The organism is Nitrospira sp. (assembly GCA_037045225.1).
Lineage (GTDB): Bacteria > Nitrospirota > Nitrospiria > Nitrospirales > Nitrospiraceae > Nitrospira_A.
This window is the reverse complement of the sequence record JBAOHZ010000009.1, coordinates 3,210,001-3,267,671: the sequence shown is the minus strand read 5'-3', so window position 1 is coordinate 3,267,671 and position 57,671 is coordinate 3,210,001. Positions and strand designations below refer to the sequence as shown.

Annotated in this window: 56 protein-coding genes and 2 rRNA genes (2 of these 58 only partly in view); 26 read left to right on the top strand and 32 right to left on the bottom strand. The window is 57.6% G+C overall.

What is annotated here, in order from left to right:
• Positions 1 to 720, bottom strand: the 5' portion of a protein-coding gene (tldD, locus tag V9G17_16290; protein ID MEI2754154.1) for a metalloprotease TldD. Its footprint begins 717 nt before the window's first position; only the first 720 of its 1,437 coding nucleotides appear in the window; it begins with the start codon at positions 718 to 720; its stop codon lies off the left edge, out of view.
• Between the two features lie 191 nt (positions 721 to 911).
• On the opposite strand from tldD, the gene V9G17_16285 reads away from it, so the two are divergent.
• The 6 genes from V9G17_16285 to V9G17_16260 all read left to right on the top strand — a co-directional run bounded on the left by V9G17_16285 (position 912) and on the right by V9G17_16260 (position 9,438).
• Positions 912 to 1,697 (top strand): isoprenyl transferase, encoded by a 786-nt coding sequence (locus tag V9G17_16285; GenBank protein MEI2754153.1) that lies wholly within the window; start codon positions 912 to 914, stop codon positions 1,695 to 1,697.
• 43 nt (positions 1,698 to 1,740) lie between these two features.
• On the top strand, positions 1,741 to 2,589 hold the full coding sequence (locus tag V9G17_16280; protein MEI2754152.1) for a phosphatidate cytidylyltransferase: 849 nt from the start codon (positions 1,741 to 1,743) through the stop codon (positions 2,587 to 2,589).
• A 32-nt stretch (positions 2,590 to 2,621) separates the two neighbouring features.
• On the top strand, positions 2,622 to 3,782 hold the full coding sequence (locus V9G17_16275) for a 1-deoxy-D-xylulose-5-phosphate reductoisomerase (GenBank protein MEI2754151.1): 1,161 nt from the start codon (positions 2,622 to 2,624) through the stop codon (positions 3,780 to 3,782).
• Between the two features lie 25 nt (positions 3,783 to 3,807).
• The gene (gene rseP / locus V9G17_16270; GenBank protein MEI2754150.1) at positions 3,808 to 5,199 is read left to right on the top strand and encodes an RIP metalloprotease RseP; all 1,392 of its coding nucleotides are present in this window, start codon (positions 3,808 to 3,810) and stop codon (positions 5,197 to 5,199) included.
• A gap of 6 nt (positions 5,200 to 5,205) precedes the next feature.
• Complete coding sequence (locus tag V9G17_16265; GenBank protein MEI2754149.1) at positions 5,206 to 6,912, top strand: proline--tRNA ligase; 1,707 nt, start codon at positions 5,206 to 5,208, stop codon at positions 6,910 to 6,912.
• Positions 6,913 to 7,125: 213 nt separating this feature from the next.
• Positions 7,126 to 9,438: a GspE/PulE family protein gene (locus tag V9G17_16260; GenBank protein ID MEI2754148.1), complete on the top strand. Its 2,313-nt coding sequence runs from the start codon at positions 7,126 to 7,128 to the stop codon at positions 9,436 to 9,438.
• Between the two features lie 12 nt (positions 9,439 to 9,450).
• Here the strand turns inward: V9G17_16260 and V9G17_16255 are convergent, their stop codons facing one another.
• The 7 genes from V9G17_16255 to V9G17_16225 all read right to left on the bottom strand — a co-directional run bounded on the left by V9G17_16255 (position 9,451) and on the right by V9G17_16225 (position 15,588).
• Complete coding sequence (locus V9G17_16255; protein MEI2754147.1) at positions 9,451 to 10,407, bottom strand: tetratricopeptide repeat protein; 957 nt, start codon at positions 10,405 to 10,407, stop codon at positions 9,451 to 9,453.
• The gene (locus V9G17_16250; protein ID MEI2754146.1) at positions 10,404 to 11,393 is read right to left on the bottom strand and encodes an MlaD family protein; all 990 of its coding nucleotides are present in this window, start codon (positions 11,391 to 11,393) and stop codon (positions 10,404 to 10,406) included. Before V9G17_16250 ends, V9G17_16255 begins: the two co-directional genes overlap by 4 nt.
• A 43-nt stretch (positions 11,394 to 11,436) precedes the next feature.
• Positions 11,437 to 12,168 carry an ATP-binding cassette domain-containing protein gene (locus V9G17_16245; GenBank protein MEI2754145.1) on the bottom strand — a complete coding sequence of 244 codons (732 nt, stop codon included), beginning with the start codon at positions 12,166 to 12,168 and terminating at the stop codon, positions 11,437 to 11,439.
• Entirely contained in the window at positions 12,165 to 12,944 is a 780-nt protein-coding gene (locus V9G17_16240; protein MEI2754144.1) for an ABC transporter permease, read from the bottom strand. The genes V9G17_16245 and V9G17_16240 overlap by 4 nt, the downstream gene beginning before the upstream one ends.
• Positions 12,945 to 13,157: 213 nt before the next feature.
• Positions 13,158 to 13,490: a PilZ domain-containing protein gene (locus tag V9G17_16235; protein ID MEI2754143.1), complete on the bottom strand. Its 333-nt coding sequence runs from the start codon at positions 13,488 to 13,490 to the stop codon at positions 13,158 to 13,160.
• Between the two features lie 578 nt (positions 13,491 to 14,068).
• On the bottom strand, positions 14,069 to 15,007 hold the full coding sequence (lpxL, locus tag V9G17_16230) for an LpxL/LpxP family Kdo(2)-lipid IV(A) lauroyl/palmitoleoyl acyltransferase (protein MEI2754142.1): 939 nt from the start codon (positions 15,005 to 15,007) through the stop codon (positions 14,069 to 14,071).
• A gap of 200 nt (positions 15,008 to 15,207) precedes the next feature.
• On the bottom strand, positions 15,208 to 15,588 hold the full coding sequence (locus V9G17_16225) for a PilZ domain-containing protein (protein ID MEI2754141.1): 381 nt from the start codon (positions 15,586 to 15,588) through the stop codon (positions 15,208 to 15,210).
• Positions 15,589 to 16,286: 698 nt separating this feature from the next.
• On the opposite strand from V9G17_16225, the gene V9G17_16220 reads away from it, so the two are divergent.
• Both V9G17_16220 and V9G17_16215 read left to right on the top strand, forming a co-directional pair.
• Positions 16,287 to 17,156, top strand: a complete 870-nt coding sequence (locus V9G17_16220) for an acyl-CoA desaturase (protein MEI2754140.1) — start codon at positions 16,287 to 16,289, stop codon at positions 17,154 to 17,156.
• 272 nt (positions 17,157 to 17,428) lie between these two features.
• Positions 17,429 to 17,755 carry an RNA-binding protein gene (locus V9G17_16215; protein ID MEI2754139.1) on the top strand — a complete coding sequence of 109 codons (327 nt, stop codon included), beginning with the start codon at positions 17,429 to 17,431 and terminating at the stop codon, positions 17,753 to 17,755.
• A gap of 80 nt (positions 17,756 to 17,835) precedes the next feature.
• On the opposite strand, the gene arfB is transcribed toward V9G17_16215, so the two are convergent.
• Positions 17,836 to 18,336, bottom strand: a complete 501-nt coding sequence (gene arfB / locus V9G17_16210; GenBank protein MEI2754138.1) for an alternative ribosome rescue aminoacyl-tRNA hydrolase ArfB — start codon at positions 18,334 to 18,336, stop codon at positions 17,836 to 17,838.
• 113 nt (positions 18,337 to 18,449) lie between these two features.
• Between arfB and V9G17_16205 the strand changes: the two genes are divergently transcribed.
• From V9G17_16205 to V9G17_16165, 9 genes are all read left to right on the top strand, one after another.
• A complete protein-coding gene (locus tag V9G17_16205; GenBank protein ID MEI2754137.1) occupies positions 18,450 to 20,225 on the top strand; it encodes an ATP-binding protein in 1,776 nt (591 codons plus the stop codon).
• A 24-nt stretch (positions 20,226 to 20,249) separates the two neighbouring features.
• Positions 20,250 to 20,711, top strand: coding sequence for a response regulator (locus V9G17_16200; protein MEI2754136.1), 462 nt, complete (start codon positions 20,250 to 20,252; stop codon positions 20,709 to 20,711).
• A complete protein-coding gene (locus V9G17_16195; GenBank protein ID MEI2754135.1) occupies positions 20,708 to 22,942 on the top strand; it encodes a PAS domain S-box protein in 2,235 nt (744 codons plus the stop codon). The genes V9G17_16200 and V9G17_16195 overlap by 4 nt, the downstream gene beginning before the upstream one ends.
• A gap of 78 nt (positions 22,943 to 23,020) precedes the next feature.
• Positions 23,021 to 23,665, top strand: a complete 645-nt coding sequence (locus V9G17_16190; protein ID MEI2754134.1) for a response regulator transcription factor — start codon at positions 23,021 to 23,023, stop codon at positions 23,663 to 23,665.
• A gap of 271 nt (positions 23,666 to 23,936) precedes the next feature.
• Positions 23,937 to 24,224: a hypothetical protein gene (locus tag V9G17_16185; protein MEI2754133.1), complete on the top strand. Its 288-nt coding sequence runs from the start codon at positions 23,937 to 23,939 to the stop codon at positions 24,222 to 24,224.
• Positions 24,225 to 24,239: 15 nt separating this feature from the next.
• Positions 24,240 to 24,671, top strand: coding sequence for a hypothetical protein (locus V9G17_16180; protein ID MEI2754132.1), 432 nt, complete (start codon positions 24,240 to 24,242; stop codon positions 24,669 to 24,671).
• Between the two features lie 55 nt (positions 24,672 to 24,726).
• The gene (locus V9G17_16175; GenBank protein ID MEI2754131.1) at positions 24,727 to 25,038 is read left to right on the top strand and encodes a DUF2934 domain-containing protein; all 312 of its coding nucleotides are present in this window, start codon (positions 24,727 to 24,729) and stop codon (positions 25,036 to 25,038) included.
• Positions 25,039 to 25,093: 55 nt separating this feature from the next.
• Positions 25,094 to 25,498 (top strand): hypothetical protein, encoded by a 405-nt coding sequence (locus V9G17_16170; protein MEI2754130.1) that lies wholly within the window; start codon positions 25,094 to 25,096, stop codon positions 25,496 to 25,498.
• 21 nt (positions 25,499 to 25,519) lie between these two features.
• A complete protein-coding gene (locus V9G17_16165; GenBank protein ID MEI2754129.1) occupies positions 25,520 to 26,242 on the top strand; it encodes a response regulator transcription factor in 723 nt (240 codons plus the stop codon).
• A gap of 79 nt (positions 26,243 to 26,321) precedes the next feature.
• Here the strand turns inward: V9G17_16165 and V9G17_16160 are convergent, their stop codons facing one another.
• Complete coding sequence (locus V9G17_16160) at positions 26,322 to 26,906, bottom strand: ABC transporter substrate-binding protein (GenBank protein ID MEI2754128.1); 585 nt, start codon at positions 26,904 to 26,906, stop codon at positions 26,322 to 26,324.
• 236 nt (positions 26,907 to 27,142) lie between these two features.
• On the opposite strand from V9G17_16160, the gene V9G17_16155 reads away from it, so the two are divergent.
• Positions 27,143 to 28,393, top strand: coding sequence for a murein transglycosylase domain-containing protein (locus tag V9G17_16155; protein MEI2754127.1), 1,251 nt, complete (start codon positions 27,143 to 27,145; stop codon positions 28,391 to 28,393).
• Between the two features lie 74 nt (positions 28,394 to 28,467).
• Complete coding sequence (locus V9G17_16150; protein ID MEI2754126.1) at positions 28,468 to 30,066, top strand: hypothetical protein; 1,599 nt, start codon at positions 28,468 to 28,470, stop codon at positions 30,064 to 30,066.
• Here V9G17_16150 and V9G17_16145 read toward each other — a convergent pair.
• Both V9G17_16145 and V9G17_16140 read right to left on the bottom strand, forming a co-directional pair.
• Complete coding sequence (locus V9G17_16145; protein MEI2754125.1) at positions 30,041 to 31,141, bottom strand: glycosyltransferase family 2 protein; 1,101 nt, start codon at positions 31,139 to 31,141, stop codon at positions 30,041 to 30,043. The genes V9G17_16150 and V9G17_16145 overlap by 26 nt on opposite strands.
• 142 nt (positions 31,142 to 31,283) lie before the next feature.
• Positions 31,284 to 32,009, bottom strand: coding sequence for a sterol desaturase family protein (locus V9G17_16140; protein MEI2754124.1), 726 nt, complete (start codon positions 32,007 to 32,009; stop codon positions 31,284 to 31,286).
• 516 nt (positions 32,010 to 32,525) lie between these two features.
• Here V9G17_16140 and V9G17_16135 point away from each other — a divergent pair.
• The 4 genes from V9G17_16135 (at position 32,526) to V9G17_16120 (ending at position 37,048) form a co-directional block, all read left to right on the top strand.
• Entirely contained in the window at positions 32,526 to 33,017 is a 492-nt protein-coding gene (locus V9G17_16135; GenBank protein MEI2754123.1) for a hypothetical protein, read from the top strand.
• Positions 33,018 to 33,130: 113 nt separating this feature from the next.
• Complete coding sequence (locus V9G17_16130; protein MEI2754122.1) at positions 33,131 to 34,834, top strand: alginate export family protein; 1,704 nt, start codon at positions 33,131 to 33,133, stop codon at positions 34,832 to 34,834.
• A gap of 6 nt (positions 34,835 to 34,840) precedes the next feature.
• Positions 34,841 to 36,394, top strand: coding sequence for a sigma 54-interacting transcriptional regulator (locus V9G17_16125; GenBank protein MEI2754121.1), 1,554 nt, complete (start codon positions 34,841 to 34,843; stop codon positions 36,392 to 36,394).
• Positions 36,395 to 36,766: 372 nt separating this feature from the next.
• The gene (locus V9G17_16120) at positions 36,767 to 37,048 is read left to right on the top strand and encodes a hypothetical protein (GenBank protein MEI2754120.1); all 282 of its coding nucleotides are present in this window, start codon (positions 36,767 to 36,769) and stop codon (positions 37,046 to 37,048) included.
• 281 nt (positions 37,049 to 37,329) lie between these two features.
• Here the strand turns inward: V9G17_16120 and V9G17_16115 are convergent, their stop codons facing one another.
• Positions 37,330 to 37,677 (bottom strand): hypothetical protein, encoded by a 348-nt coding sequence (locus tag V9G17_16115; GenBank protein MEI2754119.1) that lies wholly within the window; start codon positions 37,675 to 37,677, stop codon positions 37,330 to 37,332.
• A 29-nt stretch (positions 37,678 to 37,706) separates the two neighbouring features.
• Positions 37,707 to 39,002 carry a DEAD/DEAH box helicase gene (locus V9G17_16110; GenBank protein MEI2754118.1) on the bottom strand — a complete coding sequence of 432 codons (1,296 nt, stop codon included), beginning with the start codon at positions 39,000 to 39,002 and terminating at the stop codon, positions 37,707 to 37,709.
• 314 nt (positions 39,003 to 39,316) lie between these two features.
• On the opposite strand from V9G17_16110, the gene V9G17_16105 reads away from it, so the two are divergent.
• A complete protein-coding gene (locus V9G17_16105) occupies positions 39,317 to 39,601 on the top strand; it encodes a hypothetical protein (protein ID MEI2754117.1) in 285 nt (94 codons plus the stop codon).
• A gap of 684 nt (positions 39,602 to 40,285) precedes the next feature.
• Here the strand turns inward: V9G17_16105 and V9G17_16100 are convergent.
• The 13 genes from V9G17_16100 to V9G17_16040 all read right to left on the bottom strand — a co-directional run bounded on the left by V9G17_16100 (position 40,286) and on the right by V9G17_16040 (position 48,396).
• Positions 40,286 to 40,630: a hypothetical protein gene (locus tag V9G17_16100; GenBank protein ID MEI2754116.1), complete on the bottom strand. Its 345-nt coding sequence runs from the start codon at positions 40,628 to 40,630 to the stop codon at positions 40,286 to 40,288.
• Between the two features lie 83 nt (positions 40,631 to 40,713).
• Positions 40,714 to 40,956, bottom strand: coding sequence for a hypothetical protein (locus V9G17_16095; GenBank protein MEI2754115.1), 243 nt, complete (start codon positions 40,954 to 40,956; stop codon positions 40,714 to 40,716).
• A 460-nt stretch (positions 40,957 to 41,416) separates the two neighbouring features.
• Positions 41,417 to 42,310, bottom strand: coding sequence for a thiamine pyrophosphate-dependent enzyme (locus tag V9G17_16090; protein ID MEI2754114.1), 894 nt, complete (start codon positions 42,308 to 42,310; stop codon positions 41,417 to 41,419).
• Between the two features lie 52 nt (positions 42,311 to 42,362).
• A complete protein-coding gene (locus V9G17_16085) occupies positions 42,363 to 43,259 on the bottom strand; it encodes a thiamine pyrophosphate-dependent enzyme (GenBank protein MEI2754113.1) in 897 nt (298 codons plus the stop codon).
• An 82-nt stretch (positions 43,260 to 43,341) separates the two neighbouring features.
• Positions 43,342 to 44,547, bottom strand: a complete 1,206-nt coding sequence (locus tag V9G17_16080; protein MEI2754112.1) for a transketolase C-terminal domain-containing protein — start codon at positions 44,545 to 44,547, stop codon at positions 43,342 to 43,344.
• Between the two features lie 57 nt (positions 44,548 to 44,604).
• Complete coding sequence (gene erpA, locus V9G17_16075) at positions 44,605 to 44,925, bottom strand: iron-sulfur cluster insertion protein ErpA (protein MEI2754111.1); 321 nt, start codon at positions 44,923 to 44,925, stop codon at positions 44,605 to 44,607.
• 427 nt (positions 44,926 to 45,352) lie between these two features.
• Positions 45,353 to 45,541, bottom strand: coding sequence for a hypothetical protein (locus tag V9G17_16070; protein ID MEI2754110.1), 189 nt, complete (start codon positions 45,539 to 45,541; stop codon positions 45,353 to 45,355).
• Between the two features lie 91 nt (positions 45,542 to 45,632).
• Positions 45,633 to 46,223 carry a phycobilisome rod-core linker polypeptide gene (locus tag V9G17_16065; protein MEI2754109.1) on the bottom strand — a complete coding sequence of 197 codons (591 nt, stop codon included), beginning with the start codon at positions 46,221 to 46,223 and terminating at the stop codon, positions 45,633 to 45,635.
• Between the two features lie 274 nt (positions 46,224 to 46,497).
• Positions 46,498 to 46,686 (bottom strand): hypothetical protein, encoded by a 189-nt coding sequence (locus V9G17_16060; GenBank protein ID MEI2754108.1) that lies wholly within the window; start codon positions 46,684 to 46,686, stop codon positions 46,498 to 46,500.
• A gap of 55 nt (positions 46,687 to 46,741) precedes the next feature.
• On the bottom strand, positions 46,742 to 47,419 hold the full coding sequence (locus tag V9G17_16055; protein ID MEI2754107.1) for an ABC transporter substrate-binding protein: 678 nt from the start codon (positions 47,417 to 47,419) through the stop codon (positions 46,742 to 46,744).
• A 93-nt stretch (positions 47,420 to 47,512) separates the two neighbouring features.
• Positions 47,513 to 47,746 carry a helix-hairpin-helix domain-containing protein gene (locus V9G17_16050; protein MEI2754106.1) on the bottom strand — a complete coding sequence of 78 codons (234 nt, stop codon included), beginning with the start codon at positions 47,744 to 47,746 and terminating at the stop codon, positions 47,513 to 47,515.
• A gap of 177 nt (positions 47,747 to 47,923) precedes the next feature.
• Positions 47,924 to 48,211 (bottom strand): hypothetical protein, encoded by a 288-nt coding sequence (locus tag V9G17_16045; GenBank protein ID MEI2754105.1) that lies wholly within the window; start codon positions 48,209 to 48,211, stop codon positions 47,924 to 47,926.
• 47 nt (positions 48,212 to 48,258) lie between these two features.
• Complete coding sequence (locus V9G17_16040; GenBank protein MEI2754104.1) at positions 48,259 to 48,396, bottom strand: hypothetical protein; 138 nt, start codon at positions 48,394 to 48,396, stop codon at positions 48,259 to 48,261.
• Positions 48,397 to 49,211: 815 nt separating this feature from the next.
• Here V9G17_16040 and V9G17_16035 point away from each other — a divergent pair.
• Positions 49,212 to 49,598, top strand: a complete 387-nt coding sequence (locus V9G17_16035; protein MEI2754103.1) for a hypothetical protein — start codon at positions 49,212 to 49,214, stop codon at positions 49,596 to 49,598.
• 364 nt (positions 49,599 to 49,962) lie between these two features.
• Here V9G17_16035 and V9G17_16030 read toward each other — a convergent pair whose 3' ends face one another.
• The 3 genes from V9G17_16030 to V9G17_16020 form a co-directional block, all read right to left on the bottom strand.
• The gene (locus V9G17_16030; GenBank protein MEI2754102.1) at positions 49,963 to 50,751 is read right to left on the bottom strand and encodes a carbonic anhydrase family protein; all 789 of its coding nucleotides are present in this window, start codon (positions 50,749 to 50,751) and stop codon (positions 49,963 to 49,965) included.
• Positions 50,752 to 50,887: 136 nt separating this feature from the next.
• Positions 50,888 to 51,568: a uracil-DNA glycosylase gene (ung, locus tag V9G17_16025; GenBank protein ID MEI2754101.1), complete on the bottom strand. Its 681-nt coding sequence runs from the start codon at positions 51,566 to 51,568 to the stop codon at positions 50,888 to 50,890.
• 211 nt (positions 51,569 to 51,779) lie between these two features.
• The gene (locus V9G17_16020) at positions 51,780 to 52,886 is read right to left on the bottom strand and encodes a hypothetical protein (protein ID MEI2754100.1); all 1,107 of its coding nucleotides are present in this window, start codon (positions 52,884 to 52,886) and stop codon (positions 51,780 to 51,782) included.
• A 226-nt stretch (positions 52,887 to 53,112) separates the two neighbouring features.
• Here V9G17_16020 and V9G17_16015 point away from each other — a divergent pair, with 226 nt between their 5' ends.
• Complete coding sequence (locus tag V9G17_16015; protein MEI2754099.1) at positions 53,113 to 54,747, top strand: tetratricopeptide repeat protein; 1,635 nt, start codon at positions 53,113 to 53,115, stop codon at positions 54,745 to 54,747.
• A 485-nt stretch (positions 54,748 to 55,232) separates the two neighbouring features.
• Here the strand turns inward: V9G17_16015 and rrf are convergent.
• Both rrf and V9G17_16005 read right to left on the bottom strand, forming a co-directional pair.
• Positions 55,233 to 55,349: ribosomal RNA gene (gene rrf, locus V9G17_16010) — 5S ribosomal RNA — on the bottom strand.
• A gap of 126 nt (positions 55,350 to 55,475) precedes the next feature.
• A 23S ribosomal RNA gene (locus V9G17_16005) occupies positions 55,476 to 57,671 on the bottom strand; it runs 811 nt beyond the window's last position.

The window sequence follows — 57,671 nt, the reverse complement described above, 5'->3', positions numbered from 1 at the left end:
CGGCGCATCGACGGCACTCAGATTTAGGATCGCTTCACGCGCGGCCTCCCGGGCAAACTGCAGATATCGCTGGTCGTTCTGAAAATACTCCAGCCCGATCCGCCCGCCGCCGCCGAACGTCCCCACCTGCCGATTGCCGTTCTCCTCGGCAATACACGTGACCTGAAGACGCGACAAGGGCTGAATATCGCCGACCATCACGCCATCGGACGTGGCGACCAGCATCACCTTATATTCCGTATTGTAGGCCGCCATGACGTTCTTGATCCGAGGATCGTACCGCCTGGCTTCGGCATCGATGGCATTGAGCAACGTCACCCGGTCCCGGGTGGCGACCTCAATATTGGCACGGTCATGAGGATAGAGATTGCGGGCAAGGGCGGGGCGGTGAGTGACCGGAACCGGTGCCGTTCCCTGAGCACTATTGGCGATGTATCGCGCCGTATCGGCGGCAATGTTCAAATCTTTGGGGGTCAGTTCGTCGGAATAGGCAAAGCCTGTTTTTTCGCCGGCGGTCGCCCGGACACCGACACCCTGTCCGACACTCTTCGTCGCCCGCTTGACGATCCCCTCTTCCATGGAGACCGACTCGGATTGGCAATACTCAAAATACAGGTCCGCATAATCGACGGTCGAGACCTTGACCCGCCCCAGCGCCTGCTCGATTTCTCGATCGGTGACCCCAAAACGCGCCAGTGCGCCGGACTCGTTATTGGACATGCATGTACTCCTCTCGTACGGTGGGTGAGTATAACGCACTCTTTTCCGGAGGCGCAATGCAAGCGCGCTCGAACCATCTGCAAATACAGCGAAATTGGGAAAAACTGTTTGACTTTCCTGGACCCCACCGCTAGACTCGCCTTACTTCCTAGAGGATCATCATCGTCTAAAAAAGGTGCTCACGCCGTTCCATGAACGATTCTCGATCACGCGATATCGAGCCTGCCCCCGACTCTGACCTGCTCTCGCAACTCGAACCGGACCTGCTGCCAAAACACCTGGCTGTAATCATGGACGGCAACGGCCGATGGGCTGAATTGCGGGGCCTCCCGCGTATTGCCGGCCATCAGGAAGGCATCAAATCCGTGCGGGAACTGATCTCGCTCTCCCTGGATCTCGGGATCAAAGTGCTCACGATCTATGCGTTTTCACAGGAGAATTGGAACCGGCCGGCCCAAGAAATCACGGCATTGATGAGCCTCCTGGAACATTACCTCTCGACGGAACGATCCAGTCTGATCGAAAAAGGCGTGCGCTTCCAGACCATCGGCCGGGTGACGTCCCTTCCGCCATCGGCGCTGCAATGGGTCCGTACAACGGAGCAGGAAACCGCGCACCTGAATAAATTGATCCTCAATGTCGCCCTCAGCTACGGTGGCCGCACGGAACTGGTCGATGCCGCCAAGGACCTCGCACGGGCCGTGCAGAACGGCCGGCTCTCGCCGGATCAGATCGACGAACGGGCGCTGCAACAGGCGCTGTATACACACGACCTCCCCGATCCGGATCTCCTGATCCGCACCAGCGGCGAGACACGCATCAGCAATTTCCTGTTGTGGCAATTAGCCTATACGGAACTGTACTTCACCTCGACACTCTGGCCCGACTTTCGCCGACGCGAAGCCTTGCTCGCGCTCATCGAATACCAGCGGCGCGAACGCCGCTTCGGCCGGGTGTTCAGTAGCGTCTCCTCCTAATCTCTTCGTGGTGAAACCAGGAGCTTTTCAGTGCGAGGAGACGATGCCGCCCCCCACGGACAGCACTCGACCACGGTCGTCATCCGAAACGGTTCATCGGGTCCTGGCGGCAGCCGTCTTTCTCCCGTTTTTCTATTACCTCGTCCACGACCTTGGACCGATCGCATTCCTCTGCCTCGCCGTCACCGCGGGCATGCTCGCAGTGGGAGAGTTTTATCGACTGCATCTAGGACAGGCTCCATGGCTAGGATGGTGTTGGTTAGGGGTTGCAGCGACCGGACTCCTGATCGGCAGCGCGCAATGGCCGACCATCATCACCGACCGTGCGGTACTGCTTGGGACCCTGGCGATTGCACTGTGCCTGCCTCTGCTCTCGGGAAAGTCGCTACGCGACTCGCTCACGGACGGCATGGTGCTGATTATGGGCGTGCTCTATATAGGACTCACGCTGAGCTATCTTGTGCTCGTGAGAGGATTGTCCGACGGCGCCCTGCTGATTTTCTTCGTCTTCCTGGTCACCTGGGCCGGTGATACGGGCGCCTATGTGGCGGGAAAATCCATGGGACGCCACGCGTTGGCGCCGGTCATCAGTCCAAAGAAAACCTACGAAGGGTTGGCGGGGGGCCTCGTCCTCGCCTGTGGAATGGCGCTGCTTGCGCGCGCCTGGTTCCTTCCCGCATTCTCGGTGATCGATTGCCTGGCGCTCGGAGCGATTCTCACCGTCACAGGTCTTATCGGTGACCTGGCAGAGTCAGCGATGAAACGAAGCGCCGGGTTCAAAGATTCAGGGGCCTTAATCCCGGGCCATGGAGGGATGCTGGATCGTCTCGACAGCCTCTTGTTCACCGGCCCGGCCTTCTACTACTATGTCACGATCGTCAACAACGGGTAACAGATGATTGTCCGCCCGTTCTGGAGCATGCCATGAAGCACATCGTCATTCTCGGTTCGACCGGCTCGATCGGCACGAACACGCTCGATATCGTCGACCGCTTTCCGGAAGAGTTTCGTGTGGTCGGCCTGACCGCCGGCACGAACGACGAGAAACTCGAGGCACAGATCCGCAAGTTTCGCCCGGCCTTTGCCGCGCTCGCCAACGAAGCGGCGGCGGCAAAACTGCGCGAACGGTGCGCCGGCCTACCGGTCAAAATTTTCGCGGGCGACGAGGGCGTGGCCCATGTCGCACAGTCGGAAGGGGCCGAACTCGTCATTTCCGCTATCGTCGGCGGCGCGGGCCTGCTCCCGACCTTGGCGGCGATTCGTGCCGGAAAACAGATCGCCCTGGCCAATAAAGAACCCATGGTCATGTGCGGCGCCCTGATGCAGTCAGAGGCCAAAAAGCATCACGTCCGCATTTTCCCGATCGACAGCGAACATAGCGCCATCTTCCAGTCGCTTGAAGGGCATCGGCGCGAGGACGTCAAACGCATCATTCTGACCGCTTCCGGAGGCCCGCTGTGGGGTTTCTCCCGTGAACAGCTTCAGGACGTCAGCCCCGAACGCGCCCTGCAGCACCCCAATTGGAAAATGGGATCCAAGATCACGATCGACTCGGCCACGCTGATGAACAAGGGGCTGGAAGTCATTGAGGCGCGCTGGCTCTTCGACATTCCCGAAACACAGATCGAGGTCCTAGTGCACCGGGAGAGCATCATCCATTCCCTGGTCGAATACAGAGACCGGTCGGTCATTGCGCAGTTGGGTCTTCCGGACATGCGCACACCTATTTCCTATGCCATGCGATATCCTGAACGGATGCCGTTAGACCTCCCCTCGCTCGACCTGACGGCAATCAGCACCTTGACGTTCTTTAAACCGGACCATGATCGATTTCCCTGCCTGCAGCTCGGATATGAAGCCCTGCGAATCGGCGGAACCATGCCGGCGACGATGAACGCCGCCAACGAAGTGGCCGTGGAAGCCTTCCTCCAGAGCGGAATTCGTTTTCTGGATATTCCGGACATTATTCGGAGTACAATGGAAGCTCATGCACCGCGTCCCATCGATACTCTCGATGATGCATTGGACGCTGATCGCCAGGCTCGTGACAAAGCCGAGTCCCTGGTACATGCCTTGACGCGGTAATACCCTGAACCCAAGGAGTGTTGTTGTGGGAACAGCCTTTGCCTGGTCTCCTGATGTGGTTTCGCTTCTCACCCACTGGGCGCTGCCCTTCCTCGTGGTGCTGGGCGTCCTCGTCGCCTTTCACGAAATGGGACATTTCCTTGCCGCGCGCTGGGTCGGGGTCAAAGTTCTGAAATTCTCCCTCGGATTTGGACCCAAAATTTTCGGGCGCCAGTTCGGGGAAACGGAATATCTGCTCTCGGTCGTACCTCTGGGCGGATACGTCAAGCTCTTCGGCGAGGACGAACATGAAACCCTCACTCCGGAGGACAAGAAACGGGCGTTTGTCCATCAATCACTCTGGGGCAAGACGCTCATCGTCGCCGCCGGGCCGATTTTCAACTTCATTCTCGCTTATCTGATCTATACCGCCTATATCGGATTGGGCTATACGCTGCCGGTCCCGAGCTTCAAAGACATCATTCCTGAAATCGAAGCCGTACTCCCTGGATCACCCGCGGACCAAGCCGGGTTGAAGCCCGGCGACCGGGTCATCCGGGTGAACGAAAAAGAAATCTCGACCAACGCCGAACTCCTGAAATACATCTCCCAAAGCAACGGCAAACAACTCACCCTGGACCTGACACGCGGGGAACAGATCAAAACAGTCCTCGTCACCCCGAACAAGACCACCGTGCAGGACAACGGCAAACCAACGACCGTCTTCCAGCTTGGCATCGAAGAACGGGCGCCGGTCATCACGGCCGTGATCCCTGGGTCTCGCGCACAGGCTGCAGGCCTCTCGGCTGGAGACCGCGTCGTCCGCATCGATGGACACGACATCTTCACCTGGTCACAGATGACCTCCCTCGTGCGGGAAAGCCCGAATCGCGCGCTTCAATTTGATGTTCAACGGGACGGCACCACACAAACGCTCTCCGTCACACCGATGGGCGAAAAAGCCACCGTAGAAGGAAAGCCGGCCGAAGTCGGGAAAATCGGTATTTCGGCCCAGAACCAAACCATTCTCCAAACGAACGAACCGCTCAAGGCGCCATGGCTCGGCCTCAAGGCAACCTGGGGCTGGACCGAACTGACGGTGGTGGGCATCTATAAAATCATCACGGGAGACATTTCCCGCAAGAACATCGGCGGACCACTCACGATCGCCAAGACCGCAGGGGATGCCGCGGAACAGGGCACCTCCAGCCTGGTGTTCCTGATGGCCATGCTCAGCATCAACCTAGGAGTGTTGAATCTCCTCCCCATCCCCATTTTGGACGGCGGGCACCTCCTATTCTTTTTTATTGAGGCAATTCGCAGAAAACCACTTGAAGATCGGCAGCGAGAACTGGCACAACAGGTGGGACTGGTGCTCTTGGTCGGCATCATGATTTTTGCGTTCTGGAACGATATCGAGCGATTGATTTCCCCATAAGCCCACATGCGCGTTTCTGAAACTCTTATCCCCACATTGCGCGAAGATCCAGGCGAGGCTGAAACGGTCAGCCATCGCCTCATGCTGCGCGCCGGCCTGATCCGGAAGGTTGCCGCCGGGATCTATACCTATCTCCCGCTGGGCCTACGTGTGCTTCGTAAAATCGAGCGGATTGTCCGCGAAGAGATGAATCGCGCGGGCGCGCAGGAACTGCTCATGCCGGTCGCCTCGCCGGCGGAATTGTGGCGTGAAACCGGCCGCTGGGATTTCTATGGCAAGGAGCTGCTCCGGTTCAAGGACAGACACCAGCGCGATTTCTGTCTCGGGCCGACACACGAAGAGGTAATCACCGATCTCTTCCGGCGGGAAGTTCGCTCGTATCGGCAGATGCCGCTGAACTTCTACCAGATCCAGACCAAATTCAGAGATGAAATCCGTCCGCGCTTCGGGTTGATGCGTGGCCGCGAATTCATTATGAAAGATGCCTACAGCTTCGACCGGGATGAAGCCGGAGCCAGACTGAATTATCAAAAGATGTACGATGCGTACAACCGCATCTTTACGCGCTGCGGGCTCACCTTCCGCCCCGTGGAAGCCGACACCGGGTTGATTGGGGGCACTTCGTCCCATGAGTTCATGGTGCTGGCAGAGACCGGCGAGGAAACTATTGTTTACAGTGAAAACGGCACCTACGCCGCCAATGTCGAACGTGCCGAGGTCCTCCCTCCGGAGACCGCTGACCATTCAGCGCATCGTCCGCTCACGCCGGTCCCGACCCCCGGACGACGCAGCGTCGAGGAAGTCACCGCCTTCCTGAAAATTGAACCACAGCAGCTGGTCAAGACCTTGCTCTACACCACCGGCACCGAAACAGTCGCCGTCCTGGTGCGCGGCGATCATGACGTCAATGAGATCAAGGTCAAACGCCTCCTGGGTGTCCCGGAGATTGAGCTGCTAAAACCAGAGCTGGTTCCCGGCCTCACCGGCGCGCCGGTCGGATTCGTTGGACCGGTCGGATTGAAGCAGGTCCGCATTCTAGGTGACTGGGCCGTGAAGGCTATGGTCAACTTCGTCGTCGGAGCCAACCAGGCTGACACCCATTTCGTGGACGCCAACTGGGAGCGCGACTTCAAGGTGGATCAGTTTGCCGATCTTCGCAACGCACGGGCCGGCGATTCTTCCCCCCGCAAAGACGGCACCCTGAAGACGGCCAAGGGCATCGAAGTCGGACATGTCTTTATGTTGGGCACCAAGTACAGCCAGGCGATGAAGGCCGCCTTCCTAGATGCGCAGGGACAGGAACAACTGGCGGTCATGGGCTGCTACGGAATCGGCGTGAGTCGAACCGCTGCGGCTTCGGTCGAACAGAATCACGACGCAAAAGGCATCAAGTGGCCGGTTCCTATCGCGCCCTTCCATGTCACCCTCTTGCCGCTTAGCCAGTCGGAAGCCGTGACGCAGTTGGCCGATACGCTGTATCACGCCATGCAAGAGTCCGGCATTGAAGTCCTGTGGGACGACCGGGATGAACGGGCCGGGGTCAAATTCAACGATGCCGACCTGATCGGCGCGCCGTATCACCTCGTCATCGGAGAGAAGGGGTTGGCCCAAGGCCAGGTCGAGCTCAAACTTCGTCATACCGGCGAGACGCGAAAAATCGCTCCTGACCAAGTGGTTTCCCTGCTCTCCTCACTACTGCACGCCGCATCCTAGCTCCATTCCGGGACTCGATCCCTCACACCTCGCAACGACACCTCCCTTCCGTGAACGCCTACAGCCCACTCCGTAGAGTGAGTTTGGGAAAATGCCTTTTGCTTGCCTTGATTGCGCGTTGCGATACACTGACTCACACGGAAGAAGCTCGGTAGTCGACTCCCGCTCGACACCACAAGCGCTCCCCGCACAAGCCGCTTTGGAGACCATCGAATGCTGCCTAAAGCCCCCCTGCCAGGTGTAGGCGACGCGACCCTCAAATCCGGCTTCGCAGAAAACATCAAACGTATCAGCGCACAGATTCTCGCCGCATCCGACATCGACCAAATCCTGTTGGATCTGCGTCATGAGATCCTAGGTTGCTTCGACGCGGAAGATCTCACCTTGTTCGTGGTGGACTCGGAGAAGAAGGAAATCTTCTCGAAAATCCCCCATCTCGAAACGGTCCAGGAAGTCCGCACGCCGATTACGGAACAGAGCCTTGCCGGGTTCTGCGCGAAATACCTTCGTCCGGTCAATGTCGGCGACGCCTACAGTCCGGTCGAGCTCAGCGCAATTCACCCGTCGCTCGCCCACGATGCCTCGTACGATAAGAACACCGGCTTTAAAACTAAGCAGGTGCTCACCTATCCCGTCGTGGCCGAAAATAAATATCTCATGGGCGTCATCCAGCTCCTCAACAAGAAGAGCGGGGGACGGTTCACCCGCAAAGACGAGGAAAGTGTCGCCGAGATCGCCAAAGCCTTGGGAACAGCATTCTATGCGCTCAGAAAAACATCGAAAAAGGCTCCCTCCAAATTCGACTATCTGCTGACCAACGGAAAGATCTCGCAGCACGACCTGGACAATGCGCTCGCCGAGGCCAAAAAAGGGACCACTGATATCGAGTCCCTACTCATCGAAAAATATAAGGTTCAAAAAGCCGAACTCGGCAAGTCGCTCGCCAATTTTCACAAGTGCCCCTATATCGAATACAACGAGCGGACGATCGTCGATATTGAGTTGCTCAAAAACCTCAATGTCGACTACCTCAAGAAAAATCACTGGATGCCGCTCAAGCGAGACCGCGCTGCGATTGAAATCCTGACCGACGACCCCGGCGATCTGGATCGCGTCCAGGACATTAAACGCACCTTCCCCGGCCTGAACATCCGCTTTGCGGTCAGCCTTCGTCGCGATATTTCCCTCTTCCTTGCGAGCACGACCGGGACTCCGGACACCAGCAACAAGATGAACGAGAATGTATCCGACATTCTCGGCGAACTGGTGAACGAATCCCAGCTTGAGGCGCAGGAAGACGCGTCCAGCGCGGGACTCGACGAAAACGATAATGCCATCGTCCGTCTGGCCAACCAAATCATCGCCGATGCCTTCCGGCAGGGCACCTCCGATATTCACATCGAACCCTATGGTGAAAAGCGCGACACCCTCGTGCGCTTCCGCGTCGACGGCGACTGTTTCGAGTACATGAAAATCCCGCCGAGTTATCGCCGCGCCATCGTCTCCCGTCTCAAAATCATGGCGAGCCTCGACATTGCCGAACGCCGCAAACCGCAGGATGGGAAGATCAAATTCAAGATCGGCGAGAATAAGGAAATCGAGTTACGTGTCGCCACCATTCCGACGGCCGGCTACAACGAAGACGTCGTCATGCGTATTCTGGCCGCGAGCGAACCGCTCCCGGTCGATAAAATGGGATTCTCCGAGCGGAACCTGCGCGAGATTAAGAGTATCGCGGAAAAACCGTACGGCATCATTCTCTGCGTCGGGCCGACCGGATCAGGAAAAACCACCACGCTGCACTCCGTGCTGGGCTACATCAACACGCCGGACATCAAGATCTGGACCGCGGAAGACCCGGTCGAAATCACGCAATACGGACTTCGTCAGGTGCAGGTCCATTCAAAAATCGGATTCACCTTCGCCGCCGCGATGCGCGCGTTTCTCCGGGCCGATCCAGATGTCATCATGGTCGGAGAAATGCGAGACAAAGAGACGGCGGATACGGGCATCGAGGCCTCGCTGACCGGTCACTTGGTGCTCAGCACCTTGCACACCAACAGCGCAGTGGAAACCATCACCCGCCTCCTGGACATGGGGTGCGACTCGTTCAGTTTTGCCGACGCCATGCTGGGCGTTCTCGCCCAACGTTTGGCACGGCGGATTTGCAAAGACTGTAAGGAAGCGTATCCAGCGTCGAAGGAAGAGTATGAGGAGCTGCGGTTGGGATATGGCCCTGACTACTGGGATACATTGGGCGTGAAATTCGACGCCAACTTCAGGCTCTATCGGGGAAAGGGTTGCGACACCTGCAACCGTACAGGGCTCAAAGGTCGAGTGGCCCTCCACGAGTTGTTGCTCGGGACCGATCAAATGAAAAAGCTGATCCAGAATAAAGCAAAAACGGATGAGATGCTCAAGGCCGGCATGGCGGAAGGGATGACCACCCTGGTCCAGGACGGGATCCAGAAGGTCCTGCAGGGCCACACGACCTACAAAGAGGTCAAAGCCGTCGCCATCAAGTAACGGCTTCACACCCTATCGACTGGAACGGGATGGAGTCAGGTCGTCCAACTCCTTCTTTAGCCGCGCAATGTCCTGAACTCTCCCCAATTTCTTCGCGCAGTCCACCGCAACGGCCAAGGCCGAGGCCGCCTGAGGCCGATGGCCTTGCGCCAGATAGCTACGGTAGGCGCGCTCGGAATAGGCCAGCGCCTGATCAGGGAAGCCTCGCCGATCCGCAATCCGGCTCAGCCGCAGGAGATCGGCGGCAATATCCATCCGACGTACTGCCGCCTTGTCCAACTCCAGCGCTCGCTCAAACTCCCGTTCTGCAAGATCGTATTCGTGGCGCTCTTCCGCCAGGATTCCAAGGTTCACATGGTTGCTGGCCTCGGCCTCAAGACTCCCCGATGCCTGATTCAACGCCAGCGCCTCGCGGAACAGCTGCTCTGCCTGCCCAACATCGCCTGTCGCTTGCCGGACCAAGCCGAGATTATTCCGTAGCACCGCTTCCGCTGAGACATCGGGCCGCTGCTGCAGAAGTTCCAGCGCCTGTTGATAGCGCCGACCCGCATCCTCCTTCTGCCCCTCTTGATACTCCGCAGCTCCCAAGGCCGTAAGGCCGCCGATCAGGAGGTCTGTCTCTCCCCATTGCTGCGCCAGGGTGACCGCCTGCCCGTGAAGCACCATCGCCTCGCGCGTGGCCCCACGATGGAGCGCAAGCCATCCGAGATTGTTCAGCGCACCGATGCGCCCCTTCACATCGTCAAGACTCTCGGCCACCTGACGGGCCGCTTCATAGGCTTCACCGGCCCGTACGTACTCTCCACGAGCCACCCAGCGATCCCCCTGTCCCCGCAAGGAGTCGACCTGTGTGGTCAGAGGACGGGCGGCAGACACGGGAGCAGGCGGCGGTGGATTCGCACATCCGGGCGAAAGACACAGCACCACGCCCCACACACCGACCCAGAAACCATCTCGCCTGTCTCTCATCGGTGCACTTGATCCCCGCGTAAGCTCGATGGCCCGGTCGGAGACGAGTCCGCCGGCGGCTTCGGCGCCGGCCCGGCATTCTGGGTAAACCGGTTAAACGGAAATGTCTGCTTGGCGCCACGGACCAGCGTCGACACATCTCCCAACGTAGTCTCGGCGGTCTGGACAACGGGACGCAGCTCTTGGCTGATCTCTCCCACCGAATCAGACAGCCGCTTCACGCTGATGAGTGTGGATTGGGCACTATCCAAGATGGCCGGCAAACGGCTGGTGGTCCGTTGCACATCCGCTGTGACACGATCCACCACGCCCAGCGTACGCTGGATCGAGCCGGTCATGGCAGGTAGCGCCGTCGCCGTTTGCTCCACGGAGGTTATCGTTCGCTGCACGGACGCCACCACCGCCGGCAAGTCCTGAGTGGCCAACGCGACCTGCTCCAACGCCTTGCCGCCGGCTTTCAGTCCACCCTGCAGGTCTTGAGTGATGGTTTCCACACGCAAGAGCGTCTGCTTCACGGCCATGAGCACCGGCTCCACTTCGTTGAGGAGGTCTCCGATGTCCCGCGGTTCAACAACCCGAATCGTCTCGCCGTCGGTCAACGTCGGGCTGCTGGCGGTACCCGCCCCGATATCAACTTGCGTCTGCCCCACCACGACACCACTCTTAGTGATACGGAGTTCCGAGTTGCTTCGCACCATGTCCTGATAGCGGGTCGACAATTGCAGTAATAGATCAACCGTCCCTCGGTCATTGAGATCCACCTGTTTTACCCGCCCGATCCGAATCCCGGATACGACAACCGGCGCGCCGGGCTCCAAGCCATACGACTTGCTGAGGCTGGCCGACAACTGATATTTCGACTCGAACAGCTGCTCCGTTTTCGACATCCAAAAGCCAGCCACCGCCAAAATCAGGACGGGAATCAGAACGAACGTTCCGACAATTTGGGCCAATCGCCCACTGGATAGTCGATGGGAATAATGCATCTCCCCTCCTCAGTCCCGCCGAACCGCCATGGCAACACGCGGGCTATGCCACATACATTCTGAGCGTATCAGGAACGGCGACGAGCACCGCCTCGCGTGCCCCATCGGCCACGACTCGGCCGTCACGCAGCACGAGCAGCCGATCCACACCCTCCATGAACGGCGACGAGGCACGCAACGCCGCCACAATCGTCAGAGCCTGGCGAGCCCTGCGTGCTTCGAGGTACCGCTTGAGCAGCACCACCAGCTCCGCGTCCAAGCCGGCGACAGGATCATCCAGCAGCAGCACCTCTGGGTCCAAAATCAAGGCACGCGCAATAGCCGCCCTGCGCACTTCACCGTGATTAAGTTCAGCCGGAAACCGATCCCGTATCGCACTCAACCCCAACTGCGCCAACTCCGCCATCACAACCTGGGCCCGATCACGATCGGACAGGGCTCCACGATGGTACCGGAGCGGCAGCAGGACGTTGTTGAACACCGTCATATTGCTCAACAATCCCGGTTGTTGAAGCACCGTCCCCACTCGAATCCGCAGGGGAGTCTCTTCACGCTCCGTCGCATGACTCCAGTCCTGGCCCAACAGCATCACCCGGCCGGATTCCGGCCGGACCAATCCTGCCGCAAGCTCGACAATCAGACTCTTTCCCGAACGACTCGGACCCACCACCGCCACAAATTGCCCCGCGGCAATACTCAGATCCGCCTCCAAGTGGTGAGGGCTCCCGGACATCGGCGTACGGACTTGCTCGAACACAAGGGTTGCCTCACTCATACATACAACGGCACCGTGACAGCGACATCGATCAACAGGCAGAGGACGAATGAATTGATCACCGCCCGAGTCGTTTGCTGCGGCACTTCGGTGAACGATGACCGCACCGCCAGGCCATGGTAACAACAGACGGCCGCCACGGCCGACCCGAACGATAAGCCTTTGATGGCGGTCATCAGCACATCGGTTGTCGACAACGCTTTGGTGATACTCTCCACGAAGGCATAAAACGGGATGGTCAGCTGTGCATCCGCGACCAGGTAGCCGCCCAATACCGCCACCACATCAAAATATAGGGTCAGACAGAGCATCGAGAGCACCATGCCGACCATCCGAGGCATGATGACAAATCGGCTGATCGAAATACCCATGAGCCGGAGCGCCACCACCTCGCGTGTCACGGACATATTGCCCAACTCGGTGGCGATGGCCGTCCCGGACCGCCCGACCACAATGAAGGCGGTGATCAACGGACCCAATTCACGAACCACGGTCACGACGATAATGCCGCCGACCAACCCGCCGGCCCCAAGCTTGGGCAGTTGCGTCCCTGCTTGAGTCACAATGATGATGCCGAGCAAGAGTGCAATCACGGTCGTCACCGGCAAGGCATCCACCCCGGTGAACAGAATCTGCCGAACGATCACCCATAACGTGTCCCGACGTCCTTGCTGCGTCGGCAGCACCAGATCCAATACCGCCTGCGTGAAGAGCGTAGCCAGCGACGCCACGTACGCATAACCCGCGATGGTCTTGCGCCCGACCCACTCGATCATGTGTTGTGCGCAACCCCTTCCTGCAGGCGAGGTGTCGGCCTGATGTGGCGGCCGAACACCTTGGTGTCGGTGGAAATTGTAGGGGAAGCATCGGAAGCAATGCAATGAGGTCAGCCCGCCGAGAGGGAGCCTAGTGCCTGGCAGCGCGGGAAACGCACCTCCGAGAGACGAGATGTGAGGCCGAGTGGAGGAAGGGCACGGGCGGAGAGACGGTTATGACACGGGCCTGGTCTTGATGATGTACTGCTGAATACGCTGGAGCTGCGGGGGACGCATGCTGAGGAACTCCAGGCCGAACTCCCCACCCCGCGCCCAACGAACGACCGCCTCCTCCACACGAATCGGCCACTCATGCCCATCCGACAAGAACACGGACACTTTCATGAGAAATCCCGGTTGCATCGGACTGTCCGACTTCGCCATACAACCGGTACAGGAGAGGTCCAGGACCTCGGCCTCTCCATCCACCTCATCCTCGCCGATGAATTCCAGGCGACAGTCGGTGGCCACTCGACGCGACTTGCGTAATGTTTTCGTATCCTCCACACGCACTCCTTTCTCCACCCATCCTTCATGCCGGCATCATTCGGGTCGATCCTCGGATCTACTCGGGTGCGCTGGACGCGAGACACTGACAAATTCGCGTGAACTCACCTGTGCCCATCGCGACAAACTCCACCCCAAAACACCTGTCGTTCTCCCAGCGGACCAATGCCAAATCAATCATCGTTGGGCAGATCTCTCCCGGCAACAGCATGATCAACGACATGGCATCGCCCACCTGTACACCAGCCTCGCTGTTGATTTTGCACCCAGATTGGGAGAGGTTGAGGACGACACCTTCACCTTCCACATCGCCACCAAAACTGAGGGTTGGAGCAAAGGGCGAAAAGGACAGCAGGCATGCCGGGTGCACGGCGCACCGTGGGTGCTTCCGCAATTCAATGCGAGGGGAAGAAACCTTGTGCGATTGATCCATGGCAAAGCGAATGATGCACGCGTACGCGAAAGCCAGCCAGGGTCAGTATATCGCACGAGGCAGGAAACGCCGAATATTTCCCATGATTTCGCCGCAGCTTCCACCCCATACGTAGGACTTCGCGTAGGAGGTGCGGAACGCTGGGTCACCGCTGATAGATGGGTGGTTCACCGGGGGGACGGCTCTTGAACCGGCGGTGCTGCCAAAAATATTGTTCCGGCACTCGAAGGACAGCGCCCTCGATCAACCGGTTGATTCGTGCGGCGTCCGAAACCATGTCACCGGATGGGAAGTGGTCGAGGGCTTTCCCCACCTCGATGTCATAGCCCGATCGATCGGCTCTGCGGTAGTAAAAGCAGGGCACCACCGCAGCCCCGCTCACCTTCGCCAACCTCGAGGTGGCAGTTAATGACGCGGCCTGCACGCCAAAGAATGGAGCAAACACGCTCCGTTTCGAACCTGCATCGATATCGGGCGCATACCACACCACTTGATTTTTGGCTAACGCCCGCAGGATCCCTCGCATATCCCGATGCTGGATCAACTCCGAATAGTACCGGCTCCGGCATCGATTCGCGACGGTTTCCGCCACTACGTCGTTTTGGGGTCGGTACACGATCGCCACCGGCTGCTCCAACGCCATAAACCGACCGGCTAGTTCCGCCGCATGCAAATGAGCGCCGCAGAGCAACACACCACGGCCCAAGCGGAGGGCCTCATGAATATGTTCCAACCCCTTGATCGTGCATTCACAATAGGCGCGGGGATCCTTCGCCCACCAGGCCATGGCGATCTCCAACACACCCATTCCCATCGACTCGAAACAGTGCAGGGCGACCTGGTTCCGCTCGGCTGATGACTGCTGGGGAAAACACACCGCCAAGTTTATCCGCACAATATCGCGCCGATTGGTCAGGAGCCCGTGCAATAGGCGCCCACACTGTCGCCCAAACGCGAGTTGCCATCGATAGGGAAGCATGGACAGCAAGCGGAACAAACCCAGACCGACCCAGGTGGGCCAATACAGCGGGTGGTAAGAATTATGCGGCCGGGGCCGCTTCTTTCGTGTATTCGTACTGGACATGGCCAAATGGGGAAGCCATTGTAGGGAAACGGAGCGGCGAGCGCAATCTCGAAGCTGTACCGGAGGAACTCCGAGACGAGCGGCAAAAATAGGGCGAGATGCATCGGCGGGCCGGTGAGAACGCAGCAATGAAGCGACACGCAGTCACACACAGGCGCAGCAATACGATTCAACCCGGCAGGTGCCGGCCAAGAGCGCGGTTAGGAGGTCGGTTTCGTCGCGATCGTCATAAACTTTCGCAGGCGCATCTCGGCCACCGGGGACAGATCGACAAACTCGAGTCCGCAGACCTGCTCCCTCTCCCAACGCACCGTCGCTTCCTCCACCGTCATCGGCGACACCTGATTGGGCAGAGAAAGCGTCACCGACACCCGATCGCCGCGCTGAATACCTGCCTCGCTCATCACTTTGGCCCCTCGCATCGACACATCGAATACAACTCCGATGCCGTCGCCCCCGCGGCCAAGCCATTTGGCCAAGCCTAGCCAGGAGAAGGAACACACGAACGGTGCCTGAACGCGCAAGCGTGGGTGTTGACGCAGATCGACGGAGAATGATTCCTGTCCCGCAGTGCCATCCATACGTACCCTCCCGTATGTAATATGGCCACTGTATCGCACCTGGGTCGGTTCGAAAACCAAATTGCGAAAACGAACCGGCCGAGACGTGAGCGATGTGGCGCCTGGACGTGAACCTCTGCACCACCCACCCCAGTCCGAGGGTTATTGCCGATGCTTGCCCCGTTGCTGCATCATTTCGGAGCAGGATGGGGAGATTTCCTGCCGATGCGCTTTCAGACACTGAATGATCCGACCTTCTCCCGGTTTGATGCCCGAGCAGAGTGTTTTGACATCCTCCGCACAGGCCTTCCCCATCGGATGGCTTCCGAACCCTCTCCCCCCAGCCCCTTTCCCAGGACTGCTAGAAGGCTCAGGCGGCGCTACAGACTGATCCTGCCCGGATGGAGTCGATGATTCAGACGCAGCCCAGGCGGGGTCACACATTCCCCAAATCCCAACTACCACACCACTCCAGAGCACAATCCCCCGAGCCGTTCTCCAAAGTCCACGCTCAGTACGCATACCACCCTCCTTCCAAAGATGAATGAGCTCCCCGATACTCTTCCCGCCCTGCATTCGCGAGGGCTCCGCGCGAAGTCGATGCCCTGACACAAGCACTCAACGCATCTACAACTGAACGGTTGACGCCTCCCTGCCGGAGACGGAACCGCACTCGGTAGGGACTTGCGAAAACCTTCACGCTTGACTATTGTATCGACATGCAACAAATCGCCCCGAGTACGGTTCCTACCGACATCGTCCATCGGATTCATCATAAGTTCTGGACCTACCTTTTATTCTGGTCGGTGATCGCAGGGTCCGTGATTGCAGTCCCGGCCTATGGGTTGATCTATGGCTACTCCTGGTTGGATTGGACCATGTTCGCCATCCTCTATGTGGTCACCGGGCTAGGAATTACCGTGGGCTACCACCGGCTGCTGACCCATCGCAGTTTTGAATGTCCCGATTGGGTGAAGGGCTGTCTATTGGTAGCGGGGGGCTGGGCGCTGCAAAACTCGGGGGCGAAATGGACCGCTGATCATTTGCGCCACCATGCGCACTGCGACGATCCCGCTGATCCTTACAATGCCAAACGGGGGTTCTGGTATAGCCACTGTGGCTGGCTGCTGAATCCGGTGCCGTGCAACGACGAACGATTCGGTTCCCGCGTCATGCAGGACCGGGTCGCCATGTGGCAACACCGTTACTATGCGGCGATCGTCCTCATCGGTCTGGCACTCCCCTTTGTCATCGGCTTCTTGCATAACGGCTGGAAGGGCGGTATCGGTGGCTTCATGCTGGCCGGCGTCGGACGCACCTTTGCCGTTCTGAACTCCACCTTCTGCATTAACTCCGTCTGTCACCTATGGGGCGATCAGCCATACGGGACGGCCGACTCCAGCCGCAACTCCTGGTTTGTTTCTCTGTTGACCTTCGGCGAGGGCTATCACAACTACCATCACACCTATCCGAGCGACTATCGCAACGGGCCGCTCTGGTATAACTTTGACCCGTCGAAGTGGTTGATCTACACCTTGTGGAAATTGGGCCTCGCCTCCTCACTCCGGACCGCCTCATCCGGTCACTGAAGCGTCTCCGATCGACAGAAACTATTTTCTCCTGGTTGGTTAATCGTATAGCAATCCCCCTATTCATCTGTTAGGATGCGTCGTGATCTCATGACGGGCCGCATGAGAATTATGGTTCTGGATGGCTCATCACCGATGTTGTTTGTTACCGAGAAGTTGATCGGAAGTCAGACCCAAGTCGCCTCAATCATCGCGTCTTCGGCCCGCTCATTCCCCTCATATGTCTGTTCTCGTGTCGCCGACAATGTCACTATTCAAAAGGAGAGACCCCTATGGGTACTAAATTGTATGTCGGCGGACTGCCGTATGCTGCCACTGAATCGCAACTGAGCAACTTGTTTTCTGCTCACGGCACCGTTGAATCGGCGCGCGTGATCACGGACAAGTTCACCGGGCAATCACGCGGCTTCGGCTTCGTGGAAATGTCCACGGCAGAAGAAGCGAAGGCAGCCATCACGGCATTGAACGGCTCGGACATGGATGGCCGGCAGCTCACCGTCAATGAAGCGAAGCCGCAAGAAGCTCGCTCCGGTGGCGGCGGCGGCGGGGGTGGACGGTTCGGCGGCGGTGAAAACCGCGGCGGACGCAGCCGCTTCTAAGAAGTGACGAGATTCGTCTCGTCTCTGGAGGGGCGCTTCAATTGAAGCGCCCCTCTTTTTTTGTCTTGTGTCACATCAGGCTACTGCTCATCCGGCCGTCCCCGCAACGATTTCAGACGGGCCCGTTTCGTCTTGCTGTCCAATCTTCTCTTGGTCGATCCCTTGGTCGGTTTCGTCGGACGACGCGGCGGACGCACCACCGCCACTGACCGAATTAACTCCTGCAAACGCTCTAACGCCAACACACGATTGCGCTCCTGGCTCCGTGAGTCCTGCGCCTTAATCACAATTGTGCCGTCACGCGAAATCCTATGGTCCCGCAAGGCCAGCAACCGCTCTTTGTAGAACGGCGGAAGGGAGGACGCGAGAATATTGAATCGAAGATGGATCGCGGAGGACACCTTGTTGACATGCTGCCCACCGGCGCCTTGCGCCCGTACAGCAGTCAATTCGAGTTCCTCGTCCGGGATGGTCACATGCGTTGAAATCGACAACATAGCGGTCAGGCTCCGCACCAGAAAGTGAAGAAACCCTACTTGGGAGACAGGGTGGGAGTCAATCAAGTGAGTACACCGGTACATGATCGCAGTCGGACAGTCATCGGATGAGACGCCCTTATCTGCCGGATGGAACTGTATCCATAATACGGTGTATGATACTAAGGTCTTACCCTTTATACCCCTGACACAAGATTATGATGGACACCGGGCTGAACAACGCCCCCACCAAAGCTGGCGCCGTATCAGACAGCAGCAGATCGACCCAAGGGGGCCTCCCGTTGGTCCTACTCCTCTGTTTTGTCATTGCGACGGCACTGGGGCTCTATGCGTTGTCGTTCCTGCGGGGGGTGCTGGTCTCGGAACGGGGCAGAGAATTGGCCATGAATGCCGCCACGGTCGCAGATACCCTCGACCGCGTCATGTTCGAACGGTACGGCGATATCCAACTATTTGCGAAGGACGGCATCCTGCGGGACGGCACCCAACCTCAACAGACCGCCCGGCTCCTGGACTATAAACAACTCTATCAATATTACTCCTGGCTGGGAGTCGCGGATGAGCGCGGGCAACTCCTGGCCGCCACCGACACGTTGCCCGCGCAGGGCACGCAAGGCTTGAACCCCGAGTCGTTTGAGTTGGTGCGAAGGACAGGGCAGATTCACTTTGAAGACATGCGCCCCTCCTCCACCTCGCAGAGAACGATGGCCATCGGGTTCACGGCGCCGATCTATGGCCCCAAAGGGGAGTTTCGTGGGGTGGTGGCCACACGAGTGCCCTTTGAGAATCTTCAGCCGATTTTCGAGCAGGAAGGCAGGCTGCGATACGGAACGTTGGCCTACGACTGGCTGCTGCTCGACCGAGAGGGGACGATCCTCAGCGAAAAAGAGCGACCCTCGAATCTGAACAGCAGTCCGGTGAAGGTAGAGTTGCCTTCGCAAGCCCAAGCCGTCGCCGATCGGGACCACCCCGGTTTCATACAAGAAACCCATCGTCGTCGAGGAAACGCCGTCGTCACCGGCTATGCATGGACCCGAGGGTATCGTAACTTTCACGGATTCGACTGGCTGGTCTTGTTTCGCTTGGACCGCGACCAGGTCTACGCCCCGGTCGATCGACTGATATGGATGGTGGGAGGAATCGGATTACTGGTCATCCTCCCCCTCACCGGCTACGGCATCTGGGTCTCGTGGGAACTGGGACGCGAGAGAAATGACCTGGTCGAGGCGCGACACAAGTTAGAGGAGTCCGTAGCGGAACTCGGCCGTTCTAATGCCGACCTCCAACAGTTCGCCTATGTGGCGTCGCACGACTTGCAGGAACCCCTCCGCATGGTGAGCAGCTATACGCAACTCATCGCAAAGCGTTACAAGGGAAAACTCGATGCGGATGCAGATGAATTTATCGCCTTTGCCGTGGACGGCGCCAATCGCATGCAACGGCTCATTCAAGACCTCTTGGCCTATTCGCGAGTCAAAACGGGAGGCCGACAATTCGAACCGACCGCCATGGAGACAGTCCTCAAAGCTGCGCTGGCCAACCTCACGAACGCTGTCGCGGAGAGCCACGCCGTCATCACCCACGACTCGTTGCCGGCGGTGATGGGTGATGAAAAACAATTGGCGCAACTGTTCCAAAATCTGCTGAGCAATGCCGTCAAATTCAGAGGCCCACAACCGCTGCACATACACATCTCCGCGAAGCAAGCCGACGGCGAATGGTTGTTTGCCGTTCGCGATAACGGCATCGGCATCGATCCAGAATATGCGGATCGGATTTTTGTCATTTTTCAGCGTCTCCACACGAGAGAAGAGTACCCGGGGACCGGCATCGGTCTGGCTATTTGCAAGAAGATCGTCGAACGGCATGGCGGACGTATGTGGGTAGAATCCGACCGCGGCAAGGGAGCGACGTTTTATTTCACCCTGCGCGATGAAGCCCCCGCCCCATCGACGCAGAGGCTCAATCGCTAACGGGAAGGAAGGAGCAGGAGTGGTATGACACCTGAGTTGGTCAAGCCCATCGAGATTCTACTGGTTGAGGATAACCCCGGCGATGTTCGCCTGACCATGGAAGCGTTGAAGGAAGCCAAGGTCGTGAACCATCTGACCGTGCTGAAAGACGGTGAGGAAGCCTTGACCTATCTGCGCCGGCAGGGATCCTACGCCAACGCGACGCGCCCCCACCTCATCCTGCTCGACTTGAATCTGCCTCGAAAAGACGGTCGAGAGGTGTTAGCTCAAATCAAAGCCGAGGAGCCGCTCAAACGCATTCCGGTAGTCGTGCTGACGACCTCGGACGACGAACAGGATGTCCTGAAGAGCTACAACCTTCACGCCAACTGCTATATCACGAAGCCGGTCGATCTCGATCAGTTCATTCGAGTGGTGCGATCCATCGAAGATTTCTGGCTCGGGATCGTCGTGCTGCCGGTCCCACCACAAAACGGAACCAGGTGAGCACCAGTCCCACACATATCTTGTTGGTGGAAGACAATGTCCGAGATGCTCGTCTGCTGCGAGAGCTCTTGGCGGACACCGGTCCCGACCGGTTTACCCTCAGGCATGTCGAGCAACTCGATGCCGGCATCCGATGCCTGACTCAGGCCACGTTCGACATCATTCTTCTGGATCTCTGGTTGCCGGACAGCCAAGGGGCGGAGACGCTCGTCAAGATGCACGCGGCAGCGCAGGGAATTCCGATCGTGCTGATGACCGGCTTAGAAGATGAAGAATTGGGACTGCAGCTCATCCAGGCGGGAGCCCAGGACTATCTCGTAAAAGGACAAGTCACGGCAGCACTCCTGACCCGCGCCCTGACATACGCCGTCGAACGCAAGCGGTTGGTGGAACAATTCCGGGCAAACACGAATTTCCTTCAATCCGTGCTGGACAATATGGCTGAAGGCGTGGTGATGGCCGACCACAAGGGGGAGTTCCAAGTATGGAACAAAGCCGCCGAACGGATCCTGGGAAGCGGCCCAACTGATGTGGGCATTGGCAAATGGTCCGAACATTACGCGCTCTTCCTCCCGGACAAGATCACTCCCTATCCAGCGGAAGATTTGCCGCTGGCAAGGGCGATCCGCGGAGAATCCGTCACCGACGCCTTGCTCGCTCTCCGTCGGCCGGATCGTCACGAAGTGGTCTGGCTCAGTGTCAGTACCCGACCCTTGTTGAATGAAACCGGACACCTGACCGGAGGCGTCGCCGTATTTCGCGACATCACGGCAGCCAAGCAGACCGAGGAGGCCCTACGGGACAGCGAAGAACGGTTCAGAGCGATTATGGACCATAGCCCAGCCCTGATTTTCATCAAAGACCTCGCCGGACGCTATCTCCAGGCAAACCGACAATTTGAAACCATTTCCCATCTGTCCCCAGAGAATCTCGTCGGCAAAACCGACGAGGAAATCTTCCCTCCTGAACAAGCCGCCGCATTTCGCGGCAACGACCGCAAGGTCTTCGAGACCGGAGAACCCATGCGATTCGAAGAATCGGCGCTCCATGACGACGGCCTCCACACCAGCATCGTCGTCAAGTTTCCCCTGCGCAATGTCCAGAATCACTGCTACGCTTTGTGCGGCATCGCAACCGATATTACGGACCGACAGCGAGCCGAAGAAGCCCGACAACGGCTCGCCAAGGATTGGTTGCTGTTGCTGGAATCCACCGGGGAAGGGATTTATGGCATCGACCGACAAGGTCGCTGCACATTCATCAATTCAGCCGCGGCGCGCATGCTGGGATATCTCCCGGACGAGCTCCTCGGCCAAGATATGCATGAGCGCATCCATCACTCGTTCCAGGATGGCAGGGCATATCCCCATTCGGACTGTCGCATCGAGGAGACGCTCGAATACGGGAAAGGCCAGAAGGTCGATGATGAAGTCTACTGGCGCAAGGACGGGACGGCCTTTCAGATCGAATACTCCTCCTTCCCTGTCCTGGAGCAGAACCGTATCACAGGGGCCGTGGTGGTGTTTCTTGACATCACCGCACGCAAACGGGCCGAGCAACAACTGACCTTCTCGCACGATCAACTCAGAAAGCTGAGCGCCCGGCTGGAATCGGTACGGGAGGAGGAACGTATTTTCATTGCCCGTGAGATCCATGACGAATTGGGGCAAGCGTTGACCGGCGTGAAACTCGAACTCTGCCTGTTACGCGACCAGATCTCCGACGTCTCTCCTGCGATGCTACCAAGACTGGAGTCGATTTCCACGCTGGTCGACGGCACGATCCAGTCGGTCCGACGCATCGCCACAGAATTACGCCCTGTGGTCCTCGACCAACTCGGCCTCATTCCTGCCATCGAATGGCAGGCCCATGAATTTCAAACACGCACCGGGATCCAATGCACACTCGACGTCTGCCTTCGCGCGGTCACGTTGTCTCATGCCGGCTCGACGGCCATGTTCAGGATTTTCCAGGAGATCCTCACCAATGTGGCTCGCCATGCTCAAGCGTCCGTCGTCCATATCACCCTTCAAGAGCAGGCCGGCAGCCTTGTCCTGGAGGTGCGTGACAACGGACGTGGTGTCACCGATGCTGAATTGTCCGACCCACGTTCCCTGGGCTTAGTAGGAATGCGGGAGCGAGCCTTGCTGCTGGGAGGTGAAACCCTCTTTTCATGGAGTCCCGGCAGAGGCACGACGGTAAGAGTCCGGATTCCTCTTGATCAGCCGTAGTCGGTCCGTCGCCGAGGAGCGACACAGAGTACTGCGCGCCTCCCCGCTCAGTCGAACTATCGGAAGGAGAAATGTGCCGTGACAAGAATTCTCGTCGTGGACGATCACGCCGTCGTCCGACAGGGTGTCAAACAAATTCTCAGCGAACAGTTCCATGGAGCGATCCTCGGCGAAGCGGACAACGCGGAAGAGATGATCGCGCAGGTGGGGAAGCACAGTTGGGATATTGTGATTCTCGATGTCGGCATGCCCGGAAAGAGTGGACTCGACGCGCTCAAGGAGCTCAAGCTGGCCCGGCCGAAACTCCCGGTCCTCGTCCTGAGCGGCTATCCGGAAGACCAACTGGCGCTACGGATGCTGAAAGCGGGCGCGGCCGGCTACCTGTCGAAAGACAGTGCGCCGAACGAACTCGTGCAAGCGCTTCGAAAGATCCTGGGCGGCGGCAAATTCGTGAGCACGGCAGTGGCGGAACTCCTCGCGCAAAATCTGGAGAGTGATTGGGAGAAACCTCTGCACGAGCAATTGTCTGATCGCGAGTACCAGGTCATGTGTTTAATCGCGGTGGGAAAGCACTTGAAAGACATCGCGGATGATTTGTGCGTCGGCATCAGCACTATCAATACCTACCGGGCACGCATTCTCGAAAAAATGCAACTGAAGAACAACACCGAATTGACGCATTACGCGATCGCACATCGTCTCGTAAACCGGCTCGTCAAGTGAAGGCCTTCATCCTCTCGTAATTGCCTCTCCGTGCCCGCGCCACACACTCCCTGCGTCACATAAACGTCGACACACGCCGCCAACAAAACGGCGACGCGTAAATTGCGTAAAGGGCTATGCTTCCCGGAACCTTCTTCCGGTAGAGATAACCACGTCGCGGCGTGCTGCTTTTAAAGGCAAAACGCACCATTGATCGCACGAGAGACTCAGGCGGCATGGTGAAGCTGATCTCTCCCTACAACTCAGACGCTGACCGGGCAGAGGGGATGACATGACCAGGCTCTATGAGACAGCGGCCCTCATGATCCAAGAGCTGGAACAACAGGGCCCCTGCACACTGGATACGCTGGCCTATCGGCTCCCCACCTGTAGCTGGAACCAGGTGTTTATGGCGGTGGATGTCCTGTCGCGGGAAGGAACGATCACCCTTCACCCTCGCGCTCGTTGCCAATACCTGGTCTCCCTCGCGTCTGTCCACACACAAACCTGGCACCCATTCGATCCCGGCAGGCGTGCAGCGGAGAATCGACGGAGTACCAACGGTTCGTACGGGAGATGAAAAGGAGGTCGACACATGAGCGCTACCATCCACAACACCAAGCAGACCGGAAGATCCCGTGTCATGATCGTCGATTCTGAATTCCAGTTCGGCCTCAAACTGGCCGATTGCCTAGCTACCAACGGGTACCACGCAGTCCTCGTTCGAGACCTTCACTCCATGCTCACGGAGCTCAGGGAGATACAGCCGGAGGCCATCCTGTTGAGCGTTGACTCTGGCGATGAGCAAGAGCGCATCGCTGAACTCGACAGCCTTCGGGCACTCAACGATCTCTGGCCACAGACACCGGTACTGACGGTCGTCGAACCGGTGGGAGACGCAGCGGTTGCGCTCTCCCCACCACAAGACGCTCGCCAAAGTCTCCCGACTCCGCTCGCGCACCATCGTGTCGAGGAGCTGCTGCGCGCACAGCTCGGTATTCCATGCATATACGCATCTCTGACGTGACACGCACGTATCGGAACACGACGCACTCACTCGACTTCACCAGGGAGGATTCGAAATGACACAGCGACGGATGCGGGCCATCGAAGACAGCGACCGGGTAACGAGTCGGCCCCCGATGAGACGGGAGACGGCGGCACAAGCGCGGTCGGGTCCTGAGCAGTCGCCACAGCAGGTCGACAGCGATAGGACGACCGAGGAAATCAGGACACGCATCCAAACGCTGGCCTATGAGCTCTACCAGCAACGAGGGGGGCAGGACGGGTATGACCGTCAAGACTGGCTGGAGGCCGAACGATTGACGCTCGCAGAACCAACGCGCGCGCGCCAGGACGGAGTCGGCCGTCTCCCGACCTCGTCCCATGCGTAACGCTTAGAACGATGAGAAGACCGCACACAGCAGATTCTGTACGGAGAACAGAACGATGCTCTGCCCAATCGCCAATTGCGGTCAACTGATGGAACCTGATTATCGCGCCGGCTATGACGCACGCACCGGCCTGGAATGCCTCCACTGTGGACACTGCGGACATCGTGGATTGCGGGCCAGAGACGGGATGCAGTTGTTGTTCACCGGGCAACATGAATACGTCTTCAGCTATGGTCCGTCCCTCTCCTATCTCAAAATCGTGTTGTCGACGGTTGCGCTGAATCTATTCAGAACTCAAGGCCTGGAGCCGGCTCGGCTGGCCACCCATGTCGCCGAATGGGCACTCCTTATGGGACAAGTCTGTGGCACGATTCGCCTTTCAGGCGACTTCATGCTGTCCAGCTGTTACGAGTATTGCCGGCGGCAGACGGTGAACCACTCCGGCGTCTCATCGAGCTAAGTCTGCGAATCCGAGGTCTGATTGATTCACGAACCAGAATCAGCCGCGCCACTTATTACCATCGCAATTGCCAGCCGGAATCAGCTCCTGCGGCTGGGCCTACGAACCCTCATCGCACCGCACCAGCACCTCCGGCTGATCGGAGAAGCGACACACACGCTACAGACGATGAGAATCATCGCGCAAGAGAAACCGCAGTTGCTCATCATTGAGCCGGAGCCTGGCATGAACATCATCCGGCTGGTTCAAGAGGTGAAGGCTTCTCTCCCGACCATACGAATCATCGCGCTGCATGGAATTGAAGATAGCCACTGCGGGGCGGACGCCTTGTCATCGGGACTGGACGGTATGGTACTGACCATCCAACCCTGGGCCGTCCTGCTTGCCACCATCGAGTACCTCGGTCGGCTTCCGGCGAAGGTAGCGCGCTGTCATCCTTGCGAGCCAAGCCCGTTGCAGAACACCGATTCAGCCACCGACAGTTACCAACGGATCCCCGTTCTGTCGAATTGGTCCGAGAACCTCACTAAACGGGAGAAGGACATCATCAGATTGATTGGAAAGGGCCTATCCAACAAAGACATCGCCTGTCGTCTCAGCATTTGCAGCACGACCGTGCGCCATCACCTCACCAGTATTTTCGGCAAACTTGAGGTGCGCAGCCGCCAACAGCTCTTGATCCGAGCGTATGACTACGGCCTCATCACACTCCGCGCGAATGGTCCTCTCAGGGAACAAGGCTAGGGAGCATCCAGCTGATATGAACCGGGTAGATAGCAAGTAAGGCGGGAACCGGCACCCCAAAAATCGCGATGCCCATCCTCTAGGCAACGACGGTTTTCTGTTTGAGGTATTCCATGAGATCGGAAAAGGATCCCTCGCGAAGGATACGCGTAAACTGGGCCTGATATTTGGCCATAATGCTGGAACCGTCGATGCTGATGTCGTTGACAAGCCAGGCCCCGGATCGCTGGACGACGTGAACTTCAATCCGTGTATCGACCTGCGCTCCAGCCGGAGCGATCACCACATACGTCCCGCCGACATCGTCCCGCTCAGCAAGATAGGCTACTTGGGCGACAGAATAGTCTCGCAGGTGGTCAGCCAAATCGTCGCGTAACACCTGCACAAACAGTCGCACAAACTGCCGTCGTGCGGCAGCATTCGACTTGACCCCGGTCTCCCCCAGGGAACGTTCGGCCATTTCTTCATAGTTGAACGCCCGTCGAACCACCTGCTCAATTTCCCATTGGCGCTGAGTCGACCGGCTCACATCCTTCAACTCCGTCAGGATATACAACATATCCTTCATCGTGCGCTCGACCGCCTCCGTAGGCGTCTGTCCTGCCCACGAAGCGGTGGCATGGCCGGAGACCGCCGTCAACATCACAGCAAGTAGGCACACCATCAGGCCCCGGACGGACGTCAAAATCAAAGAACGGGGATACCTGAGGCTGACACATCTGTCGTTCATACGTTCTGCCTTCCAATAATCTCTGCCAATGACCGTTCATGGTACCGGCCGCCAAAACCGAGCGTCAAGCACGTGGATATACCTGTACGACCTGCCGACTACTCAGGCCCTGACGGCCCCATTGAGAGATTTTATTTTCCTCTCTGGGGAACCTTCGGTATACTCGCGCCATGTCCCGTCGACGAATGCCTCTCCTGCTGCTGAGTCTTTCCATTCCTGCTCTCTTTTCAGGCTGTGAAACAACCGACAAGATGCTCGGCGCCGCCGAACGAGCCGTCGGCAGCAGCACGGGACGCACCGTCCTCGATATCGTCGGGGGCAAGGATCCGGCCGAAATCGCCCGACGACGCGTCGAAAATTACGGGCGGGACCCCCAAGCCCTGTTGCGGGATCTGCGATCGATCCAGCGAGACTTTCAAACGCTCATGGCGGCGTTGACGGGAGAGGTCGGGAAGAAGTGGGGCACCAAGGACGTCAAACTGCCCGAGCAGAAAAAGTATGTAAAGTATACCCAGAACTACCGCAGTCGGGCCATTGTGGATTTCGATGCAGGTACCATCCTGATCGAGACGCTGGACGAGAAGGATCCGCGGGCCAGCCTGAAAAACGCGGTCGTGACCACCCTCCTCACCCCCAACGACCCACGTAGCGTCGATCTGTTTACGGATAAAGAAATCACCCTGACCAGCGACAAAGAACCGTACCTCCTGGGCCTCGTGTTGGATCAGTCCGGAAAGCCGGTGCGCACACCCGCGGACGCGGAACAGTTTGCCGACACGCTCCTCGCGAAGAACACGACCACCCGCAAGATCGACCAGGAAGGGGGATCGAGAACCGCCCACATGGTCACGATCTCTATGGTGACGAATTTCTCGCACAAACAAGCGGAGAAATATCGGACGGTCGTCGGCCAGTTTGCGGAGCGGTTCCAAATCAGTCCCAGCCTTGTGTTTGCCATCATCCGCACCGAAAGTAACTTCAACCCCTTTGCCGTCAGTTCTGCACCGGCGTACGGGTTGATGCAATTGGTCCCCACCAGCGGAGGACGGGACGCGTACCGAAAGGCCAAAGGTGAGGACAAGGCGCCCTCGCGCGACTACCTCTTCGATCCGGACAACAACATCGAATTGGGAACGGCCTATCTCAACGTGCTGACGTACACCCAATTGGACGATGTGACTGACCCAGTCTCGCGTGAATACTGCGTGATCTCCGCCTACAACACCGGCGCCGGCAACGTATTCAAAACCTTTTCCAAAGATCAGCGCGGCGCCTTGCAACAGATCAATGCCCTACAGCCGGCGGCCCTCTACGACCGCCTCCGCAGCGGACTTCCCTACCAGGAGACTCGCGACTACCTGGCAAAAGTCGTGGGATTCCGCAAACAGTTTGTCACCATCGGCGAGTCAGGATCTAAATAACCGGGGATTCAGCGACAGAGATCCTCCCTTCTTCCCATCGATCGGAGACGCTCTCCATTGCCATCGCCACTGCCATGCCGAACCGAATAGCAATCCTCATCAGCGCAGCACTACTGCTGATACTCGCCCTCATCCCGGTCCTCTCCGTGCAGATCCCTCCCCTCTCAGACTATCCCAACCACATGGCACGTATGCACATTTTGGCCGACGGAGGGCAGAATCCCTTCCTGCGGGAATATTATGCGATCCACTGGGATCTGCTGCCCAATCTCGCCATGGACCTCATTGTTCCTCCACTGCTGTCGATCCTGTCGCCTGAATCGGCGGGGAGACTCTTCATCGGCTGGTTATTCGCCGGCTTGATGAGCGGCACCATCGCACTGCACTACGCCTTGCACCGCCGCTGGTCTCCATGGCCATTATTGGGATACTTCTTTCTCTATAACAGCGTCTTCCTGTGGGGGTTTTTGAACTACCTCTTCGGCCTCAGCCTGGCGTTGCCGGCCATCGCCTTGTGGCTGCTCCTGCGCAACCGTCCTGCCGCACTGGTCATCCCACTGTTCTCCTGCATCACGATCATCCTGTTCTTTGCGCATCTGTTCGCATTCGGCGTATGGGCCATGATCGTGCTCAGCTACGAAGGCAACCACTGGTGGAGAGACCGTCAAACAGGGACCCCGCATGAGGCCCATCTGTTCTGGAAAGTTGTGCCACCGCTCGCGCTCCCGCTCCTCCTCCTGACACTCTCTCCGACATTCAGACCCACAACTCCAAGCGACTATCCAAACTGGCTCAGAGGAGCGCCCCCTCGCCCTAGCATCACCTTCGCCCCCCTCAACACCAGGCTTGAAGCGCTCAAAGGGACGATTCGTACACCACAAACAAACTTGGATCGAGTCACTGCCGTGCTGTTATTCGGATTGGTTGGAACCGGACTGGCGCTCCGACAATGCCGCATTCTGCCGTCCATGTACCTGCCGCTCGCCGTGACGGCGGCGGTCGCATTAGCCATGCCGTCGACGATCGGCACCACCGGACTCGCGGAGATTCGCATGCCGATCGTGTTTCTACTCCTGCTGGTAGCTGCGTCAGACTGGTCTACCCTACGGCGCCGCTGGCTTATCCCAGTTGCCCTGGCACTCATCGCGCTGTTTGTGATCCGGCTGGGAGTCATCACGGAACACTGGCGAGAAACGGATCGGCACTATCGACAATTTCTGGAGGCGCTGGATCACGTGCCGGAAGGAAGTCGTCTGTTCTCCGGGCTGGTTCGCCCCGATGTCAATTCGGCCATGGAAGGCAGCGAGCCCGATCCGATGCCGATGAATGCCCTCACCTGCTGGGGTATCATTCGACGATCGTTGTTCGTCTCCAACCTTTTTTCAGCCCCAGGCCAACAGCCGGTCCGGTTAACCACGGCCTATCGCCAGATGCTGACCGCGGAAGAGTTCATAGCCCAATCGCGCCCGCTCCCCTGGGACCAGATTGGAACCGACTATGATTTCGTGGTCGTTCGAAAAGGACATCGGTTCGCGCGCACCATCCCGGCGACCTTTACCGCCACAGAATCAGGCGAGATGTTTCAGTTCTATCGCACCCCCAGGAGGGAATCGGCCACGCCAGGAACCGAGAGGCTCGGCGGAGCCGTTACCGGGATTTTGCTTTCCAGGTGATGGACGACGTGGCCGCATAATTCCACACCGTTCCGACGAGAATCCCCACGAGTGCGGATACCCCCCAGTTGAAATTCTGGGTGAAGAGATAGGACGCCACACCGACATTTCCGACCGCGCCCAGACTACAGACCAGTACAAACGTCAGCCAGCCCCGTACCCACTGCCACCCGCGTAACCGCTGGTCTCGGTAGGTGATGACATTGTTCAAAATGAAATTGGTCGTCATGGCGACCAATGTTGCAATGCCCTGTCCCCAGACAAACGGCCATGCCAACCATCGATAGACGAGCAGCAACATGGCGAAGTGGATACCCACGCCCGAACCGCCGACCAACGCAAAAGTCACCAGCCTCACCGGCACGAAGCGCCCGATAGACTTGTCCAGGAGCAGCATGAAATAGTCCCACACGACCTGGCTATCGACTTTGCTTTCGCCGAACTGCCGCGTTCGGAATTCATAGGGGACCTCCTTGAACCTCAAGGGGCGGGGAGACGACGCAAAGAAATCCAGCAGCAGTTTGAACCCAAGACCGGACGTGTGCCGCACAAGCTGTTCGAACACCTCGCGGCGCAACGCAAAAAACCCGCTCATCGGATCCGTCAACTCTGCCGGCACCAGGGAACGACTGACGCGTGTGGCCCATTTGCTGGTCAATACCCGAAGACGATTCCAGTCACCCAGGCTGCCGCCGGCCACGTATCGGCTTCCGATTACCACGTCGTAGCCATCTTGCTTCAGCCACCGAAGCATTTCGGGGAGGATTCGCTCGTCATGCTGAAGATCCCCGTCCATGACCGCGACGAACGGCGCAGAGCTGGAAAGCATGCCCTCAATACAGGCGGACGATAACCCTCGACGCCCGATTCGCTGAAGACAGCGCACCCGATGATCGGCGCAAGCCAGATTACGGACAACCTCGGCCGTCCGATCCGGAGAATCATCGTCAACGACAATCAGCTCCCACTGCATCCCACCAAGACATTGTTCAAGCAGGTCTACAAGACGGACAATATTATCCCGCTCATTGAAGGTGGGGACGATGATAGATAATTCAGGCCCGGGGAGAAACACGCAGACGAACTCCTTTCCAGACGAAATCGAACTTACCCTCACGGCACGATTGGCTCAGAAACCTCATCGTTTCCACACCACTCGGTTGCGGCCCCCGTCCCGAGCGAGAGGCGCCTGCGCGCACAGACCCATATTCAGCCTCCTACACTCCGATTATCAGCCTCGCCGTAGACACTCGCTCGCCGAGACCGAAGGACAACTCACCTTTCACATCATCCGGATTGTAGTAGGTTCCGAACAGGCGATCCCAAACTGTCAGTAACGCCCCGAGATTTGTCATCTGATGGACGGGGTTTGAACTGTGATGAATCTGATGATACCGCGGAGTGACGAAGACCCATTCCAGCCACGAGGATCTCCAAGTCACATTCAGATGCATCCAATTGTTCCGAATAATGTGTTCGACCATAATCACCTGAAATGCCCATCCCGACGCCTCGTGCAGCAAGGGAAGCGCAATGATGTACGTCAGGTTGAACAGGGCGATATGCGGCATCGTGGCACGGATTCCAGCAAGCCAGTACAGCGAGGTCGGAAAATGGTGCCATCGGTGGATGGGCCAGACCGGCTTGGTATGCATGAGCCGATGCGCCCAATAGAGCCCGAAGTCCTCGACGATGTAGAAGAGCACCAACTTGACGACCGTCGGCAGATTGTACAGCGCAGCAGGCATGTAATTCGGAATCGGAATCCGATCCGTCACCTGGAGCACGACGAGAAACGAGACATTGTAGAAGCCCAACGCGATCAGATCCCGCCAGAATACAGACCGGTAGGGAATCGGACGTGCGGGAAATCGCCACTCAATGAGAAAACACAGGAGGCCGATACTCCAGAACAACAGATAGGGATACAGTACCTTATCCATAGGCCTCCATTTGGACGTCACACTTCATGAAGAACCTCACACCCGCGTGGCCTCGAACCTGTTTGCCGACATCGACGCGTACGCTTCCTCTCCTCTAGCCTCACCGGAGGTTACGTTTAGCCTACCCTATCGAAAACCTCCGCTGTTGCGAAACCCTTTGTCATATTCTGCATGTCCGCTCTAGACATCGATCTGCCGTGGGCCGATCGACTCGTCTCATTGATACCCACATCACCGGCCATCAATCTTCACCCAATTCCTGCTCACCGCGCCCCTTCAGGCAGACGATCAGCACCGTCTCATTTCACGCTATCACCGTTAACCTAAACGGTTACCAGAACGGCCCTGTGTGCGAAAATTATCTTATATCGATAATTCAACGTGTTGCGAATCGTATCTCCATCAACCATTAGGGCACAGCTATTGCTGTACCTACCAACCATGCAGCCCAACTGACCATACACTATCACTCACCCGGCGATATGCGTCCGGATACACCTCATGGAGGAGAACAACATGAATCGACACATCGCAACCTATTCCACCGTTGTCCTAGCTTGCGCCTGGGCGTTACTCGGACCCGCTCCCACCCAGGCAGCCACGGACACCATCGCGCCGGTCTCGTGGAGCAACAATCAAAAATCTCCCGCCTGGGCAGAGGAACTGCTCGGCCAGGTCGTGACCTACCAAACACTGGCCGAGAAAAACCTGATCCCGGGAACGTTTGAAGCCTATATCGAACAGATGCGAAAAGTGCGTGAACTGTACCGCACGGGAAATCGGCGAGCCACCTACGATGGCGTGAATCAGCTCATGGTCATGTTAGAAGCCAGGGTGGGAGGAATCGATGTGCACAGCGCCGACGCGTTGTGGGACTTCTGCTACCGCGTCACCCCGGATGAATACCATGCTCGCGATCGCCATGTCCGAGCAAAGGGGGCCGACGAAGTGCAGAAGCACGAAGAATTTATGCGGGACATGGAAGAACGAGCGTCAATGGCCTTCTAAGATTGGCTTCATCGATCTGTGGAATCTACGGCAGAGCCGACAGTCCGCGTGAGGCCGTCGGCCTGCCGCCCCCGCACAAGCGCACGGAGGATTCCGGTGCTCTATGATCTTCGATGTTACGATCTACGCTCACGAGAACCTTCCTCCTGCTGTGCATCCTGCTGGTTGAGAGCACCAGCGCAATCGTTGCCTCATCCCTGGTGTGGGCGGAGAGCGACCGCGTCGGATATGGACCTGCCTCCCCAGACTTGTCGTCATCACCCATGCGCCTGAGGATCGACACGACAGAGACACTCTCGTCGCTCATCGGATCGGCCTTCGACCTCCAGCATTTCTGGATGCGCGCCGACCTCCGCGTGAGACCCGAATGGCGCAACGGGGTCTGTTTCGGAGGCGGCCCTCCAATCGCCGGCGCCTGCAACAGCCTCGATCAGTTCGGGTCCGGCACTCGAGCCCATGGCGGTGGCAATGCCAGCGATTTCTTCATCCAGCAGTGGGCACGCATCGGCCTGGGCTATGATCCTTCCCCCAACCTCAATTTTTATGTCGAGCTACAGGACTCCGCGACATGGGGAGGGAGCGGCGATCCCACCGGAAGGAGTCAGGGAGGGGACGCAAGCACTCATAACTGCGGGAGCCAGCAAGCAGGACAATGCCGCTTAGGCATTCGCGCCGGATATATGCTGGTCAGAAACCTCGCCGGCATCGAGGGGTTGAGCGCCAAGATCGGCCGACAATATGTTGTCTTCGGCAACCAACGACTCTTCGGCCATTTCGATTGGGCCAATACCGGCTATTCGCACGACGGCGTCATGCTGAGTTATGCCACCGCCGATTTCGATACGAAGCTGGGCTGGTTTCGGAATTCCGAAACAGACTTGGGGCAAGCGAGCCCGGGTGGAAGCCTTACGCCAAACCTCTTGACGTGCAGCCCGGAGATCAATTCCTTGGCCACCTGCAATCCGGCGCTTTCGCAACATGCGACCGATGCGGGCAGCGACGTAGACATGGTGGTGTTTTACAATCAGCTCCGCATCATCCCCCGCGTGATCGTAGAGCCCTACTATGTCCTGTACTCGAACCGCCTCCCGGAGCGAGCCAATCCCGGTCAATACCTGGCCAAATCGGCCTCTCAGTTACGGCACATGGTCGGCCTCCGCCTGGAGTTCCGCCACGGCAATTGGGACTTTACCCATGAAGCCGCCTATCAGTTCGGCCGCAGTGCCGATGGATTCGGTTTCGATAACCAACGTAATCTGCAGATCAATGCCTGGGCCTCCGGAACGTGGCTCGGCTATACGTGGTACACCCATCATTGGAAGCCCCGGATCGCCATCGGATTCGACTACGCCTCCGGAGACGGCGACAGCAACTGTGTCACCCCCGGCGGCAACCTCGCACGCAGTTGCGGCGGCAATGCCAACACATTCGAGAATTTTTTCCCGACCAATTTCCTGCACGTCGGGTACATGCTCAACGGCGCCTGGCGCAACAGCGTTCAGGCGCAGATGAATATCCAGGCTCGACCGACCACTCGTGACCATGTCGAACTCTGGGCGTTGCGTAAGTACTTGGCAAGCGCCCGCGACAATTGGTACCGTGGATCACAAGGACCGTTGATGTTCTCCGGGGCCGACAACCAGACCACTCACATCGGCGATGAACTCGACATCGCATGGAGCCATATGTTTGCAGATGGAAAGGTCTCGCTGGCAGCCATCTACGGGCACTTCTTCTCGGGCCCCTACATCAAACACCAACTCGGTACCGCTGCGGACCAGGACTGGGGCATTGTGCAACTCTGGACGAATTTTTAGACGACCATGCAACGCGCCACACTGAATTTTGAAACGCTGTTGGAAGTGACCAACGCCCTCAACTCGCAACGGGACATCGAGAGCCTCTGGCGCGTCATTGCCGACCAAATCCAAAAGGTGATCCCTTGGGATAGGGCCGGGATCACGCTCTACGAATCACAGACCGACTCCTTTCGCTTTTATGCCGTCATCACCAACATGGCGACTCCTGCCCTGGCGCACGATAGCGTGATTCCACGCGAAGGCAGCGCAGTCGGCTGGGTCTATGACAACCGTCGCCTGCATATCAGGGAAGATCTCCAAAAAGAACAAGTTTTTATGGAGGATCGCTACTATGTTCAGGAAGGGTTGGGCCGCATGATCAACCTGCCCTTGCTCGTCCGGGATCATTGTCTCGGGACATTGAACATCGGCAGCGTGCAAGCCGGGCACCTGGACCAGAACGATTGTAAATTCCTCCAGCAAGTCGCCACGCAAATCGCATACGCCATCGACCATGTGTTGGCCTACGAGCAGATCAAGCAACTGAGCGAGCGGCTCCGCCGAGAGAATGAATACCTCGCAGAGGAGGTCAAAGCCAGTCGGAATCTCCGCCTGGTCGTGGGAACCGCTCCATCCTTCCGGAAGGTCGTCGATCTTCTGAAGGCGGTCGCCCCGACAGATACGACGGTGCTCCTCCTTGGAGAAACCGGAACCGGGAAAGAAGTACTGGCTCAGGCTCTTCATGATATGAGCCTCCGCAGTCACAAGCCTTTTATTCGCGTCAACTGTGCGGCGCTGCCGTCGGGACTCATTGAGAGTGAGTTGTTTGGTCATGAGCGGGGCGCATTTACCGGAGCGCAACTACGACGAGCCGGACGATTTGAACTGGCCCACACCGGCACATTGTTCTTGGACGAGATCGGTGAAATGCCGATGGAAACCCAAGCGAAGCTGCTGCGGGTTCTGCAGGACGGCATAGTCGATCGCATCGGGGGAACCCAACCCGTCGCAGTAGACGTCCGACTGGTCACCGCCACCAACGCCGACCTTCAGGCCGCCGTTCGCCAGGGAACCTTTCGCGCGGATCTGTTCTACCGTCTTCATATTTTCCCCATCGCCTTGCCGCCCTTACGGGATCGGCGGGAAGACATCCCCCTGCTTGCGCAGCATTTCCTGGCGCAAATCGGAAGCAAGCTCAAACGAACACATCTCGCCTTTGAGCCACAATCGATGGCGCGGCTCCTCACCTACAACTGGCCCGGCAACGTGCGTGAGCTTCAAAATGTGATCGAACGCGCCGTGATTCTGTCCGGCTCCTCCCAAGTCACCGTAGACGAAATGTTGCTCCCTGTCGCGCAGGCCACCCACAGCCCTTCCAGCCATCAGCCGGTAAGCTTGGGCGATATGGAGCGTCACCACATCATCGAGGTGCTGGAAAGGACAAAATGGCGAATCTATGGCGAGCAAGGGGCCGCTCATCTACTGGGGCTCAACCCTGAAACGCTGCGGAGCCGCCTTAGAAAACTTGGCCTTCGACGGCCGGTCGCCATCTTGCCTGAACCCAGCACTCACCCCTAACCCAGCGAGATCGCTGGATTGATGGTGGAATGATCTCCTCCTGACGTTTACCGTTAGCAGCGAAGAGTCCCATCGCGCGCTCCAGCCCCTGGCAGGCCAGGCCTCTGGTTCCCGACTCATTTGACCAAACTATAGAAAGCGTGATAAATTGCTGAACCGTACGAGCTACGAGCGAGATCCTACGCTTCGCGTCTCCGTCATTTCACTGCGCGATCGCTTTCCTAACTTACGCTCCTCCTACGGCCCATTTCCTCCCATTTCAACGGACAAGGAAATGGGCAATGCAGGGGGGTCCCGAGCATACGTGCCCCACTGCACCCAGTTTGATGGCCTGGACATCGCCATCCTGTTGTTCGCCGAAAGGAGTGTACGATGAAAATTACGTCCGTCTGGCGTGGCAACAAACCTAGCAACAAGAAAAAACGCACGGTACCGAAGCTCAGAATTCGTTGGACACAGCTCGGGCTCGTCGACCCCTCCGTGGCATCCCAGGAAACGCCGATGGATGAGATCCGTCGTGAAGTGACGGCCTTGGCTAGTTCAGGATTCGGGGCGGAAACCCGTGCCCGATCGGAGCAAACCCAGGCACGACCTGCCCGCGCGCACACTCGTACCAGTACGCCCCGCGCCGCGCGTCGACCGTCCGGATCATAAGAATACAGGGCTATTCGATCACCGATCAGGGAAGACGAATAGAAGGAGGCAGCCATCGCACGAGCAGGCAAAACCACCATCGCAAAACGCGATCGAGAAAAAGCTAAACAAGTGAAGCAACGCGAGAAGGAAGCCCGCCGCGTCCAGCGCAAGGCCGAAAAACCGGAACGCAGCGTGACAATGGGAGAAGAAGATCCGGACTTGGAGGGATTACGATGGGGCCCCCAGGACCCCCTCTACTGACAGGGGCTCTGGGGGCTACGTCCTGAACTCTGGTCTCCTTAGGAGACCTTCACGACGAAGCGGTCTTCGCCGAATACACCACGGAGTTGCTTGCTGACCAGCGAGCGATATTCGCCCTTCTCTTTGGCCATTCTCACCAGCCCCTCGGCATCCGTCAAAATCAAGAGATCTTCTTCCGCGATCAACACTCGATCTCCCTTTCCAACATTGATCCGATATTGTGTTCGGCCATCAGGATTGCGGCTGGGGCCGTTTACAATTTCGGTCAATCCGTCGATATGCCCCTTCTGCCCATCCAACCGATGCTGCACCATCGTTCCGTCCGGAATTCTAACCCACTGGCTGGCGGCCCGAGGCGCATCTTGATTCTGATCGCTCACCTTCATTCCTCCCTTGCTAGATACGCGCAAATTGATTAAGAGTTCGGCCCAAGATCACTCCCGTTCTTGATTCCCCCATTGGCTTCCCGAGAACCTCCGTCGGCGCTCTGACTCCATACCTGGGACGAGCTACCACGCCGCCGTCGACGCTCCGGGTCGCTCCGTGGCGTGTGGCCATCCGGTCGTGGAGAAGCACTCGCTGAGGCAGGACTCCCTTCAGCCCGTGGCACCGCCTGTCCGAGCAACCGCTCGATAGCCCGCAGTTGCTCCTGGTCCTCCGCCGTCACAAATGTGGTGGCGCGGCCGGTCGTTCTCATCCGGGCGGTCCGCCCAATCCGGTGCACATAGTCCTCCGGACAATTCGGCACATCGTAATTAATCACGTGGGCAATATTTGCCACATCAATGCCGCGCGCGGCAATATCTGTTGCCACCAACACCCGATAGGTGCCTCGTCGGAACCCTTCCAACGCCGCGCGGCGTTGCGGGAGGGTTCTTCCGCCATGAAGTACCGCCACGCGGTGACCAGCCGAATCGAGCAAATTGCCCAGTCGATCAGCACGATGTTTCGTTCGGGCAAACACCAGCACGGTATCGGACTCGGACTGGAGCAACGACATCAACAGTCCGTTCTTACGGTCATGTGTGGTGTGATGCACGGCTTGAGTCACGCCGTCGGCGGTCGTTGCCGATTTCGTGACCATGACCCGCACCGGATCCTTCACGCTGGCCTGCGCCAATCTGGCGAGATCGTTCGGCATTGTTGCGGAAAATAGCAATGTCTGCCGTTCTTCCGGCATGGCATCCAGAATCTGATTGATCTGCTGAGCGAATCCCATATCCAACATTCGATCAGCCTCATCGAGGACCAGGATGGACATCGCGAGCAAACTGATCGTTCCGTTCCACATGTGGTCGAGTAACCGCCCCGGTGTCGCCACGATAATGTCGGGGCGTTGTCGCAATCCCCTGACCTGAGCCTGCATATCGGCCCCGCCGACCACCGTGGTGGCAAACAATTGCAGATCGCGCCCCAGGGTATCGATCGTCGCTTGAATCTGTATCGCCAGCTCGCGCGTCGGCGCCAAGATCAGCGCGCGAGGCTGCCCTTTGGGCGTGCCGCTCAGCCGCTCCAACATCGGAATGACAAAGGCCGCGGTCTTTCCCGTTCCGGTCTGCGCGCATCCCAATACATCCCGGCCGGCCAGCGCATGCGGTATGGCTTGGGCCTGGATCGCCGTCGGTTCAGCAAAACCAGCCTTGATCAGATTTCGCAACAGGGTAGGAGACACACCAAGGGAGTCAAAACTCGTAAACGCAGTCGTCTGCACGCAGCTATCCTTTCGTTGTGGATCGCATTAAGACGGGATCAGAGAACCGAGGGGAGGGTGAATCCGGAAGGAGTCAGCTCCAAACTGGACCTGGTCGCGATGCGATCGCGCGGTCCACGTTGAGGAGGTACAGCATTGGTGGACCGATACAATGCTGCAGTAGATCACACTCTACCGCATGGTGCCCCTACCGGTCAACAGGTCCGCGAGTTCGAGCACTCTCCCACCTGCCCGATCGGCGGGCCACGCGGGGCTTGCCGCGGAACCAGAATGGCTTATACTACGATCTAGAAAGCGAGGCTCCGATGAGAGCCATGATGTTCGTCCTCACGCTGTTCCTCAACCTCCATTCGGCTGCACTACCCTCAAGTGCAGCATCGGAATCCTCGGGCACGGACAAGGCAGGGTCTAACCAGAATCTGACCCTCGACGACGTCAGACGAGGACTGAAGAGTGCGGCGAAAAATATCGAAGAGGAGATCCCGAAAATCGGGCCGGCGATCAGCAAAACGTTCAAACAGGTGACGGGCAACGATAAGGGAACTGACACCTCCCCCAAAACTTCCAGTTCTCAGAACTCGACCAAGTCACAACGGTAACGGCACGGGCGACGCTACTCGCCACGAACGTGCATTCAGAGCTCCAATAACCTATGATCATGCGATTAAAGCCGTTGCCCCTCCTCCTGGCAGCCATCGTCGGTTGCACCTCCACACAGCCGACAACCTGCCCCCCACAAGAACATCCGGTGGTGCTGGATTCACTGTACTTCGGTACGGCGAGACCCGGCGGAGTCGTCACCTCCCAAGAATGGGAGAGCTTCCTTCGCGATGCGGTCACTCCCCACTTTCCTGAAGGGCTCACATCCTGGACCGCTTCCGGACAGTGGACAACTTCCACGGGAACGCTGAGACGGGAAGCCTCCTACATACTCCAACTGGGACACGATGCAACGCGGGAGAAAGACCAGGCAGTGCACGACCTTATCGAGACATACAAGCGCCGGTTTCGCCAAGACGCCGTCATGCGAATTCGATCGTACGCCTGCCGTTCATTCTGAGCGAGACTGTGCGTCGGAGGAGGCTATCGGAAAGAAAGAGGCGGAATGGATGAGCCATCAGCCTCATCGTGCAGTGAGGAGTGAGGAGAGTGATGGCGGACATGATGCGAGCAGGGCGGCCTCATCTAGATGACACACCCTGCTCATAGATCGGTAATAACCATGCACACGAGTGCAGGCTCAGCCCGCCAGGGCGAGCACCTGCACTCCCGTCTTCACAGCCTCACGCCCAAGTGCGATGCTGTTCGCTCACGTGCTCGCTTCCATTCGCTTTCGCGATGACCCATGACACGTCATCCGGAATCGACACGACCTTCAACTCGGCACAATGGCCGTTAGCCGCAGCTTGCAGTTCCTCCACTACCTGAACCAGTCGCTTGTCGTCGCGGGGAATCAGCAGGCCACATTGATTGAGGCTCGGCTCCTGAGGGCCGGCCGCGGAAGGCCAGTAGGCGCCAAGATCAGTCTCCTTGAGCGCATCCGGCTGCCCTAACTCACGCAGACGCAGGAACGCTTTGTGGCTCAGACAGAACTGATCGTAACTTTTATTGATGACGATTTTTCGCATGACACGTGCTCTCTTTCTGTTGCCGATGACAGGCCTGAGGTGGCCCCACGAGAGACATCAACCCCCTGAACACATAGACGGAATTAGACGGTTGGCTTTGGATCTTTATAACCGATGTAATTTCCGCTCCAATGCGCATGCCGACGATCGGCCCACAGACTGACTTCGTCCTTATGTCCCTCACCATAACGCTTCTGAAGCACTGTCCCAAACGACACCAGGTTGCCCTGGATTTCGCCGAGATCACTCTCCGTAATCTTCTCCCACTTGGCCTTAAGGGGAGCTTTCAATTGTAGCCAGAACTGTTGAAACTGTTCCTGTGTCATCGCGTTCTCCTTTATGGGTGGCAAACTCAGCGCCACACCGTTGTAAGGGCCGACACGCGCGGACGCATGCCGAGACCTCTGGTGGCCTAAGATGGAAACTCTGGCGTAGAAGCAGCGAAGACCGGGGAATCAGACGCGCAAGGGAGGAAAGGAGGCGCGCAAGATGAGACAGTCGGCGTGGCTCAACACGTCATAGCCCACCCTACAGGGCCTAACATGCTGTGTCAACGGAGGCTAGACGAGCGGAATGGCCAAGCCCTTGATTCCAAGCGACTTAATTATTTTAGAGCGCACGCGAGGCGAGTTCAGCCAGGCAGTCGGATTTCGCTTTAATGCGAGGCGCATCATACTCCCGGTTGCCACCCGAACGAGTTTGACGGGCAGGGAGGTTCACTCCCCACCCGTCAGAACCCCTCGAGATCTGAGACACGCTCGGTTGGAGCCTCTTGCGTGATAGAGCTCAGGCCGTCGTGACTGAAGCAGGCACGGCCTTTGGCATGAATTCCTTATACCCGTAGCGCTCGGCGAGATACGCCTTCGCTTCGTCGCTGACATACTCGGTGAACTTGTACCGATCATCTTCGACTGTCTTGGCATCTTCCATGACCTTGTCAGTCGGGATCGCATACTCGATGTTGCACGAGGTGTACGCCTGAACATACGTCGGCCCGATGTCCCGGGCAATCAGCACGGCTTTCTTGATGACGCTCTCCACTCGTCGCGGATTATTCGGCACCACCGTAGCGATATAGGCGCATCCGGCAACTTTGGCCATCGTGACCATATCCATCTTTTCAAACTTCTTTCCGAGCGGAGCCATCTTCAGCACGGCCCCTCTGGTCGTCATGCCGCTCTCCTGCCCGCCGGTGTTACCGTACACTTCGTTGTCCAACATAATGGTTGTGAAGCGCTCCTTCCGGAACCAGGAATGCAACACCTGCTGGAATCCAATGTCGGCGGTTCCACCGTCCCCCGCGATCACCACGACATCTTTCGGTTTATCGCCGAACCGGAGCCGGAGTCCCCGCGATAAACCGCTGGCCACGCCGTTCTGGTCGCCGTAGTTCCCGTACACGAATGGAATCGCCGCCTGGGAAATCGCCAATCTTCCGCAACCCGCCGTCCCGACGGTAATGGTGTCTTCGGGATTCGGAAACGCAATGATCGCCAAGCGAATGAACAGAGTCATCGCGCAGCCGGCACACATCGGATGCTCTTCCAGGATTTCCTTGAAGCTGCCCATCTGCGACACCGTCGTCTTTTTCCCGAACGGTCCATGCTCGACCATATCCCGATATTCTTTCGGCATGAACTGCTCAAAGCCGGGTGTGAACTTTACATAATCAAGACTCATCTAAGACCTCGCTCTCTTGGAGCCGCAAAAGCGGCGGTGATACTCCTGCCGCTTACGACACCAGTTGTTTTGCAGCGGCTTTCTTTTCTTTGACCTTGGCATCACGCTCCGCCAGGAGCTGTTTTGCCGGCTCGCTGATATACTCCTTGAAGGCAAACCGTTCCGTGGGCTTCTCGGAATCCCGCATTTCCTGCAGCCCCTCCATGCTGTTCTTGCCGATCTCCAGAATGCAGGGCGTATAGAGCTGTAAATAGGTCGGCCCGATTTCCCGCGCGATCAGCACCGCGTTGCGGACGACCTTCTCCACCAGCGACGGCTTGCTCACTGTGCAATTGACGACGTAGTGGCAGCCGGACTCCCGGGCGATTTCAGGCAAACGCACTTTATCGAACAGTTTTCCGACCGGCGCCATTTTGGCAACGAACCCCTTCTGCATAAGACCGCTCTCCTGCCCGCCGGTATTGGCGTAGAGCTCGTTATCAAAGCAAATGGTCGTGAACTTTTCTTGCCTGAACCAGGCCTGCAGGGTCATGTCCAGACCGATGTCCACCGTTGCGCCATCTCCCGCCAACACGACCACATCCTTCACGCGATCCGGAAAGCGCACACTCAAGGCCCGCTTGAGCCCCGAAGCAATGGCATTCTGGTTCCCGAACAGGGAATGGATATTGTGGACGGCCACCATTGGAAACACGAGACTCGTACAGCCAGTCGAGCCGACCATGACCGTGTCTTCGGGGTTGGGGAGCGACGCCAAAATATATCGAAACGCCATGGATTCCGGACATCCGGCACACAGTGAATGCTGCTCGATCAGTTCCTTGGACGTGCCGATGTCCTTCCACCCGCGGTCTTCCTTGCCGTACGTGGCGCTGCTGACCAGGTCCTGATAATCCGACGGCATGATGTCATACAGGTCCGGCGAAATCTTGATGCGTTCTTTGCTCATATCTATCTCCTCTCAGCCCTGCTGAGCGTCAATGTGCTACCTACGGTACCGAAACCTTTCCCATTCTCTGGCCCTCTGCGCGTCACCCGCGACCCGCGAGCGTGCCGGAACGCACCCCAAGCGCACGCTTAATTTCTTCCACGATGATCTCCGGCGGCATGGTCATCCCGCCACACACTCGCGGGCCGGCGATGACACGCTCACTTCGTGGAATGGTCGCCTTGATCTCTTTCGCCATCCACCCGATGACATTGAATTCCGGCACAATGATGTGAGTGGCGTGCTTGGTGGCTTCCTTAATTTCCTCTTCCGGCCAGGGCCGGAGCGTTTTGATCTTGACGAGTCCCACGCGAATGCCTTCATCCGCCAGGAGACGAATCGCTTCGCGCCCCTGAGACACGGCGGTGCCGGATGTGACAATGAGCACGTCGGCGTCGACGTCTTCGGTTTCGATCAACCCGTTCAACCAGGCAATCGTATGCTTTCGCGACCGCTCTGCGGCAGCCCAGACCTCCTGCTGCCAACTCGCGTGCGTCGCATAACTGATGTAGTTGCTTTTCATAATGAACGGATCGCGCATCATCCGGACCGGCGGACATTCCATATCCATACAGGGCACCGGCGAGCGATACGGGTCGTAAGGCGGCAGGCACATATCCGTCGGGGTCAGATCGACAACGTCTTTGGTGTGCGTCACAAAGAATCCGTCGCAGCAGAGTGCCAATGGCAAATGCACTTCGGGCTCTTCCGACACCATGTAGCCCATGAGAATCCAATCATAGAAGTCTTGCGCCGTCTCCGCATGCCAGACGAGCATGCCTGTCTGCATCAAATAGGAAATCTCGATGGTGTCCGGTTGAATCGACAGCGGGGAATTGATCCCCCGGCATGTCACGATGCATTGGATCGGCAAGCGGGCCCCCGCCCACATGGGAAAGTTTTCCATCGCCCGCATCGTGCCGGGTCCTGCCGTCGTCGTGAAGACACGGGCCCCACCGAAGGCGGCCCCTGCACATTGCGACATGACGGCAAATTCGCTTTCCCCGCGGAAATAGTCTCCGATGTAGCCCTCGGCAAACAGCTCGCCGATCAATGCAGCGGCTTCGCTTTGTGGGGTGATCGGATAGGCGATCATCACGTCAATGCTGGCGCGCCGGATGGCTTCTTTAATGACTTCGCTGCCGGTATAAAACGACGGCGTACGAGGCGCCTCCCGCATCATGATACGGGGGTCGGTGAAGACCTGGCCTTTTTTATTCTTGGTTCCAATGACGGATGTGGGTTCCATAGCGGACCTCCTTCAGTCACAGTGACGTTTGTGCCGAGACAGCGACTCGCGCCGGAATTAAGCGCTGAACGAGCTCCCGCATCCGCAGGTCGTCTTGGCTTGTGGATTCTTGATTGCAAATCCCGAGCCCTGCACGCTGTCGACGTAGTCGACTTCGCAGCCACTCAACAGCGGAGCGCTTTGTGAATCCATGATCACTTTTACGTCGCCCTTTTCAATGACCGTATCGTCGTCGCTCATCTTGGACTCGAACGCCATCCCATACTGATAACCGTGGCATCCCCCGCCCTTCACATAGACTCGCAACCCCAGGGTGTCCTTTTCTTCACGCATCAATTCTCGAATTTTTTCTTCTGCGATGGCTGTAATGGTAATCATGTTGGCACTCCTTCTGACTGCTATATCAAATGAACCGCTGGTGGTCATGACACGACACGAGAAACGAACCGTGCTTTGCCGGAAACGACAATCGCTCCGTTCGCGAAGCACACCCTCAGGATTGAGTGCAGGACACTCTGGCGTAAGAAGCGGCGGAGACCGGACAATCAGTCGCGCAGGAAGGAACAAACAAGCGCGATGGAGAGAACAGCCGACGAGGCTTGGCACGTCATACTGTCACGCTAAGCGCTATGGCCATCGGAGTCAAGGGATATTGAGACCCAGTCCGTGGGTGATTCGTGCCGGCAGACGGCACGGAGCACAGATGAAACCTACGCGCCCAACGACGAGAGTCGTTGGAGTCTCGCGAACCACCTGGCGCCCTCACCGATCACACCGTTCGCGCGGCGAGGCTTCACCGAATCCCCTAGGCCTGTGTGGCGCTGCCGACTGACACCGGCTTTTCCTGCAAGGCCGTCTGCATGGAGGCCTTGAGGCCTTGAATGGCTCGCGCCACATCTTCCTCTGTCGACCCGAAACGATCTCCCATGACCTTGATGGCTTGATTGATCGCTTTCGTCATGTTGGTGATGCGTTCTTCTGGCGTCATACTCATGCGCTGCCTCTCCTACCCCCGATGATATTATGATCACCCGTTCAAGTTACTTACGCTGACAACCCCTGAGGCTGCGGCGCGAGAACCTCTGTTACAAAGCGGCTTGTGGGCAACCGATTGTCGTCTGCTTCTCACTGCTCAATTGAGGCACGTTCGTATCACCGAACCGGTCACGATATTCCTTCCCGTCGATCACGTCACGAATCACCCGTTCAAAACCGGAACTCACCAGGTCTTTGCGAGCACTGGCCAACGACGCGCTGTCCACGCGCCGGCCTAATAACGCGCAATACAGATTGTCGATGGCTTTTCCCGGATCCGCCACGGGTGGGACGCCTGGTGCCGAACCGACCTGCGCCGTACCCATGTGGGGTGTAATCCACTTGGCATTAAATTCCGATGACAGGGCAATCGCTTCGACGACCTGCTTTACCGTCTTTTCCCCTTTTGCCAACTGTGCGGCATAACCGGACTGGACAATATATCGTTGGTGATCCGGGTCGTTCTTCTGTGACGGACCCGGTTCTCTCCCCATCGATCGCATGAGCAATTGTGCGTACGACTGCGCGAGAATTGCCGTCGCCTCTTGCGGCGTCCGTTCTTCCGCAGCAGCTGCATCACTGAGGCATACCGTGCTAATTCCCAGCACGACGGTCATGATGGGCATCCATAGCGGTCGCATACCGATGCACTCCCTTACCACACGCGGGCCGGTCGCCTTGTCGCAACGTGAATCAACATCAACAGCATTCCCCCCACGGTAAAGATCCAATAAACCTGAGTCGGCATCTCAGCGAGCCCAGTCCAATTAAGTCCCCAAACCACGAGTCCAAGCACGAGAGAAATCAACGCGGCGTGCAACATGACCTAGTCCTCACTCTTCCAAACGCTTATCGTATATTCCACTCATTGGAGACCACCGCCACCCTGTACAACGGAAGCCGAGTTCGCGGCACCTAACAGGACGCCACAGCCAAATGTGCCCAGGTCGCCCGAGGCTCCAGGTGCCACTGGCGATGGATATCAATCAGCGAATCGATGACCGCACCACATTGTCGGCAGCCCCACCCATAGGCCAGCGTGCCGCTGACAATGTCCTTCATCTTGATCATCATCATAGGACCGTAACAACGCGGACATCTCATTGCGCTCTCTCCTGGGGACATGACCGCACACGACCGTGCCATTTTCGCCGTCTCCTCACGACCCGCTCTTCTCGAATAACTTCACCACCAGCGTCTTCGCTTTAATGCGCTCCATCAACTGCGCACAAGAGGCATCGCGAATAATACTCGCGAACTGCGCATGATAGCTGGCAACCAAACTTCCTCCGTCCATCACCGCGTCGTAGACCAACCAGCGTCCGTCCTGACTGACCAGCCGGAAGTCGATGAAGGTGTCGACCTTCTCTCCGACGAGCCGTGTTTTGACTTCCGCGAAGGGGTGCTTCCGTTGCTCTGAGAGGTAACTGATTCGCTCACCGGAATACTCCACCATCCGGTTGGCGAGCGCGTCGCGAAGCAACTGCACAAAAAGCCCGACATATTCCCGCCGTGCCACATGGCTCAGTTGCCCCCAAGATGCGCCCAGAGACCGTTTGGCCATGTCCTCGTAATCCACATGATGCCGAATAACCTGTTCGATTTCCTCACGCCGCGCCTCGGAGCGACTCGGGTCTTTGAGCTCCTTGAGGAGATACAGCAACTCCGAGACGGTCCCCTTCACGGTCTCGGTAGGCCCCTGCTCGGACCAAGCAGTCGTGGTCTGCGTGAGCCCCATCAGCATGGTAGTGGCGATCATAACGACCAGACCTCGCCAAGGTTTCGCTTGAAGCCCGCACCATAGTGCCACCGCTGCTGCCCCACTGTTGTCGATCATGCAGTCACTCCTCCCGACGATTCGAGCCGGCCGTCTCATTCACGAGACCACGCAACACCGGTCGTTCGAAACCGGGAGGCCTTCTCCGGCGTACTACGTCTGGCTGGCCACCAATCGATCCATAATCCGGCCATAGACGTATTCAGGTAAAATCTCTTTCGTCAGCAGCTCCTCCCGATGCCGGTAGGGGCGCCCAGCCACAATCTTCTTCGCATAAAACTCGCCGATTCCGGTGAGCGACTTGAGCTGTGAAATTTGAGCGCTATTGATATCGAGTGAAGTATTCCGGCCGACGGCCCACGAGGTCCCACTTCTCTCAGTCGCCAAGGGCGCCTCGATGCTAAGAGACTTACCGGCCGACCTTGAACGCACACGATGTTCCATACGCATATCGTCATCCTTCTTGCAGTAGCCCCATTAGCAGAGCCCCACCATACAGACACACGGCCACATCATCGCACCCGACTCAGTCGACTCGCCTACGGCTATGACGGGACGAGCAGGTTAGCGCCCAGGAACGGCTCGCATGGATGCACGATCGGATTCGTCGCGCTGACAACTCTGCTCGGCAATCATCCGTTGCCCGGGTGTCGCGCCCTGAGGAATTCTCGTCAGGCAAATCGGCAGCGTGTCCTCGACGGCACCGGAAGCCACCGCAACGGACTTGACCGGCGCGACGGTCACAACGGGTTTCTGGTCCGTGGCATGGACGGTCAGTGAGACGGCAAGCAACCAAGCGGTTGCCAGAAAAAGACTCAATACTCTCGCGGTGTTTGTTCGATGAATACGCATAGGATGAAACCTCCCCAATAGGCAACCGTGTAACTTACAGAAGCAGGTTAGCGCCCCTTCGCCACCAGCACATAATCATGCAGGTAGGTGTACAACAGAACGCTCAGCATGGCTGCACCGAAGCAGACCGTCGCGACCGTAAACAGATTGCGTGCGGCCCAGAACTGTACTGTCTGCGCCATCATGGTATCCTCCATTTGACATCAGATCCCTGCCGGTTGGCAGGAGATCTCAAGCGCATTCGTAACTCGAATCGTCTGTCTACACTGTGCCGTCCGTGTAACTAGCCCACATTGCAACAAGCCACGTGAAAACCATAATTCCGATGAGTGCCCAAATTTGATACATGACAACCTCCTAGCTGGGCGAATCTTGCCGTAAGCAAAAGACTCCATCCTGAGTAGATCGACTGATCGGCCAATGACCGATCACTGCGGGCCTACCATCGCTGGACTCTTGTTCTATGGCGGCGAAGCGGCGAAGACTTGGGACTCGCACGCGCCAGGAGTGAGGTGAGAGAGGAAACGTGCGCGCGAAAGGAGAAAGCCGGCGTGGCTCAGTACGTCATAGCTTCACCCTATAGGGCTGAGAGAGTGCTGTCAATGCGCCGGAGAGTCACTCGCACTGCAAGAGCATGATTCTATGCGGCAATATTTATTATCAACAATCCGTCGTTGTGCGCCATATTCGATGTCGCGTACTCCATATCGACCACTGCGCACCTCCGTGATAAGACGTGGGATGCGGCAGGAACAAATGTGATACACTGTGAATGCATAGCTGATTCATCAGCCGCCCAGCTCCTACTTGCTGTCGACTCCGAGTCCGTCGGTCAGCACGATCGCTTCAACCGCCCTTCCGTCCGCGATACTCCGCTCGGCTCATTCTGACATTCGCATTCGCCAGCCCAGGCGCGTACCGCAGTGCGATTGTACGCCTGCGGAACCATGGGAATCCCGGCGTCTACGTACAGGTACGATAACAAGGAGACACAACCGTTATGAACAAAGGGCAAGACAATCAGGCATCCCCGGCGGCACGATGGGTACGTATTCCAAACGGCACCAAGGTCAGGCACCGGCACAAGGGGTATGACGGTCACATCGACGGATTAACCGAGATCGTGGTCGGACCGAGTCGGAATCCCGATGGAAAAACACAGTACCGATTGAACATCGGTGGCTCGTCCCGGGAACTGGTCACCGAAGACGATCTCAGCATCCTCGTGGATGGCGACAATCTCGTGATCATGATCCGACAGAAGGAACCATACCGTCGCTCGATCACGGTACAACTGCATGGCGTCCTGGCAGAAGATCGATTCATCAAAGCCGGTAGATCGAGCGCCGTGCCAGCGGCGACGCCCCCTCAAGCGCCACCCGCCTAACGTACGTTGCTCCTATGCGAACCACGGAGGTGACGATGAACCACACGTCTTCTAAAAAACGGCAACGAGAACAGACCCAACGTGACCGCCGCATGCAGAAAGAGGCTCACCGCCGGCAACAAAAACCCGACGTGCCCAGATTGCACGGTCAAGGAGATCCCGACCTGGCAGGCATGGTCGCAGGACCTCAGCCTCCGCAGGAAAATGGCAGCCACTAAGTAGCCGGACGGGTCGGCACACAATCACGTGACCGGCCGCAATTGATCGAGAGCCAGTTGGAGTGGAACTGAGATTGGTGATGGCGGGAAAGGCCCACGAATAATCGGCAAGTCTGAAAGTTGGAGCGTTGCCGGAACGAAAACGATTAGTCTTCGTCGATCTCGCGCTCATTTAAGGATTGAACTGGTCGGGCGTTGTGGCCAATCAGAGAGACGAACCGTTCAATATGGCCAGGGGTAATGGAGATCGGTTCCTTCAGCACAATCCAGTGGACACCTTCCGTGCAGGGCGGCGTGGTGAGCGAACCATCATAGGCATAGTGGTGTAAATCTCGCGGCAGCAGATCCTGCGGATTAATCAACAGATCCCGCACCTCTTCCTGCTTCCCGCTCGGGATCCGTTCCCAGACGGATGCTAGGGAAGTCGATTCCGTTCCCAGATCCATTAACACCGCCAAAACAACCAGATGGCCAGACTCATCTCGATGCACAAGATGCGCTTCCATCGGATAGCTGCGGCCGTTGAGCTGATGCTCGCTTGGCGCATGGAAGTGAAAGTCCTTGAGTGTATACGTGCGCCCAAGGACCTCAAGCGACTCGCCTGATTGAAAATCCACCTCAATGGTGTGATGAGAAGCGACGACGTGACCGGGTGCGGCCGTGTAATGGACTAACAGCCCGTCATGGCTCTGGTGGTGGGGCGTCGTGCGAATATTGATGGGCGACTGCTGGGTGCCCTTTTCACAGGACACCGTGGTCGGAGCGATTTCTCCCCAGTGCGAGGGCCCCTGATCACCATCATACTGCCACGCGATGGGCGCCGTGCTAATAGGCGCAGGTGACGGCAGTGCTGCCAGATCTCCATCGGCCGCCCACAACGTACCCATCACAAGCAGAGTACAGAACCCCAGGCCCAACCCCAGACAAATCCTCATTCCCGACAGCCACTCCCCCACGCACACGCTTGAGCAAGAATTGAAAAATCGGTGTAGTATAAACAATGACGTTCCGCGAGTCAAATCCAATACATACGCCTCAGGGATTGGATCCGCCGCGTGACTCGACTCCTGCCTAGATATCGGGAATCTGCCAGTCGATGGGAGCAAGCCCCAGCTCGGTGAGGGCTCGATTCACCTGCGAGAAACAACGAGAACCAAAAAAATTTCTCGCCGATAGCGGCGAAGGATGGGCGCAGGCAATCACCACATGCTGCGGGTTCGTCACGAGCGCGCGCTTCTTCTTCGCTTCCCCGCCCCACAGCACGAATACCACTCGGGTCGGTTTCGCGTTCACAAGCTCGATAATACGATCGGTGAAAATTTCCCATCCACGCCCCCGATGCGAATTGGCGGCATGGGCGCGAACCGTGAGCACGGCATTGAGCATGAGAATTCCCTGCTTGGCCCAGGGCTCCAAGCAGCCGTTGTTCGGAATGCGACATCCGACATCGTCCCGTAGTTCACGATACACATTCCTCAGCGACGGTGGGATCGGCCGAACGTGAGGCGGCACCGAAAAACACAGTCCGTGCGCCATACCTGGCGTATGATAGGGATCTTGTCCAAGCAACAGCACCCGGACCTGTTCGTACGACGTCCCGTGCAGCGCCGCAAAAATATCCTGTGGCGGCGGCAGGATGGTTTCGCCCCCCGCCACTTCTGCATCCAGAAAAGATTCGAGATCCAGGTAGGCCCGACTTAGCAGCTGATTCATGAGTAACGGGTTCCAGCCCGATGGGATGGGGGGCAACATACAACGAGACCTCACGCTCACCAGAGTATTTCATGCACACGGACCGACTTCTCCGACACGCCCCTCTCTTGACCTGAAAGCATTCCCGCTGAGACCTGCAAGAAACCTGAGTGCACAACAGCTCAGCACAACAATTTCTGCTTAAATGGAGGTCCGGAGAGTACCCTACCGCCCGGATGCGAGCGAGCACAGAAACAGGTGAGCCGATGCCTTACCGCTTCACGGATCTGCTCCCACTGTTGCTTCCGGTGTTTCCTTTGCCCCTTCCACCATTATCCACACGATCGACAATTTGCTGGAGCAACTGACTCGTGTTCAAACCACCGGATTGCGATGGCCCGAGACTTCCCGCACTGACGACCTGCGGGGCCATAACCACCGGCTGACTGGTAGTGATCCCCGCTGAACTCGGCACATTCAAGCCGGAGGCTGCGGCTCCCGCTACAACGGGAATGCCGATGCTGGTTGCGAGAATCGTTCCTTTGATGCTTCCCGCAACCTGCTCCGTCTCGTTCCCTGTCTGCACGGATTGGAACAGCCCCTTTTCAAGGTCGAGTACCTGACCAATCTGGGCGCTGATGATCTGACGGAACACCGGCGTGGGCAGTTCGCGATGTTCGTCCCGCACAGGGAGCGTTAGCCGTGACTGCTCACGAGAGCCCGCCTCCGACGCCACGGCCCGAGCTCCGACTTTGAGTTGAATCTCCATTCCGGCCTTAAGAGAAACAGGCTTCTCTTCGCCCATAATCGGCTCCACGCGCGCCTGCCCCTCAAGAACGCGGACAATCGCAAGCGGTGGGGTGGCGACCAATCGCGCCAGAAAGGACTGACCGTCACGTCCGGCGACCGTGGCCTCGACAATTCCTCCACGCGTGACTACGTGCGCCAACGGTGTTTCGAGCGTGAAGACATCCGTCATCCGGCCGGCACTATAGGACAATGCGATACGTGCGGATCCCTGCTGCAACCGGGCATACGTCTGGCCCCTGAGCGGTTCCTGAAAACTGAGACTGGAGTCCTCCTGAAGACTCACCAGCGCGCGATGGTCCCAAAGAATATCAATTTCCCCCGCCTTGCCGACCCGGACTTCTTCCCCAACATTGATGACATCCCCGATCTTCAGCGACAGTCGCGAACTGTCCGCGGCCGGACCGGTGACACGCGTCTCTCCATCCACGGCAGTGACGACGCCAGTAATGGGGTGATCGGGAGAGGCCGGACGCATCGGAACATCGGATGCTGCAAACAGGTGCCCTCTGCCACACACGAAAAGCACAATCACCAACAGAATCGGGAAGGGTATGACAAGCTGCTTCATATAGATCACCTACGAGTTATCGGTGTTCAAAAAAGACCGCCCCTAAAAACAAGAATCCCTCAAAAGTCTTACTGGGAGCCAGTTTTCAGCAACCATCTCTCGGAAAACGAGCCGAGACTGTCGTATAGTAGGAGACGGATCGAATCAAGGTCAAGCCGGTGCCCATAGGTTCATAGAACGTCTCTATATATCGTCGCCGATCGGACACACCCACGCACCAACCCGCATGAACCATCGCCGTTGTCCATCCCTTGCACGCCTCCTTTCTGCCTTCGCCCTCCTGTTCGGCACGGGATTACTCTGGGCCTCGACCGTCACCGCCCAGGAAGCCGATGCCGAAGTGCTCGTGGCCGAAGCCATCTTGAACTACGAGGCCAAACGCTACGACGAAGCAATTCCGTTGTTGAGCAAAGCCTCCGAGCTTGCTCCCGGTCATGCGCGGGCGCTGTACTATCTTGGGCTATGCCATTTGGGGAGAGGACACGCAGAACAGTCCATCGAACCATTCACAAAACTTCACCTGCTTCGCCCGACCTATCCGGAAGCGTCATACCAACTCGGCGCTGCCTACTTCGCGGTACGACAGTATGAGCAGGCCGGATCGCTGCTCGAAGAAGTCTTTCGCCAACAGCCCGAACGGCAAAATCTCGGATACTACGTCGGTTTTTTACGATACCAGCGCAAAGACTATGAAGGGACGGTCGAAGCGCTCGATGCAAATCGCTCCACCGACCCCGACATCCGACAACTGGCCATGTTTTATAGAGGATTGGCCCTGGGAACGCTTGGGCTGTCTGAGCAAGCCCAAACCGAGTTGAGCGCTGCCCAACATATACAGCCCGCTTCGCCGATCACGGGTGCCTCCGTACGCATCCAGGAAGCCTTGGCCTCCGCGCATCACATGGCTGACACCCAACGACTACATGCGCAAATCGCGATCGGCGGCTACTACGATGACAATGTGGCCGTCAATCCCAGGAAAAGTGTCGACCCCGTAGCGGAAGCGTTGCGGTCACGCTCAACCCAATCGCCGGGATTCGTCACGTCGGCACGCGGCGACTACGCCTGGTACCGCAACGGTCCGATCGAATCGACCATCACCTACTCCTACTACCAAACGGTCAACACCGGCAGCGGCGTGGGAGCCTTCAATATTCAAAACCACCTCGGTGGTTTGTCCGGCGCATACCGTGGGACGATCGGAACCGTGCCCTACGAACTGGGCGGACAATACACCTACGACTACATGATGCTGGACTTCAGAGGGTTTCTCTCTCGACACTCCGTCACACTCCCGGCGACCATAGTGCCGCCCGGAATCAACATCCCGTTTATCGGACGCGTTGATCACCTGACGACACTGCTTTACCGGTTTCAGGAGAAAGAATTTTTTACCGAACCTGGCAACAATGATCCCCGCTTTGGCCCGGAATCACGCGATGCGAACAACAACATGCTCGGATTCATGCATGCATTCCGTCTGCATCGGGATCGATACCTCCTGCGTGTCGGGTACCAGCACGACATTGAATTAGCCAGGGGATCAAGCTTTTCGTATAGCGGCAATCGACTGCAAGTGGGCGGTCAAGCGAGCCTCCCTTGGTACGACATGAGTCTCCGCCTAGACTATGAAGTGCATTGGCGCGCCTATGACCAGGCACAAACCCTCTTCGCCGACAATGCCGGCAACCTGTCACAGCGACGGGACATCGAACAGGATCTGTTTATCCAGCTATCCAAACCGCTCCCCTACCGCCTCAACTGGGCAATCCAATACCAAGCCGTCTTTAACCAATCAAACATCCCTGTCTACGCCTATAATAAAAATGTATTTACCACGCTGCTAACTTGGGCCTACTGACCAGCGACGAAACCATTGGCGTAGACGGAGTTACCCTATTCCCCTTGAAGTCGAGTTCCCGTGGGACAGGGCTCAAGATGCCTGAGAAGATGACGCTCGGCAGCAGCACAATCCAACCCATTGAACGGTAGACGGCCCCATGAGAGGAAGCGTTTGTGGCGAGAATTGGGCTGAGACAACCTCAAACCGCAGGGTGACGGTAGCGGAGGAGAAGGATTGGCGAGAGAGGTTTATGCAAGGCACAGAGAACGCGCACCGGATTCATCCGCGAGACCAAGAGTCCACAGAAGACGCGCAGATCAATTCGTCAAACGGAAAATCGAGAGCTCGGCCTCAATAACGAGACCCTGCGAGGCCTGCCGTTGAGCGATCTAAGAAAACCACGGAGTTAAGGCCAGGACATCAGTGAAGTACCAGCGAGGCAACCTTCACGACTGTGAAAAATAAAAAAGCCTGCCCGATTTCTCGAGCAGGCTCTTTTTGTAACCCGGCAGCGTCCTACTGTCCCACTGCCTCACGGCAGCAGTATCATCGGCCTTGGAGGGCTTAACTTCCGTGTTCGGTATGGGAACGGGTGTGACCCCTCCGGCAAGGCCACCGGGAACTTCTGAAGAATCAAACTTCTGAGTGACTATGCTAGGTGATCATATGGGACTAGTCCCTGATCGACGATAACATAGCTCGCCATTCGTTTGTTCTTGTTAAGACCACGTCTATCAGGAGCAAAGGATGTTAAGCCGCACGGACGATTAGTACTGGTTAGCTACAGCCCTTACGAGCCTTCCACACCCAGCCTATCAAACTCGTAGTCTACAAGTGTCCTTTAGGGGGCTTGCGCCCCGGGAGAGCTTATCTTGAGGCAGGCTTCCCGCTTAGATGCTTTCAGCGGTTATCCCAACTGAACATAGCTACCCGGCACTGCCGTTGGCACGACAACCGGCACACCAGAGGTTCATCCTTCACAGTCCTCTCGTACTAGTGAACGCCCCTCTCAACTCTCCTCCGCCCACAACAGATAGGGACCGAACTGTCTCACGACGTTCTGAACCCAACTCTCGTACCGCTTTAATAGGCGAACAGCCTAACCCTTGGGACCAGCTTCAGCCCCAGGATGCGATGAGTCGACATCGAGGTGCCAAACCTCCCCGTCGATGTGAACTCTTGGGGGAGATCAGCCTGTTATCCCCGGCGTACCTTTTATCCGTTGAGCGATGGCCCTTCCACGCAGAACCACCGGATCACTAAGCCCGACTTTCGTCTCTGCTCGAACTGTCGCTCTCGCAGTCAAGCTCCCTTCTGCCTTTACACTCGACGGCTGATTACCGACCAGCCTGAGGGAACCTTTGGGCGCCTCCGTTACCTTTTGGGAGGCGACCGCCCCAGTCAAACTACCCGCCAGACACTGTCTCTGCCCTGGATCACAGGGCCAGGTTAGAATATCAGAACAATCAGGGTGGTATTTCAACGTCGGCTCCACCTGACCTAGCGGCCAAGTCTCACAGCCTCCCACCTATCCTACACAGATCCTTCCAACACCCAATGTCAAGGTGTAGTAAAGGTGCACAGGGTCTTTCCGTCTAGTTGCGGGCACCCGGCTTCTTCACCGGAACAACAAATTCGCTGAGTCACTCCCTGAGACAGCGCTCCAGTCGTTACGCCATTCATGCAGGTCGGAACTTACCCGACAAGGAATTTCGCTACCTTAGGACCGTTATAGTTACGGCCGCCGTTTACTGGGGCTTCCCTTCAAAGCTTTGCCTTGCGGCTAACTCCTCCGGTTAACCTTCCAGCACCGGGCAGGCGTCAGACCCTATACATCCACTATCGTGTTTGCAGAGTCCTGTGTTTTTGGTAAACAGTCGCTAGAGCCACTTTATTGCAACCACGTTCAGCTTGCCTTGTACAGACTTACCTACTCGTGGCACCCCTTCTCCCGAAGTTACGGGGCTAAATTGCATAGTTCCTTAGGGAGTGTTCTCTCACGCCCCTTGGTGTATTCCACCCACCTACCTGTGTCGGTTTGCGGTACGGACATCGTATTGACTCGCTACGAGGCTTTTCTCGGCAGCGTGGGATCAGCCCGTTTATGGCCTTGCGGCCTCCCCATCACATCTCGGCGTTAACGGGATTGCGGATTTGCCTACAACCCCCGCCTACCTGCTTGGACCGGGTATTCCAGGGACCCGGCGGTGCCTACCCTTCTGCGTCCCCCCTTCGCTGATAACGCCAATACGGTGGTACAGGAATATTGACCTGTTTGCCATCGCCTACGTCTGTCGACCTCGGCTTAGGATCCGACTCACCCTGACCTGACGAACATAGGCCAGGAAACCTTAGGCTTACGGGGACGATGATTCTCACATCGTTTATCGCTACTTATGCCTGCATAATCTCTTCTCTGCGCTCCAGTTGTCCTTGTCGGTCAACCTTCACCGCACAGAGAATGCTCCCCTACCACTCACATCTTGCGATGCAAGTCCGTAGCTTCGGTTGTGAACTTGAGCCCCGTTACATTTTCGGCGCAAAATCGCTCGACCAGTGAGCTATTACGCACTCTTTAAAGGATGGCTGCTTCTAAGCCAACCTCCTGGCTGTCTGAGCGATCTTACAACCTTTTCCACTTAGCTCACGATTAGGGACCTTAGCTGACGGTCTGGGCTATTTCCCTTTTGACCACGGATCTTAGCACTCGTAGTCTAACTCCCGTTCGTCCAGTAACGGCATTCGGAGTTTGATTGAGTTCGGTAGCGTTGGAACGCCCCTAGCTCATTCAGTGCTCTACCTCCGTCACGGCTGAAACGAGGCTAACCCTCTAGTTATTTCGGGGAGAACCAGCAATCACGAAGTTTGATTAGCCTTTCACCCCTACCCACAGCTCATCCGAGCCATTTGCAACTAACATCAGTTCAGGCCTCCTCCGCCTG

Coding starts and splice junctions, on each gene's coding strand:
- V9G17_16285 (MEI2754153.1), top strand. CDS start 912: ATGAACGATTCTCGATCACGCGATATCGAGCCTGCCCCCGACTCTGAC.
- V9G17_16280 (MEI2754152.1), top strand. CDS start 1,741: ATGCCGCCCCCCACGGACAGCACTCGACCACGGTCGTCATCCGAAACG.
- V9G17_16275 (MEI2754151.1), top strand. CDS start 2,622: ATGAAGCACATCGTCATTCTCGGTTCGACCGGCTCGATCGGCACGAAC.
- V9G17_16265 (MEI2754149.1), top strand. CDS start 5,206: ATGCGCGTTTCTGAAACTCTTATCCCCACATTGCGCGAAGATCCAGGC.
- V9G17_16260 (MEI2754148.1), top strand. CDS start 7,126: ATGCTGCCTAAAGCCCCCCTGCCAGGTGTAGGCGACGCGACCCTCAAA.
- V9G17_16255 (MEI2754147.1), bottom strand. CDS start 10,407: ATGAGAGACAGGCGAGATGGTTTCTGGGTCGGTGTGTGGGGCGTGGTG.
- V9G17_16250 (MEI2754146.1), bottom strand. CDS start 11,393: ATGCATTATTCCCATCGACTATCCAGTGGGCGATTGGCCCAAATTGTC.
- V9G17_16245 (MEI2754145.1), bottom strand. CDS start 12,168: ATGAGTGAGGCAACCCTTGTGTTCGAGCAAGTCCGTACGCCGATGTCC.
- V9G17_16240 (MEI2754144.1), bottom strand. CDS start 12,944: ATGATCGAGTGGGTCGGGCGCAAGACCATCGCGGGTTATGCGTACGTG.
- lpxL (MEI2754142.1), bottom strand. CDS start 15,007: ATGTCCAGTACGAATACACGAAAGAAGCGGCCCCGGCCGCATAATTCT.
- V9G17_16225 (MEI2754141.1), bottom strand. CDS start 15,588: ATGGATGGCACTGCGGGACAGGAATCATTCTCCGTCGATCTGCGTCAA.
- V9G17_16220 (MEI2754140.1), top strand. CDS start 16,287: ATGCAACAAATCGCCCCGAGTACGGTTCCTACCGACATCGTCCATCGG.
- V9G17_16215 (MEI2754139.1), top strand. CDS start 17,429: ATGGGTACTAAATTGTATGTCGGCGGACTGCCGTATGCTGCCACTGAA.
- arfB (MEI2754138.1), bottom strand. CDS start 18,336: ATGTACCGGTGTACTCACTTGATTGACTCCCACCCTGTCTCCCAAGTA.
- V9G17_16205 (MEI2754137.1), top strand. CDS start 18,450: ATGATGGACACCGGGCTGAACAACGCCCCCACCAAAGCTGGCGCCGTA.
- V9G17_16200 (MEI2754136.1), top strand. CDS start 20,250: ATGACACCTGAGTTGGTCAAGCCCATCGAGATTCTACTGGTTGAGGAT.
- V9G17_16185 (MEI2754133.1), top strand. CDS start 23,937: ATGACCAGGCTCTATGAGACAGCGGCCCTCATGATCCAAGAGCTGGAA.
- V9G17_16180 (MEI2754132.1), top strand. CDS start 24,240: ATGAGCGCTACCATCCACAACACCAAGCAGACCGGAAGATCCCGTGTC.
- V9G17_16175 (MEI2754131.1), top strand. CDS start 24,727: ATGACACAGCGACGGATGCGGGCCATCGAAGACAGCGACCGGGTAACG.
- V9G17_16170 (MEI2754130.1), top strand. CDS start 25,094: ATGCTCTGCCCAATCGCCAATTGCGGTCAACTGATGGAACCTGATTAT.
- V9G17_16160 (MEI2754128.1), bottom strand. CDS start 26,906: ATGGTGTGCCTACTTGCTGTGATGTTGACGGCGGTCTCCGGCCATGCC.
- V9G17_16155 (MEI2754127.1), top strand. CDS start 27,143: ATGTCCCGTCGACGAATGCCTCTCCTGCTGCTGAGTCTTTCCATTCCT.
- V9G17_16150 (MEI2754126.1), top strand. CDS start 28,468: ATGCCGAACCGAATAGCAATCCTCATCAGCGCAGCACTACTGCTGATA.
- V9G17_16140 (MEI2754124.1), bottom strand. CDS start 32,009: ATGGATAAGGTACTGTATCCCTATCTGTTGTTCTGGAGTATCGGCCTC.
- V9G17_16135 (MEI2754123.1), top strand. CDS start 32,526: ATGAATCGACACATCGCAACCTATTCCACCGTTGTCCTAGCTTGCGCC.
- V9G17_16130 (MEI2754122.1), top strand. CDS start 33,131: ATGTTACGATCTACGCTCACGAGAACCTTCCTCCTGCTGTGCATCCTG.
- V9G17_16125 (MEI2754121.1), top strand. CDS start 34,841: ATGCAACGCGCCACACTGAATTTTGAAACGCTGTTGGAAGTGACCAAC.
- V9G17_16120 (MEI2754120.1), top strand. CDS start 36,767: ATGAAAATTACGTCCGTCTGGCGTGGCAACAAACCTAGCAACAAGAAA.
- V9G17_16115 (MEI2754119.1), bottom strand. CDS start 37,677: ATGAAGGTGAGCGATCAGAATCAAGATGCGCCTCGGGCCGCCAGCCAG.
- V9G17_16105 (MEI2754117.1), top strand. CDS start 39,317: ATGATGTTCGTCCTCACGCTGTTCCTCAACCTCCATTCGGCTGCACTA.
- V9G17_16100 (MEI2754116.1), bottom strand. CDS start 40,630: ATGCGAAAAATCGTCATCAATAAAAGTTACGATCAGTTCTGTCTGAGC.
- V9G17_16095 (MEI2754115.1), bottom strand. CDS start 40,956: ATGACACAGGAACAGTTTCAACAGTTCTGGCTACAATTGAAAGCTCCC.
- V9G17_16090 (MEI2754114.1), bottom strand. CDS start 42,310: ATGAGTCTTGATTATGTAAAGTTCACACCCGGCTTTGAGCAGTTCATG.
- V9G17_16085 (MEI2754113.1), bottom strand. CDS start 43,259: ATGAGCAAAGAACGCATCAAGATTTCGCCGGACCTGTATGACATCATG.
- V9G17_16080 (MEI2754112.1), bottom strand. CDS start 44,547: ATGGAACCCACATCCGTCATTGGAACCAAGAATAAAAAAGGCCAGGTC.
- erpA (MEI2754111.1), bottom strand. CDS start 44,925: ATGATTACCATTACAGCCATCGCAGAAGAAAAAATTCGAGAATTGATG.
- V9G17_16070 (MEI2754110.1), bottom strand. CDS start 45,541: ATGAGTATGACGCCAGAAGAACGCATCACCAACATGACGAAAGCGATC.
- V9G17_16065 (MEI2754109.1), bottom strand. CDS start 46,223: ATGCGACCGCTATGGATGCCCATCATGACCGTCGTGCTGGGAATTAGC.
- V9G17_16060 (MEI2754108.1), bottom strand. CDS start 46,686: ATGAGATGTCCGCGTTGTTACGGTCCTATGATGATGATCAAGATGAAG.
- V9G17_16055 (MEI2754107.1), bottom strand. CDS start 47,419: ATGATCGACAACAGTGGGGCAGCAGCGGTGGCACTATGGTGCGGGCTT.
- V9G17_16045 (MEI2754105.1), bottom strand. CDS start 48,211: ATGCGTATTCATCGAACAAACACCGCGAGAGTATTGAGTCTTTTTCTG.
- V9G17_16040 (MEI2754104.1), bottom strand. CDS start 48,396: ATGATGGCGCAGACAGTACAGTTCTGGGCCGCACGCAATCTGTTTACG.
- V9G17_16035 (MEI2754103.1), top strand. CDS start 49,212: ATGAACAAAGGGCAAGACAATCAGGCATCCCCGGCGGCACGATGGGTA.
- V9G17_16030 (MEI2754102.1), bottom strand. CDS start 50,751: ATGAGGATTTGTCTGGGGTTGGGCCTGGGGTTCTGTACTCTGCTTGTG.
- ung (MEI2754101.1), bottom strand. CDS start 51,568: ATGTTGCCCCCCATCCCATCGGGCTGGAACCCGTTACTCATGAATCAG.
- V9G17_16020 (MEI2754100.1), bottom strand. CDS start 52,886: ATGAAGCAGCTTGTCATACCCTTCCCGATTCTGTTGGTGATTGTGCTT.
- V9G17_16015 (MEI2754099.1), top strand. CDS start 53,113: ATGAACCATCGCCGTTGTCCATCCCTTGCACGCCTCCTTTCTGCCTTC.